At 60.3% G+C, this 55,815-nt stretch carries 55 protein-coding genes, 1 tRNA gene and 1 pseudogene (2 of these 57 only partly in view); 31 read left to right on the forward strand and 26 right to left on the reverse strand.

The window, feature by feature from the left end:
• The 5 genes from rnr to glmM all read right to left on the reverse strand — a co-directional run.
• On the reverse strand, positions 1-1,037 hold the start of the coding sequence (rnr, locus tag Q0X23_RS14855; RefSeq protein ID WP_297860996.1) for a ribonuclease R. 1,420 nt of this gene lie to the left of the window's left edge; the window shows 1,037 of its 2,457 coding nt (coding positions 1-1,037); it begins with the start codon at positions 1,035-1,037; its stop codon lies beyond the left edge, outside the window.
• A gap of 23 nt (positions 1,038-1,060) precedes the next feature.
• The gene (locus tag Q0X23_RS14860) at positions 1,061-2,296 is read right to left on the reverse strand and encodes an aspartate aminotransferase family protein (protein ID WP_297860997.1); all 1,236 of its coding nucleotides are present in this window, start codon (positions 2,294-2,296) and stop codon (positions 1,061-1,063) included.
• A gap of 156 nt (positions 2,297-2,452) precedes the next feature.
• Positions 2,453-2,779, reverse strand: coding sequence for a hypothetical protein (locus Q0X23_RS14865; RefSeq protein WP_297860998.1), 327 nt, complete (start codon positions 2,777-2,779; stop codon positions 2,453-2,455).
• A 28-nt stretch (positions 2,780-2,807) separates the two neighbouring features.
• On the reverse strand, positions 2,808-3,215 hold the full coding sequence (locus tag Q0X23_RS14870; protein ID WP_297860999.1) for a thioesterase family protein: 408 nt from the start codon (positions 3,213-3,215) through the stop codon (positions 2,808-2,810).
• Between the two features lie 16 nt (positions 3,216-3,231).
• Positions 3,232-4,542, reverse strand: coding sequence for a phosphoglucosamine mutase (gene glmM / locus Q0X23_RS14875; RefSeq protein WP_297861000.1), 1,311 nt, complete (start codon positions 4,540-4,542; stop codon positions 3,232-3,234).
• A gap of 76 nt (positions 4,543-4,618) precedes the next feature.
• On the opposite strand from glmM, the gene Q0X23_RS14880 reads away from it, so the two are divergent.
• Positions 4,619-5,101 carry a hypothetical protein gene (locus Q0X23_RS14880; protein WP_297861001.1) on the forward strand — a complete coding sequence of 161 codons (483 nt, stop codon included), beginning with the start codon at positions 4,619-4,621 and terminating at the stop codon, positions 5,099-5,101.
• Here the strand turns inward: Q0X23_RS14880 and trmFO are convergent.
• Positions 5,070-6,413 (reverse strand): methylenetetrahydrofolate--tRNA-(uracil(54)-C(5))-methyltransferase (FADH(2)-oxidizing) TrmFO, encoded by a 1,344-nt coding sequence (gene trmFO / locus Q0X23_RS14885; protein ID WP_297861002.1) that lies wholly within the window; start codon positions 6,411-6,413, stop codon positions 5,070-5,072. The two genes, Q0X23_RS14880 and trmFO, sit on opposite strands and share 32 nt — an antisense overlap.
• 115 nt (positions 6,414-6,528) lie before the next feature.
• Between trmFO and Q0X23_RS14890 the strand changes: the two genes are divergently transcribed.
• From Q0X23_RS14890 to Q0X23_RS14905, 4 genes are all read left to right on the forward strand, one after another.
• A complete protein-coding gene (locus Q0X23_RS14890) occupies positions 6,529-7,011 on the forward strand; it encodes an SRPBCC family protein (protein ID WP_297861003.1) in 483 nt (160 codons plus the stop codon).
• Positions 7,012-7,246: 235 nt separating this feature from the next.
• Positions 7,247-7,660: a cobalamin B12-binding domain-containing protein gene (locus Q0X23_RS14895; protein WP_297861004.1), complete on the forward strand. Its 414-nt coding sequence runs from the start codon at positions 7,247-7,249 to the stop codon at positions 7,658-7,660.
• 36 nt (positions 7,661-7,696) lie between these two features.
• On the forward strand, positions 7,697-8,344 hold the full coding sequence (locus tag Q0X23_RS14900; protein WP_297861005.1) for a peroxidase-related enzyme: 648 nt from the start codon (positions 7,697-7,699) through the stop codon (positions 8,342-8,344).
• 4 nt (positions 8,345-8,348) lie between these two features.
• Entirely contained in the window at positions 8,349-8,525 is a 177-nt protein-coding gene (locus Q0X23_RS14905) for a hypothetical protein (protein ID WP_297861006.1), read from the forward strand.
• Between the two features lie 603 nt (positions 8,526-9,128).
• On the opposite strand, the gene lpdA is transcribed toward Q0X23_RS14905, so the two are convergent.
• The 4 genes from lpdA to Q0X23_RS14925 all read right to left on the reverse strand — a co-directional run bounded on the left by lpdA (position 9,129) and on the right by Q0X23_RS14925 (position 15,678).
• A complete protein-coding gene (lpdA, locus tag Q0X23_RS14910; protein WP_297861007.1) occupies positions 9,129-10,511 on the reverse strand; it encodes a dihydrolipoyl dehydrogenase in 1,383 nt (460 codons plus the stop codon).
• Between the two features lie 60 nt (positions 10,512-10,571).
• Complete coding sequence (gene odhB, locus Q0X23_RS14915) at positions 10,572-11,777, reverse strand: 2-oxoglutarate dehydrogenase complex dihydrolipoyllysine-residue succinyltransferase (RefSeq protein ID WP_297861008.1); 1,206 nt, start codon at positions 11,775-11,777, stop codon at positions 10,572-10,574.
• A 323-nt stretch (positions 11,778-12,100) separates the two neighbouring features.
• Positions 12,101-14,812 carry a 2-oxoglutarate dehydrogenase E1 component gene (locus tag Q0X23_RS14920; protein WP_297861009.1) on the reverse strand — a complete coding sequence of 904 codons (2,712 nt, stop codon included), beginning with the start codon at positions 14,810-14,812 and terminating at the stop codon, positions 12,101-12,103.
• A gap of 581 nt (positions 14,813-15,393) precedes the next feature.
• The gene (locus tag Q0X23_RS14925) at positions 15,394-15,678 is read right to left on the reverse strand and encodes a 4a-hydroxytetrahydrobiopterin dehydratase (protein WP_297861010.1); all 285 of its coding nucleotides are present in this window, start codon (positions 15,676-15,678) and stop codon (positions 15,394-15,396) included.
• 191 nt (positions 15,679-15,869) lie between these two features.
• On the opposite strand from Q0X23_RS14925, the gene rplM reads away from it, so the two are divergent.
• The 4 genes from rplM to Q0X23_RS14945 all read left to right on the forward strand — a co-directional run bounded on the left by rplM (position 15,870) and on the right by Q0X23_RS14945 (position 19,052).
• A complete protein-coding gene (rplM, locus tag Q0X23_RS14930) occupies positions 15,870-16,310 on the forward strand; it encodes a 50S ribosomal protein L13 (RefSeq protein WP_119341559.1) in 441 nt (146 codons plus the stop codon).
• A complete protein-coding gene (gene rpsI / locus Q0X23_RS14935) occupies positions 16,310-16,696 on the forward strand; it encodes a 30S ribosomal protein S9 (protein WP_119341538.1) in 387 nt (128 codons plus the stop codon). The genes rplM and rpsI overlap by 1 nt, the downstream gene beginning before the upstream one ends.
• A 74-nt stretch (positions 16,697-16,770) precedes the next feature.
• Complete coding sequence (locus tag Q0X23_RS14940; RefSeq protein ID WP_297861011.1) at positions 16,771-17,241, forward strand: DinB family protein; 471 nt, start codon at positions 16,771-16,773, stop codon at positions 17,239-17,241.
• 404 nt (positions 17,242-17,645) lie between these two features.
• Positions 17,646-19,052: a right-handed parallel beta-helix repeat-containing protein gene (locus tag Q0X23_RS14945; protein WP_297861012.1), complete on the forward strand. Its 1,407-nt coding sequence runs from the start codon at positions 17,646-17,648 to the stop codon at positions 19,050-19,052.
• Positions 19,053-19,110: 58 nt separating this feature from the next.
• Here Q0X23_RS14945 and truD read toward each other — a convergent pair whose 3' ends face one another.
• The gene (gene truD / locus Q0X23_RS14950) at positions 19,111-20,196 is read right to left on the reverse strand and encodes a tRNA pseudouridine(13) synthase TruD (RefSeq protein WP_297861013.1); all 1,086 of its coding nucleotides are present in this window, start codon (positions 20,194-20,196) and stop codon (positions 19,111-19,113) included.
• Between the two features lie 75 nt (positions 20,197-20,271).
• Between truD and tilS the strand changes: the two genes are divergently transcribed.
• The 5 genes and pseudogenes from tilS to Q0X23_RS14975 all read left to right on the forward strand — a co-directional run bounded on the left by tilS (position 20,272) and on the right by Q0X23_RS14975 (position 24,398).
• The gene (gene tilS, locus Q0X23_RS14955) at positions 20,272-21,777 is read left to right on the forward strand and encodes a tRNA lysidine(34) synthetase TilS (protein WP_297861245.1); all 1,506 of its coding nucleotides are present in this window, start codon (positions 20,272-20,274) and stop codon (positions 21,775-21,777) included.
• A 113-nt stretch (positions 21,778-21,890) separates the two neighbouring features.
• Positions 21,891-21,982 (forward strand) — tRNA-Ser (locus Q0X23_RS14960).
• Between the two features lie 176 nt (positions 21,983-22,158).
• A complete protein-coding gene (locus Q0X23_RS14965; protein WP_297860211.1) occupies positions 22,159-23,004 on the forward strand; it encodes a transposase in 846 nt (281 codons plus the stop codon).
• 23 nt (positions 23,005-23,027) lie between these two features.
• Complete coding sequence (locus Q0X23_RS14970; RefSeq protein ID WP_297861014.1) at positions 23,028-23,435, forward strand: YbjN domain-containing protein; 408 nt, start codon at positions 23,028-23,030, stop codon at positions 23,433-23,435.
• 135 nt (positions 23,436-23,570) lie between these two features.
• Positions 23,571-24,398, forward strand: a pseudogene (locus Q0X23_RS14975) (IS5 family transposase).
• 157 nt (positions 24,399-24,555) lie between these two features.
• Here the strand turns inward: Q0X23_RS14975 and Q0X23_RS14980 are convergent.
• Both Q0X23_RS14980 and Q0X23_RS14985 read right to left on the reverse strand, forming a co-directional pair.
• Positions 24,556-24,966 carry a putative toxin-antitoxin system toxin component, PIN family gene (locus Q0X23_RS14980; protein WP_297861015.1) on the reverse strand — a complete coding sequence of 137 codons (411 nt, stop codon included), beginning with the start codon at positions 24,964-24,966 and terminating at the stop codon, positions 24,556-24,558.
• Positions 24,963-25,190, reverse strand: coding sequence for a hypothetical protein (locus Q0X23_RS14985; protein ID WP_119342442.1), 228 nt, complete (start codon positions 25,188-25,190; stop codon positions 24,963-24,965). Before Q0X23_RS14985 ends, Q0X23_RS14980 begins: the two co-directional genes overlap by 4 nt.
• Positions 25,191-25,366: 176 nt before the next feature.
• Here Q0X23_RS14985 and Q0X23_RS14990 point away from each other — a divergent pair, with 176 nt between their 5' ends.
• On the forward strand, positions 25,367-25,849 hold the full coding sequence (locus Q0X23_RS14990; protein WP_297861016.1) for a transposase DNA-binding-containing protein: 483 nt from the start codon (positions 25,367-25,369) through the stop codon (positions 25,847-25,849).
• A 316-nt stretch (positions 25,850-26,165) separates the two neighbouring features.
• Here Q0X23_RS14990 and Q0X23_RS14995 read toward each other — a convergent pair whose 3' ends face one another.
• The 8 genes from Q0X23_RS14995 to Q0X23_RS15030 form a co-directional block, all read right to left on the reverse strand.
• The gene (locus tag Q0X23_RS14995; protein ID WP_297861017.1) at positions 26,166-26,759 is read right to left on the reverse strand and encodes a hypothetical protein; all 594 of its coding nucleotides are present in this window, start codon (positions 26,757-26,759) and stop codon (positions 26,166-26,168) included.
• 89 nt (positions 26,760-26,848) lie between these two features.
• The gene (locus Q0X23_RS15000) at positions 26,849-27,391 is read right to left on the reverse strand and encodes a cupin domain-containing protein (RefSeq protein WP_119342439.1); all 543 of its coding nucleotides are present in this window, start codon (positions 27,389-27,391) and stop codon (positions 26,849-26,851) included.
• 152 nt (positions 27,392-27,543) lie between these two features.
• Positions 27,544-30,009 (reverse strand): LuxR C-terminal-related transcriptional regulator, encoded by a 2,466-nt coding sequence (locus Q0X23_RS15005; RefSeq protein WP_297861018.1) that lies wholly within the window; start codon positions 30,007-30,009, stop codon positions 27,544-27,546.
• Between the two features lie 146 nt (positions 30,010-30,155).
• Positions 30,156-30,917 carry a hypothetical protein gene (locus Q0X23_RS15010; RefSeq protein ID WP_297861019.1) on the reverse strand — a complete coding sequence of 254 codons (762 nt, stop codon included), beginning with the start codon at positions 30,915-30,917 and terminating at the stop codon, positions 30,156-30,158.
• A gap of 203 nt (positions 30,918-31,120) precedes the next feature.
• Positions 31,121-31,282, reverse strand: coding sequence for a hypothetical protein (locus tag Q0X23_RS15015; RefSeq protein ID WP_297861020.1), 162 nt, complete (start codon positions 31,280-31,282; stop codon positions 31,121-31,123).
• 236 nt (positions 31,283-31,518) lie between these two features.
• The gene (locus tag Q0X23_RS15020) at positions 31,519-31,677 is read right to left on the reverse strand and encodes a hypothetical protein (protein ID WP_186814680.1); all 159 of its coding nucleotides are present in this window, start codon (positions 31,675-31,677) and stop codon (positions 31,519-31,521) included.
• Positions 31,677-32,189, reverse strand: a complete 513-nt coding sequence (locus Q0X23_RS15025) for a winged helix-turn-helix domain-containing protein (RefSeq protein WP_297861021.1) — start codon at positions 32,187-32,189, stop codon at positions 31,677-31,679. Before Q0X23_RS15025 ends, Q0X23_RS15020 begins: the two co-directional genes overlap by 1 nt.
• 395 nt (positions 32,190-32,584) lie before the next feature.
• On the reverse strand, positions 32,585-33,289 hold the full coding sequence (locus Q0X23_RS15030; protein ID WP_297861022.1) for a YkgJ family cysteine cluster protein: 705 nt from the start codon (positions 33,287-33,289) through the stop codon (positions 32,585-32,587).
• Positions 33,290-33,401: 112 nt separating this feature from the next.
• Here Q0X23_RS15030 and glgP point away from each other — a divergent pair, with 112 nt between their 5' ends.
• From glgP to Q0X23_RS15060, 6 genes are all read left to right on the forward strand, one after another.
• On the forward strand, positions 33,402-35,918 hold the full coding sequence (gene glgP, locus Q0X23_RS15035) for an alpha-glucan family phosphorylase (protein WP_297861023.1): 2,517 nt from the start codon (positions 33,402-33,404) through the stop codon (positions 35,916-35,918).
• A gap of 80 nt (positions 35,919-35,998) precedes the next feature.
• A complete protein-coding gene (locus Q0X23_RS15040; protein ID WP_297861024.1) occupies positions 35,999-36,592 on the forward strand; it encodes a helix-turn-helix transcriptional regulator in 594 nt (197 codons plus the stop codon).
• Positions 36,522-37,688 carry a serine hydrolase gene (locus tag Q0X23_RS15045; protein WP_297861025.1) on the forward strand — a complete coding sequence of 389 codons (1,167 nt, stop codon included), beginning with the start codon at positions 36,522-36,524 and terminating at the stop codon, positions 37,686-37,688. The genes Q0X23_RS15040 and Q0X23_RS15045 overlap by 71 nt, the downstream gene beginning before the upstream one ends.
• Positions 37,689-37,697: 9 nt before the next feature.
• A complete protein-coding gene (mtnA, locus tag Q0X23_RS15050; RefSeq protein ID WP_297861026.1) occupies positions 37,698-38,681 on the forward strand; it encodes an S-methyl-5-thioribose-1-phosphate isomerase in 984 nt (327 codons plus the stop codon).
• 108 nt (positions 38,682-38,789) lie between these two features.
• The gene (locus Q0X23_RS15055) at positions 38,790-39,308 is read left to right on the forward strand and encodes a phosphoribosyltransferase family protein (protein ID WP_308446100.1); all 519 of its coding nucleotides are present in this window, start codon (positions 38,790-38,792) and stop codon (positions 39,306-39,308) included.
• A gap of 104 nt (positions 39,309-39,412) precedes the next feature.
• Positions 39,413-39,826 (forward strand): DUF4258 domain-containing protein, encoded by a 414-nt coding sequence (locus Q0X23_RS15060; protein WP_119342176.1) that lies wholly within the window; start codon positions 39,413-39,415, stop codon positions 39,824-39,826.
• Here Q0X23_RS15060 and ribF read toward each other — a convergent pair.
• Together ribF and Q0X23_RS15070 are read right to left on the reverse strand one after the other, a co-directional pair.
• Entirely contained in the window at positions 39,823-40,710 is an 888-nt protein-coding gene (gene ribF, locus Q0X23_RS15065) for a riboflavin biosynthesis protein RibF (protein WP_297861028.1), read from the reverse strand. The genes Q0X23_RS15060 and ribF overlap by 4 nt on opposite strands.
• A 76-nt stretch (positions 40,711-40,786) precedes the next feature.
• Positions 40,787-41,293 (reverse strand): NUDIX hydrolase, encoded by a 507-nt coding sequence (locus Q0X23_RS15070; RefSeq protein WP_297861029.1) that lies wholly within the window; start codon positions 41,291-41,293, stop codon positions 40,787-40,789.
• An 89-nt stretch (positions 41,294-41,382) separates the two neighbouring features.
• On the opposite strand from Q0X23_RS15070, the gene Q0X23_RS15075 reads away from it, so the two are divergent.
• The 5 genes from Q0X23_RS15075 (at position 41,383) to Q0X23_RS15095 (ending at position 48,754) form a co-directional block, all read left to right on the forward strand.
• The gene (locus Q0X23_RS15075) at positions 41,383-41,811 is read left to right on the forward strand and encodes an NUDIX domain-containing protein (protein ID WP_297861030.1); all 429 of its coding nucleotides are present in this window, start codon (positions 41,383-41,385) and stop codon (positions 41,809-41,811) included.
• A gap of 218 nt (positions 41,812-42,029) precedes the next feature.
• Positions 42,030-44,753 (forward strand): phosphoenolpyruvate carboxylase, encoded by a 2,724-nt coding sequence (locus Q0X23_RS15080; protein WP_297861031.1) that lies wholly within the window; start codon positions 42,030-42,032, stop codon positions 44,751-44,753.
• 183 nt (positions 44,754-44,936) lie between these two features.
• Entirely contained in the window at positions 44,937-46,463 is a 1,527-nt protein-coding gene (locus tag Q0X23_RS15085; protein WP_297861032.1) for an ABC transporter substrate-binding protein, read from the forward strand.
• A gap of 396 nt (positions 46,464-46,859) precedes the next feature.
• Positions 46,860-47,801, forward strand: a complete 942-nt coding sequence (locus Q0X23_RS15090; protein WP_119339526.1) for an ABC transporter permease — start codon at positions 46,860-46,862, stop codon at positions 47,799-47,801.
• Positions 47,802-47,929: 128 nt separating this feature from the next.
• A complete protein-coding gene (locus Q0X23_RS15095; RefSeq protein ID WP_297861033.1) occupies positions 47,930-48,754 on the forward strand; it encodes an ABC transporter permease in 825 nt (274 codons plus the stop codon).
• Between the two features lie 10 nt (positions 48,755-48,764).
• On the opposite strand, the gene Q0X23_RS15100 is transcribed toward Q0X23_RS15095, so the two are convergent.
• Positions 48,765-49,943 (reverse strand): amidase family protein, encoded by a 1,179-nt coding sequence (locus Q0X23_RS15100; protein ID WP_297861034.1) that lies wholly within the window; start codon positions 49,941-49,943, stop codon positions 48,765-48,767.
• Between the two features lie 156 nt (positions 49,944-50,099).
• Between Q0X23_RS15100 and Q0X23_RS15105 the strand changes: the two genes are divergently transcribed.
• From Q0X23_RS15105 to Q0X23_RS15125, 5 genes are all read left to right on the forward strand, one after another.
• Positions 50,100-51,065 (forward strand): alpha/beta hydrolase-fold protein, encoded by a 966-nt coding sequence (locus Q0X23_RS15105; RefSeq protein ID WP_297861035.1) that lies wholly within the window; start codon positions 50,100-50,102, stop codon positions 51,063-51,065.
• Positions 51,066-51,082: 17 nt separating this feature from the next.
• Positions 51,083-51,784 (forward strand): DUF475 domain-containing protein, encoded by a 702-nt coding sequence (locus Q0X23_RS15110; RefSeq protein ID WP_297861036.1) that lies wholly within the window; start codon positions 51,083-51,085, stop codon positions 51,782-51,784.
• A 3-nt stretch (positions 51,785-51,787) separates the two neighbouring features.
• Positions 51,788-52,336, forward strand: coding sequence for a bifunctional 2-polyprenyl-6-hydroxyphenol methylase/3-demethylubiquinol 3-O-methyltransferase UbiG (locus Q0X23_RS15115; protein WP_297861037.1), 549 nt, complete (start codon positions 51,788-51,790; stop codon positions 52,334-52,336).
• Between the two features lie 234 nt (positions 52,337-52,570).
• Positions 52,571-53,317 carry a hypothetical protein gene (locus Q0X23_RS15120; protein WP_297861038.1) on the forward strand — a complete coding sequence of 249 codons (747 nt, stop codon included), beginning with the start codon at positions 52,571-52,573 and terminating at the stop codon, positions 53,315-53,317.
• Between the two features lie 64 nt (positions 53,318-53,381).
• Positions 53,382-55,052, forward strand: coding sequence for a glycerol-3-phosphate acyltransferase (locus Q0X23_RS15125; protein WP_297861039.1), 1,671 nt, complete (start codon positions 53,382-53,384; stop codon positions 55,050-55,052).
• 2 nt (positions 55,053-55,054) lie between these two features.
• Here the strand turns inward: Q0X23_RS15125 and Q0X23_RS15130 are convergent, their stop codons facing one another.
• Both Q0X23_RS15130 and Q0X23_RS15135 read right to left on the reverse strand, forming a co-directional pair.
• Complete coding sequence (locus Q0X23_RS15130) at positions 55,055-55,807, reverse strand: ABC transporter permease (protein WP_297861040.1); 753 nt, start codon at positions 55,805-55,807, stop codon at positions 55,055-55,057.
• Positions 55,800-55,815: the final stretch of an ABC transporter ATP-binding protein gene (locus Q0X23_RS15135; protein ID WP_297861041.1), read on the reverse strand. Its footprint extends 899 nt past the window's final position; the window shows 16 of its 915 coding nt (coding positions 900-915); its start codon lies off the right edge, out of view — the gene reads right to left on this strand; it ends in the stop codon at positions 55,800-55,802. The genes Q0X23_RS15130 and Q0X23_RS15135 overlap by 8 nt, the downstream gene beginning before the upstream one ends.

Here is a 55,815-nt window from a genome sequence, read left to right on the forward strand (position 1 = left end):
ACCCGACCTTTGGGTGTGAGTTCCACCAGCACCGAGAGCACCAGCCGGTCTTCGTAGGGCTTAAGCGAACAGATACCGTTGGAAAGCTGCTCGGGAAGCATGGGCAGCACCCGCCCCGGCAGGTACACGCTGGTGGCGCGAGCGTAGGCCTCGTGGTCGAGGGGCGAGAACTCCCGGACGTAGTAGGAGACATCGGCGATATGGACGCCCACCCGGTAGTTCCCGTGGGGCAGACGCTCGATGTGGATGGCATCGTCGAAGTCTTTGGCGTCGGCGCCGTCTATGGTAAAGACCCGCAGGTTGCGAAAGTCTACGCGGCGCTTGAGTTCTTTGGCATCCAGGTGGGCTACCCGCTCGGCTTCGGCCAGGGCCTCGGGGGGGAATACGCTCCTAAGCTCGTACTTGGCGATGATGGCCTCGCTCTCGACCTCGGGGCCTTCGCCCTGGCCCAGGTAGGCCGAAACCTCCCCGTAAGGCTCTGCCCCTTTGCGTCCAGCGGGAAACACCACCCGAACCACCAGGCGAGCCCCGCTTTCCAGTCCCTCGAGCCCTTCGGGTTTGAGTTTGAGGGCAGGCAGACGGGCCTCGTCGGGCTTTAGCCAGGCAAACCCCTGTTTGAAGTAAAGGCGCCCTACCATCTGATGGTGGACACGCTCCAACACCTCGGCGACGACCCCCCAGGGCTTTCCATCGCGGCCCGGTGGGCGGGGTTCCGCCCGCACCAGATCGCCGTGCCAGGCCCCGTTCAGATGGCCTTTGGGAATATAAAGGTCGGGCAGGTCGGGGTTGGTGGGGATCACAAAGCCAAAGCCAGCAGGATGACCTTGCAGCCGACCCTCAAAGCCTTTGCGGGCCTCGGCTTCAGGCAGATGGTAGAGCTTGCGACGGGGCTCCAACACCTTGCCCTCGGCCACCAGCAAATCCAGGGCTTCTTTGGCTTCGTCTTTGTCGAGCCGTAAGCCTCGCACCACCTCGCGCAGGCTGAAACGCTTTTTGGGGTGTTTTTTAAAGTAGGCGTAAATCTGCTGTTCAAGCATATGAGGTGGGGAAGTCCCCGGTTCTACAATACGCCTTCGAAGGCCAACTCGGTGGCTTTCAAGGCACCATCCAAGGCCTCAATGCACTGGTCAATGTGATTCCTCTCGACAATCAGGGGCGGCTCCAGGCGCACCACCTTGGGGTTGTTGAGACCAAAGGCGGTCAACACCCCACGGGTTGCAAGCTCAGCCACCACCACCGCGCCAATGTCGGCGTCGCTGAACTCGAGGCCCGCCAGCAAGCCCCGCCCCCGTACCTCCTGAATAAACTCGGGGTAGGCTTTTTGCAGCTCGGCCAGTTGGCCCAGTAAATACTCGCCCATCTGGGCAGCCCTTGTGGGGATATCTTCGTCGAGTGTGACCTCGATGGCGGCCAGAGCAGCGGCAGCGGCCAGCGGGTTGCCCCCAAAGGTTGTGGAGTGAATGAGGGGCTCGGTTTTGTAGATGCTTAGAATCTCCGGGCGGCAGATGGTCGCCGAGATGGGCATCACCCCACCGCCCAGGGCCTTGGCGCTCACCAGAATGTCTGGCTCGACCCCCTCCCAGTCCACCGCCCAAAGCTTACCGGTGCGGCCCATGCCGGTCTGCACCTCGTCGGCAATCATCACCACGCCTTTTTCGCGGGTAATGCGCCGTACCTCGCGCAGATACCCCTCGGGCGGTACCCGGATGCCCCCTTCGCCCTGGATGGGCTCCACAATGACCGCCGCCGTATCGGGGCCAATGGCGGCCTCGATGGCCTTTGCATCGCCAAAGGGAACCACCGTCACGCCCGGTACCAGAGGCCGGGCCGGGAGCTGGTAATGCTCCCGGGGCGTAACCGAAAGTGCGCCCAGGGTTTTGCCATGGTACCCCCCCTGGGTGGTGATGAAGCCCGGTTTACCGGTGTAGAAGCGGGCAAACTTGAGCGCAGCTTCGACGCCCTCGGTGCCAGAGTTGCCAAAGTAGACCATAGAGAGCTCGCCCGGGGTGATCTCGGCCAGGCGAACCGCCAGCCTTGTGGTGGGCTCAGAAACCAGCACCCGCACCGACATGGGCATCCGGTCGAGCTGAGCCTTGACCGCCTCCACCACTTTCGGGTGGCGGTGGCCCAGGGAAAGGGTTCCGTATAGCCCCAGAAAGTCCAGGTAGCGCTTGCCTTCGGTGTCCCAGACATACACCCCCTCGGCATGCGACTCTACTTTGTCCAGCCCGGTAAACCGTAGAAGCCCGGCCAGACCAGGGTTGATGTGCCGTTCAAACTGCTCAAAGATGGTCATGGTCGGCCTCGAGTTTATCATGCTTGTGGCAGCCCAGGGGTCTGCAACCGTCTTGCAGTGCTCCACCAGCCCGCTCCAGCGATTAGCAAGCGCTACTTTTGCGAGTTGTGGAACTGTGGAACACAATGCGGAAAAAATCTCAGTATCGCTGAGTCGTCATTGCTTTTTTCTGCGAAGTTGCTTCTTTTCCTCTTTGCGTCTCTTTTCTTCTTCATCCAGCAAAACCACCGAACCCCCCGGTAAGCGGCCTTCCCGCAGGATGGCCTCGTAAACAAGGCGTTCGTCGTCGGTGAGTTCGGGATCGGTTCCCCGTTCCTCAATCACCAAGCGCATTGGAATAATGTTCCAGGGGCCGCCAATCCGGTCAGGTAGCCGCCCGTGCATCCGCAGGTAGGGCACTATGCCTAGCCGGGCATACACCACTGCGGTCAGGCGCAGCTCTCGGTCGCTGATTAACCTGGATGACTCATTCGTCTTGCCCATACATCTCCAGGTTAGGGCCTGGGAATTTTCAGCTCGACGGACGCAGGTGTGCCGCCAAAGCACCTGAAATGTTCGGCGGGATCCGCACCGCCTTGCCCCGCGCATCCTGACACAGATGCCTTGTAAAACCCTCGGCCAACAAGGTTTCACCCCGCCACACCCGGTACTGGTAGCGCAGGGTGCGCGAAGAAGCCTCGTAGAGCCAGGTTTCGACTTCGACCCGATCCCCAAAGCGGGCCGGGTTGCGGTAGGTCAGGCCAAGTTCAATAACCGCAAAAGCCAGGCCCTGGGCTTCAATCTGGGTGTAGGGCAAGCCAATCTGCTCGAGCCACTCCACCCTTGCGGCCTCGAGCCAGACCACATAGCTGCTGTGGTGCACCACGCCCATAGCGTCGGTTTCGGCGTAGCGCACGGCAATCGGTAGGCGAATCGTCACAGGGGCCCCCTGGCTGTTAGATCGCGCTGTCGAGCCGCTCTACGGTAGCGACCAAATCCGCCGAAACCTTCTCGATCAGTTCTGCCGGGCCCTCCACCATCACCCGCACCAGCGACTCGGTGCCCGAGGGCCGCACGTTGACCCGGCCCTGACCAGCCAGTTGGCTTTCGGCTTGTTGAATGGCCGCGTGAAGCTCGCTATTTTTCATCAGGCTGTGCTTATCCCGCACCCGCACGTTCTTGAGAAGCTGAGGGTACATGGGTAGGGCCTCGTACCACTCCGATAGGTCGCGCCCGGACTCGCGCATGGCCTGGAGGGTTAGAATCGCCGTAAGCATGCCGTCCCCGGTGGGGGCATGGTCGAGGAACAGCACATGGCCGCTCTGCTCGCCGCCTAAGGTCAGGGCCGAGGCTTTGAGCTTCTCGTAGACGTAGCGGTCGCCCACGGCGGTACGGTAGAAGTTGATGCCGGCCTCGCGCAGCTTTACCTCGAGGCCCATGTTGCTCATCAGGGTACCCACCACCCCCGGCTCGCGCCGCACCAGGGCGTTCAGGTACAGCACGTGGTCGCCGTGGAACTCGCGTCCCCGGCGGTCTACCAGGATGGCCCGGTCGCCGTCGCCGTCGAAGGCCACCCCCGCATCGAAGCCCATCTCCACCACCTGCTGCCGCAAAAACGCGGGGTGGGTGGAACCACAGCCCTTGTTGATGTTACGGCCATCGGGGGTATTGAACATCACGAACACCTCGGCCCCCAGCCGTTGAAATAGCCGGTGCGCCAGGCGAAAAGTAGCCCCGTTGGCAGTGTCCAGGGCCACCTTGAGGCCCTCGAGGCTGCCCCCTTTGGAAGACAGAAAGTCCAGGTACATCCGCTCGGCCTCGCGAAAGTCGGATACTGTGCCGATACCGTCGGTACTGAACTCGCGCTCCAGGAGGCCTTCAATCTCGCCCTCAATCTCGTCCGGCAGTTTGTCTCCGGCGGCGCTAAAAAACTTGATGCCGTTGTCCTGGTAGGGGTTGTGGCTGGCCGAGATCATCACGCCGGCGGTTGCCCCCAGGGCCTTGGTCAGGTAAGCCACGCCCGGCGTAGGCAGCACGCCCAGGTGCTCCACCCGCACCCCCTGGGACATCAGTCCGGCGGCCAGGGCAGCCTCGAGCATGTCGCAGGACTGCCGGGTATCCTTGCCCAGTAAAACCACCGGCTTCTTGTGGGTGCTTTTGAAATAGGCCCCGGCGGCCTGGCCTAGCTTCAGGACAAACTGCGGCGTGAGCGGCGGTTCCCCGGCAACGCCCCGCACCCCATCGGTTCCAAAGTATCTACGTTCCATCTCGCACAGTTTATACCTACCCCTAAAGGTGCGCGGTTCTCTTGTGAAGGAGATTTCAACCTGTCAGGGTAGGGGTATGCGAAAGTTACTGATTTTGTTGCTTTTGGGGAGTTTGTCGTTGGCTCATGGCCAGCCCCAGCCTGGCACCTCACCGTTTGTGGATGTACCCCCTTGCCACTGGGCCCGGGCCGCCCTGGAGACCATTGCGCGCCCTGAACCCAATCTGCGTCCACAGCCCACTGCGCTGCTGGCCGAGAACGCCCTACGGCAGGTTTTCGAGGGCCTCAAGTGCAACGACCCGGTCTGGAGTGAACGCTTCTTGCATAACCCCGCACCCGGCTTTGGCCAGAGCGAGGTCGGCCTCAGAGGCTTTGAGTTAAGTGGGCTGCAAACGGTGGTTTCGGGCAACCAGGCGACCATCCGCTTCCGACTCAGCGCTCTATTGCACGACACAGCGCTTGAACGCAGCGGCTCGGTTCGGCTCCTCTTTACTGAACTGGGCTGGAAAGTGGATTATGCCAGCCTGGCTACGCTGAACCTGCCGCTGTTTCCACGCTAAGCTGCATTTCCGGGTTAACCGACTGAACCAGCCAGGCCCGGAACCTGTCCAGGCCGCGCCGGTACATGCGGGTGCGTTTCTCGGCTTTTTTACCTTTGCCGCTATCGGCAGGAACCAGGCCCCAGTTGGCATTCATAGGCTGAAAGTTGTCCGGGTTGGCGCTCGATAGATAGCGCACCAGACCCCCCAGCATGGTCTCCTCCGGGGGCACCAGGGGTTCTTGGGCCAGGGCCAGCCGGGCGGCGTTAAGGCCCGCCAGGAAGCCTGTTGCGGCAGACTCGAGGTAACCCTCCACCCCGCACAGCACCCCACATACCAGCAACCCGGGATGGGCGCGGAACTGTAAGGTGGGCTCTATTAGCTTGGGGGCGCACAAGTAGGTGTTGCGGTGCATGACCCCATAGCGTACTATTTCGGCGTTTTCCAGCCCAGGAATACTCTGCACCACACTCTTTTGGTCACCCCACTTCAGCCCGGTCTGAAAGCCAACCAGGCTCCACATCTGGCCCCGCCGGTCCTCGGCCCTAAGCTGCACCACCGCGTAGGGTTCATGACCGGTTCTGGGGTCGGGCAGGCCCACTGGCTTTAGGGGGCCATAGCGCGGGGTATCGTAGCCGCGGCGGGCAATCTCTTCGATGGGCATGCAGCCTTCGAAGAACTCGAGCCGCTCCCAGTCGTGCGGGGTGTGCTTGCGGGCCTGGGTCAGCACTTCATAAAAGTGTTTGTACTGCGCTTGATCCATGGGGCAGTTCAGGTAGTCGGCGCTCTGGCCGTAGCGCCCTGCCCGGTAAGCGATTTCCAGGTTGATGCTCTCGCCCAGCACCACCGGCGCAGCAGCGTCGTAAAAGCCCAGAAACTCACCACCCAGCAACGATTGCAGATGCGCAGACAAGCCCTCGGAGGTGAGGGGACCGGTGGCCAACACCGCGATGCCATCGGAGGGAATCTCGGTGATTTCTTGACGTATGACCTCAATCCGGGGGTGGGCTTCCAGCACACGGGTAATTTCTGCAGAGAACCCCTCGCGTTCTACCGCCAGCGCACCCCCGGCAGGAACCCGGTGCCGGTCGGCAGCCTGCAAAACCAACGACCCGGCGGCCCGCAGCTCGGCCTGCAGCAAACCTTTGGCGTTGGTCTCACTTTCTCCGCCCAGGCTATTGGAGCAGACCAGCTCCGCCAACTGTCCGGAGTGATGGGCGGGGGTCATCCGGTGGGGCCGCATCTCGTACAGCCGGACCTGGGCTCCCAGGCGGGCCGCTGTAAAAGCAGCCTCCACCCCTGAGAGGCCAGCCCCAATCACATGAACCTTCATCCCCGTAGTGTAATCCAGCCTTCACCATCCGTACATGTCTATGTGGCAACATATCGTTACACCAACCTGTACTCGTTCTCTTTTCGTTGCGTGTACCGCCTAGTAGGAGGTAGCCATGCGTTTTAGGGAGGAGCTGGTACTCAACATTCAAGCCCCGCGGGAAGCGGTATGGGCAGCCTTTCAGGACTTCTCGAGCTGGCCGAGCTGGGCCAAGGCCATCAAGGAGGTCAGCCGGGTGGGCTCGGCCTGGCGTTTTAGGGCCCGCGGCCAGCCGCCGGTAGATCTGGTCTGGGTAGCCGAGGCCACCGAGCGGCAGCCCCCCGAATACCTGGAGTTCCGCAGCGTGCCGGGTGTTCCGCACAACCTGGAAATATCCGGCTGGGTTCGCCTGAGTGAGGCTGAAGACGGGGGAACCCACCTGGAACTCCTGTTTGAAGGCCACCCCCACTACGACACCCCTTTGCTGGACAAAGTCGCCGACCTGTATGCCTCGGTTTTTGGCGAGCCCAACAAGCTCCTCAAGGTAACCTTTGAGCAGTTCAAGGCCCACCTGGAAGAAATACACCGCCCGCGCGAGCTTTCCTCTGCCGTTACCTGATCGCTGGGCAAAATAATAAGGCCATGGGTTGTCTGGTTTCATTGTAGATCCTGCCGATAGTTTCACTTACATGGGTAGGGGTCTCAAAGCAAGTCTCAACACCGGGGCGCTGGATCGTTCTGGTCAAAAACCGCGCCATTCATAACGTAGAGGTGTTCCTTGTGGGTATCCTCGAGGGCCTTGCCTGGCTTTTCGTACCTGGCGGCTTTTTACTCCAGTGCCGTAAGATAGTGGCATGGATAGAAGAATACGGGTGCTCATTGCTAAGCCAGGGCTCGATGGCCACGACCGGGGGGCCAAGGTGGTGGCCAGGGCCCTGCGCGATGCAGGCATGGAGGTGATCTACACAGGCTTGCGCCAAACCCCAGAGATGATAGTCTCGGCGGCTTTACAAGAAGACGTAGATGCTATAGGCCTATCGGTACTGTCGGGCGCCCATATGCACTACTTCGGGGAGGTTCGCCGGCTGCTCAAAGAGCAGGGCGCCGACGACATTTTGCTTTTTGGCGGCGGTATCATCCCCGACGAGGACGTCCCCTACCTGAAAGAGATGGGTGTGGCCGGAGTTTTTGGCCCTGGTACCAGCACCCAGGACATCGTGGAGTTTCTAAAGCGAGCCGCCCCATCGCGCTGGGCTGCCCAGGGGTAGCCAAGCACTTTCAGAAAGTTGTATTGCGGAGTAACTATGGCAAAAGCCAAAAGCCCCAAAGAGAGTCAAAAAAAACTGGCCTCCAAAGCCAAAGCAGAGGCCCAACCCACCGCCTGGGTCAGGGTGCCGGAAGAAAGTGAAGTACCGGAGGATGTCCGGGTACTGTTTGGCAAGTTTAAGGAAAAAACCGGCTTCATTCCGAACGTGGCCCGCAACTTTGCCCTTACGCCGGAGCATTTTTTGCGCTGGTTTCGCTACTACGACTTTCTGATGCGCAACGAAGACCAGAGCCACCTGAGCCGCAAAGAACGAGAAATGATTGCGGTGGTGGTCTCTTCGGCCAATGAGTGCGAATACTGCCTGGCCTCTCACTCGGCTTATCTGCGCGAAATTACCGGCGACCCGGTCCTGCCCGATGTGCTGGCGGCCAACTTCCGGCGCGCCCATCTGACCCCCAGGGAACACGCGCTCCTGGAGTTTGCCCATCAAATCACGGTGGACTCGGCGGTGATGAGCTCAGCCGATGTGCAGATGCTACGGGCCATTGGGCTAAGCGACGAGGCCATCTTTGAAGCAGCCCAGGTTGCGGCCATGTTCAACTTCACCAATCGAATCGCCAACGCCATGGGCTGGGTGCCCAACGAGGTGTACTATTATCAGCACCGCAGCAACAAAGAAGAATAGGGCCATGGAAGGCATTAAGCCATTTGCTCTGTGGGCACTGATTGCAGTGCTGGTAGGTGGGCTGGTTTATCTTGCCCAGTGGCAGGGTTGGGTTCCGGGTACGTTTCCCTACTGGGCCCTCAGTGTGGTGCTCATTTTAGCCCTGGGTTTTGCCAACTTGCTGGCAAGGGGACCGCGCTAAACAAACCTGGTCGCAGCAGCGCTTGGCGCCTGGGCTCGAGGCTCACCAGCTTGTAGGTACCGCACGTCTCAAGCAGATCTTCGGGGTGCTTATCGCGCCCTTCGCAGACGTTGCCGCCCGCGAAAATGAAAATGCGTCTGCGCCCAGAGGATTCTTGATTCTCGGGAGGCTCATTCTATGTGAAGAGCGCTCTAAGTGCACCCAGATTAGATTTTTTGTGGTGACGGTCTCGGTGAAAGAAGTGGCCGGTCTTTAAAGCGGCGCAGCTTATGGGCTCCCCTTTTCGGGTAGAGCAAATTCCTAACGTTGTTGTACTTAGAGCAGTTCCCGGAGACGACTCTTTGGGCTGGAAGTCCAGAGCTTCTCGGTTCTCACTGGATGGCCCAAGCCGCACCCATCCCCGAAGGCTACGTCCAGGCCTGTGTATGGGGTTCACCGATGTTGAAGCGCTTCCCTTGCTTGCATCGGAACGCTCTCGTTCAAGGTTTTACACGGGGAACGGAGGTTGGTTATCGTCTTGATCAGGCCAACCCTTTGTCCCCGCAACCCCGACTTTCAAGGTACTTGGGGAGCCTTGTCCCCAAGGGGATTCCAACCACTTTTCTAAATGTGAATCGGCTTGTCCCAGGCCGCCAGCGCCGCTTCCTTTAGAACCTCTGCCAGCGTGGGGTGAGCGTGGGAAGCCCTGGCCAAATCCTCCGACGAAGCGTGGAAAGCCATAGCTACGGCGGCCTCAGCGATGAGGTCGCCAGCGCGTGGGCCGACAATATGTACCCCCAAAATCCGGTCGGTCTCGGCATGGGCCAGAATTTTGGCGAAACCGTCGGTATCGTTCATGGCCCGGGCCCGTCCATTAGCCGAGAAGGGGAAGGAACCCTTTTTGTAGGAAACTGCCGCCGCCTTTAGCTCTTCTTCGGTTTTACCTACTGAGGCAATCTCGGGATGGGTATAGACCACATTTGGAATGGAGTTATAGTCTACATGCCCGTAACCCGTCACCATGTACTCTACTGCGGCGTAGCCTTCTTCCTCGGCTTTGTGGGCCAGCATGGGGCCCGCAATCACGTCACCAATGGCAAAGATGCTGGGTACAGCGGTCTGGTAATGAGCATTGACCGGGATGCGGCCCCGCTCGTCGGTGGAAAGCCCTACGTTCTCCAAACCCAGTCCATCGGTATTGGGTACCCGACCGGTTGCTAGCAAGACCCGGTCGGCCACCAGGGGTTCGCCACCTTCGTACTCCACAACTCCCTTGCCATCCCTGGCAAAGGCTGCCGTCACCCGCACACCGGTGCGGATTTCCAGGCCCTGTTTTTTGAAAATTTTCTCGGCGGCTTTAGCAATCTCGCCGTCCATCCCCCCTAAAATGGTGGGGAGGTATTCCAGCACGGTCACCCTGGAGCCCAAGCGGTTCCAGACTGAGCCCAGCTCGAGGCCAATCACGCCACCCCCAATCACCACCAAAGTCTCGGGCACCTTGGGGTAGGCAATGGCCTGGTCGGAGGTACCCACAATGTCATAGTCAAGCTCAACCCCCTTCAACGGGGCTACCTTGGAGCCGGTGGCTACCAAGATGCGCTCCGTCTCGAGCTCCTGCACGCCCTCCGGTCCCTCGACCAAGACCTTGTTGGGTGCAACAATTGTACCGTGCCCCAGGTAACGCGTCACTTTGTTTTTCTTGAACAAATAAGCAATGCCCTCCGTGTTGGCCCTGACCACTTTGTCTTTGTGGGCCATAAGGGCGGGCAGGTCCAGCTCGGCCTGGCCGATTTTTACCCCCACAAACTGGTTGAGCTCCGCAGCATGGATTTTCTCGCTGGCATCCAGCAAAGCCTTAGAGGGAATACAACCCACCCGCAGGCAAGTTCCACCCAGCGCTTGTTCTTTCTCGACACAGGCAACATCCAGACCGAGCTGAGCTGCTTTGATGGCCGCGACATAGCCACCCGGCCCCGCTCCGATTACGACCAGTTGATGTTTTGGCATAAGTCCTCAATGAGTTGCAAACAGCGGTTAGCCCAAAGCCAAGGCTCCTGTTCTGCGCATCTAAACTTCCAGGGTCAGACGTACCGGGTTTTCGATCAATTCCTTGACTCGCTTGAGGAACGTCACCGCCTCGCGCCCGTCCACAATGCGGTGGTCGTAGGAGAGCGCCAGGTTCATCATGGGGCGGATCACCACCGCTCCATTTTTAGCCACGGGGCGCTCGTTGATGGCATGCATCCCCAGAATGCCGACCTGGGGGGGATTCAGAATGGGGGTTGAGTTGAGCGAGCCGTAGATGCCCCCGTTGGTAATGGTAAAGGTGCCCCCCATCAGCTCCTCAGGTTTGATTTTCTTTTCCTTTACTCGAGCCCCAAAGTCGGCAATCACTGCCTCGATCTGGGCCATAGAAAGCCGGTCGGCATCGCGAATGACCGGCACCACCAGCCCCTCTCCTCCACCCACCGCAATTCCGATGTCGTAGTAGCGGTGGTAGACGATGTCGGTTCCACGAATTTCAGCATTGAGTTGTGGGATTTCTTGCAAGGCCTGCACTACGGCCTTTACAAAGAAACTCATAAAGCCCAGCTTGAGGCCGTGCTTCTTTTGAAAGGCCTCGCCGTACTCCTTACGCAAATCCATCACAATGCCCATATCGGCCTCGTTGAAGGTAGTGAGCATGGCGGTATTCTGCTTGGCAGAGAGCAGGCGTTCGGCAATGCGACGACGCAAGGGGGTCATGGGCACCACGTCGTCGCGGCGCTCGCCCTTGCCCACCACCGGCGAGGGGGGGCTATAGGGCTGAGGCATAGGCGAGGGCGTTGCTGGAGCAGCAGCCGCAGCCGCCCGCTGCACATCCTCTTTGAGCACCCGCCCCCCGGGGCCGGTTCCGGGCAGGGTTGCCGCCTGGATGCCCGTTTGGGCGGCCAGGCGTTCGGCGGAAGGCATGACTTTCGCCTCGGTCACCCCAGCAGCACCCTGGCTGGGCACCGAAGCAGGGGCCGGTTGGACGGGCGGGCTGGTCACTGCAGCAGCCCCTTCCTCCAGTAAAGCCACCACATCCCCTACTTTGGCCTGTCCGCTGGGAATGAGAATTTTTGTTAATCGGCCCTGGGCGGGCGAGGGTAGCTCCAGTGTGGCCTTGTCGGTCACCAGTTCAACCAGGGGCTCGTCTACCGCCACCGCATCGCCCTCTTTCTTAAGCCACTGTCCAATTTCTACTTCGGTGATGGACTCTCCTACTGCTGGAATTTTGAGCTCCAAGGCCATGTTGCCTCCCATTCAGGGGTGCCAGAGCACCCTAACCTGTACAACTTTACTTCAAATGAGGACGCAGGGCTCCGGGTAATGGGTACTGGGCACAGGGTAAGGGAACTCTGTTTTGCGGACCATGAACCCAAAACCTTTTTTCGATCACGCCAAGCGGTCTGGTAACCAGGAAAAGGGTATACACAGCAGTCCCTCTCAATGAACCGCACATCGCAATTATGGACAGTCAACATGCTTCAATACATACCGCAAAACAAGTTACCCGTGCACTAAGGGGCTCTTTTAACTTGCAATGGCCCGGTGCCCTGAGCCCCAAGCCCCTCCTACAAGCCAAGGGCTGCCGTTACAATCGCCTTCTGCTCCTTGTCATGCACTTTCTTGGAGCCCACCGCCGGGCTGCTGGACTCTGGGCGGGCCACCACACTCAAGGGACGACCAAAAATCCGGTCGCTAAAACGGGCCCGAATGAACCACCAGGCCCCCATGTTGGCGGGTTCCTCTTGGGTCCAGACGACCTCGGTATTGGCCGGGTACGGCGCCAGGGCAGCCTCGAGCTCCTTCATGGGGAAAGGGTACAGTTGTTCCAGTCGGATGATGGCCACGTCTTCCTTGTCTGCAGCCCGTCGAGCGGCCTCGAGGTCGTAGTACACCTTGCCCGAGCAGAGCACCACCCGCTTGACTTTGGGGCTGGGATTCCCGGAAAGCACCCGCTGGAAGCGGCCTTGCGAGAGTTCCTCGAGCCTGGAGACAGCGTCCGGGTTGCGCAACAGGCTCTTGGGGGTCATGACGATCAGAGGCTTGCGCCAGGGGCGCACCACCTGCCGACGCAGCAGGTGAAAGTACTGCGCGGGGGTGGTGGGGTAGGCCACTTGCATGTTGTCGTTGGAGCAGAGCTGAAGGAAACGCTCGAGGCGCGCGCTGCTGTGTTCAGGGCCGCCTCCCTCCATGCCGTGTGGCAGCAGCATCACGAGGCCCGACAGGCGGCTCCACTTGGCTTCTGCCGAGGCAATGAACTGGTCAATAATGACCTGTGCGGTATTGACAAAATCACCATACTGCGCCTCCCAACCCACCAGCGCATCGGGCATATCCAGGCTATAACCGTACTCAAAGCCCAGCACCCCCGCCTCCGACAGCGCAGAGTTGTAAAGCTCGACCACCGCCTGCCCTTCCGCCAGATGATTGGCAGGAATGTATCTTTCGCCCGTAATGTAATCGGTGAAACCCCCATGGCGCTGGGTGAAGGTTCCACGTACCACGTCCTGACCTGAAATCCGCACCCGGTGCCCCTCCACAGCCAAAGAAGCAAAAGCCAGCATTTCGGCCGACGCCCAGTCCAGGGGCCGCTTGTTCTGACCCATCTCGCGGCGACTTTCTACAAGTTTGGTCAGTTTTGGGTGCAGGTGGAAGCCTTCCGGAAGGCGCGTAAGACCCTCCATCAGGGCCGACAGCTTCTCCACAGGTACCCCGGTCTCTGGATCTGGTACCCCTTCTTCGGGACCGCCCAGATAACCCTTCCAAAACCCGCCGCCCGCCGGGGGACGGGTGGGTGTGGGTTCACGTCTCGCGCCCGAAAAGGCCGCCTCCATGGCGTCCTGATACTGCTTAGCCAGTGCATCGCAGGTCTCCTGGCTGCAGACGCCCTCACCCTGGAGTTTGGTCTGATAGCTCAAATAAAGGGGCTTCTTGGCTGCAATACGGCGGTACATGTCCGGCTGCGTAAAACTGGGTTCATCGGTCTCGTTGTGCCCACGTTTGCGAAAACCGATTAGGTCTATGAACACATCGCGTTTGAACGCCTTACGAAACTCCATGGCCAGCTCTACAACCCCTACCAGCGCCTCCGGGTCTTCGGCATTCACGTGAAAGATGGGGGACTCGAGCATCTTGGCGATTTCGGTAGAGTAGCGCCCGGCAGTGTACTCGTGAGGCTCGGTGGTGAAGCCCACCTGGTTGTTCAGGATGATGTGCACCGCGCCCCCCACGGTGTAAGCCGGGATCCCCGAGATGTTGAGGGTTTCTTGTACGATGCCCTCGCCAATGAAGGCGGCATCTCCGTGAACCAGCAGCAACATGCCCATCTCGCGCTTGCGATCCCCAAAGCGGTCTTGTTTGGCCCGGGTACGCCCCATGGCCACCGGTGCAACGAACTCGAGGTGCGAGGGATTGAAGTTAAGGGACAGGTGCACGTTGCCGTATGGGGTTGGCAGGTCGTTGGAGTAGCCCAGGTGGTACTTAACGTCACCGTGGTAGCCTTCGGGAAAGTGTTCTTCAAACTCCAGAAAAATGTCCCGCATAGGCTTTTTGACCACGTTGGCCAGCACGTTAAGGCGGCCGCGGTGGGCCATCCCCATTACCACCTCCACTACCCCATGTCTGGCCGCATTTTCTATGGTCAGATCCAACAGCGGGATGAGGGATTCAGTACCTTCCAGGCTAAAGGTCTTGGCCCCCAGATATTTCTTTTGCAAGAACTCCTCGAAGAGCGTGGCTTGCATGAGCCGCTCGTAGATTTTTCGTTTCTGCTCCACGGTGGGCCGGGCAAACCCTGCTGCCAGACGCGCTTCAATCCAGTTGCGCACCGCCGGATCATCCAGGTGGCCGTACTCGATGCCCACTGTTCCACCGAACCGGGCCTTGTACTGCTCCAGGACAGCCCGCAAGGTCGGCGCACCCAACTCCAGCGGAACCGGACGATCCAGATCGGCCTCGCTCAAGCCAAAAAAACTGGGGTCTAGTTCGGGAGGGGTACGTCGCTCGCGCTCTAAGGGGTCTATCCGCGCCACCAGATGGCCACGTTCCCGGTAGGTACGCAAAAAGCGAACCGCCCGCAAGAAAAACGAGGCCAGTTCAGATACTGAGGCCCCATCCAAAGGTTCTCGCTGGGCCGCCGCGCCATTTCCGCCGACAGGCTCGGCCTGAACGGCATGAAAATAGCTTGACCATTCAGGGGGAATGGATGCTGGATTCTGCTCGTACTCTTGGTAGAGGGCCTCCAAATAGGCTAGGTTCGAACTGTCCACTGTGTATTCCATACTCACGGTTCTCCAGTCTACTAGGTTCGTTACAGAAAGAACGTGTCAAGAGATAGCAGTGGGCTCCTAAGGGCCATTTCTGTCACACCATACCAACCTATAACCAAAATACAACCGGAAGTTTATTGCCAGAACAAAATGCATATGGATGTCTGTAAAGTTACATTCGATAGCGGCTCCATCGAAGGGCTAGTGATCAGGTAACCAGGAAATCGCTATGCACTACTATCCCCTTCAATAAGCCGCACATCGCAACTGTGGGCAATCAATGTGCTTCAAAAGGTACCGCAAAACAAGTTACCGGTGCACTAGATCAAGCTCCCTGCTGTTTGACCATCGAAAGCTTCTATTGTTTCTCCCCCAAAGCGTAGGGAAGGTTGGCTGGGGTTGCTGACCTGCGCCCTCACGCAGGCTACTGATTCAGGGCCTGGCCCAATACCCACCCGCACCCTGCCGCACAGGTAGGGCACGGGCCCAGAGGCCATCAAAGACGCGAAAAATGTGGGTGTACAGGTGTTTGCCCTGGCCCTGTGCTCTACCCCACAAAGCTTTTCAAGACAGCAATTCAAGGATGAAAGCCCCTAGACGAGGGCTTCAATCTGTGCCGCCGCCTCGAGGTCTAGCGACGTAACCCCCCCCGCCGAGTGCGTCACGTAGGCCACCTTAACCTTGCCCCACATAATCTCCAGGCTGTCGGGGTGATGGTCGACTTTTTCGGCGTGCAGGGCTACCTTGACCGCAAAGGCCACTCCCTCCGCATAAGTATCGAAAGTGAAGGTTTTCTCGATTCTACCCTCCACCAGCGCCCACTGTGGAAGACCTTGCAAACCATTCCGAATTTCTCCTTCATTTAGCCTGGTTGCCATAGAATCCCTCCTTTACCAGCCAGTACCACAAAGCCCGGATGCCCCTAAAGCATCCTTATCATTCTGCGTTTGCAAGACCACAAAAAAGTGTGCTATACTCCGCGTTGGCGCTTTTTTTGGGTGGTTTCCCCGAGCCGCTCAAACAAAAGCAAATCAAAATCTGCAACGGCGTTGGTAGGCGCTGGTGCAAAATGGAGAAAGCAGTGTTCAAGACATTTGTTCCTGAACCCAAAGAACCCGGTTGGGTGCTGATTGACGCCGAAGGCCAGTCCATTGGGCGGGTGGCCTCTAAGATTGCAGCGGTGTTGCGCGGCAAACACAAGCCCGACTTCACCCCCAATATGGCCACAGGCGATTGTGTGGTGGTCATTAATGCCGATAAGGTGCTCCTGAAGGGCTCGAAACCGCGCACCAAGGTCTATACCCGTTACTCTGGCTACCCCGGTGGTCTCAAGCGCACCGTAGGCGCGGTGATGCTGGCTGAAAAGCCGGTCAAGGCCGTGGAGCATGCGGTCAAGGGTATGCTTCCTAAAGGCGCCCTGGGCAACATCATGTTCCGCCGTCTCAAAGTCTATGCTGGGGCAAACCATCCGCATGCGGCCCAAAAACCCGTCAAGATGGAGGTCGAATAATGGAACAGTATTACGGCACGGGCCGGCGTAAAACCAGCGTGGCACGGGTGTTTTTGCGTCCGGGTACCGGCAAGATCGAAGTCAACGGCAAGACCTTTGGCGATTACTTTGGCGGTCTGGTAAAGGCAGTCTCGGCGCTGGAGCCTTTGCGCCGCGTGGATGTCAGCAACCGCTTTGATGCTTACATCACCGTGAAAGGCGGTGGCAAGGCCGGACAGGTAGATGCTATACAGCTTGGCATTGCCCGCGCGCTGGTCAACTACAACGGCGACTTGCGGGCCAAGCTTAAGCCTGCCGGGCTGCTCTCGCGCGACCCCCGCGAAGTCGAGCGCAAGAAGTACGGCAAGCACAAAGCCCGCCGTGCACCGCAGTACAGCAAGCGCTAGGTATCTTCCCCCTCGAGCCCTCACCCAAAAAGGTGGGGGCTTTTTTGTCTGGAATCCAGGGCGTAATCTGGGGTATGGACAAAGCTGAGTTAAAGCGAATCGTGGATGCCAACGACTGGCTCTGGGAAAAGTGGTGGCCTGCCTTGCAGGAGTTATCCCCCGAGCAGGCCCGTCAAGAGGTTGGGGGTTCCTTCAGCAGTGTGTTGGAAACCACGGCCCATATGGTTGGGGCCGAAACAGTCTGGCTCGAGCGGCTCCTGGGCAACCCAGCGGCCAGCTTTCCGGTAAGCCCAACAGACATTGCAGGCTTGTACAAATCCTGGCAACTGTTGGCATCCAGGAGACAGAACTGGCTCACGACCGCTGACCCTGCGGCCAGGATCACCTATAACTTTACCGGCGGAACCGCCACCAACACCGTCAGCGAGATTGTACTGCATTTTACCAGCCACACCCACTTCCACCGAGGCCAGTTGGCCAGCCAGTTTAGATTGCAGGGCCTGAAGCCCCCCTCCGTGCATTTCATCGGGTTCTTTCGGCTTTGAAGTTTTCCTCTGCCAATGCTGCCCAAAGGGCCGTTTCTGAAATGACTATTCTTGCTGCCTCGACAAGGCTGCCAACAGGGTAGTTGACCCATGATGGGCAGAAAAAATACCGTGTTGGGGATGGCATCTCGCCATAGGTTTCCTTGACAAGGGTGGTTCTGGGTCATGTTAGCCACTGCTTGGGCTATGTGTGGAGCTAACCTGAAAAAGACATGGGCCAAACCTAAGGAAAGCCTGAATGAAGCCTAAATGTAAATCGGAAGACTGAGCCGTAAGCTACGGGCTAGTTTGGTTGAATCGCGATAGCTTCCTTCGATTCCATACACGCTTCTAACCTTGTGGAGCATCGTGCATCCCTATGATCGAATATGATTGAACCTCTTAAAGTCGTCTCTGGAGCCTGGATGAAGAAGCTTTTGTGGATCATGGCCATAGTCGTCCTAGCCGCTTGTAATGAAGCGGTTACGCTCCCGGTTCCCCCAACACCCAGTCCCAGCCCCACACCCATACCGAATCCGCCCCCCACGCCCAACCCGCCCCTGCCCCCTCTACCTACGGGCCGCACCCTCTACGTTTCGCCCAGTGGCAACGATAGCAACGATGGGCTGAGCGAAACCCGCGCTTTCCGCACCCTGCAACGAGCCTCCAACCAGACCCAGCCGGGAGATCTGGTGCTGGTGATGAATGGGGAGTACACCAATTCCACTTACAGCAGCATTGTTCTCGATATTAAGCGCTCGGGCACGGCTAACCAGTGGATTATCTACCGGGCCTATCCGGGGCATCGGCCCAAGATCAAACTCGAGGCCAACTGGGTCGGCATCTTGCTGGAGGGCGTCTCTTATGTGGCCATCGAAGGGTTCGACATAGAAGGCAATGCAGCCAGTGTGAGCCTCGAGTACGCCCGCTCCCAGATGAATGTGCTGGATAACCCGGTCACTGCCGGTAGCTGTTTGGGCATTGGTCCGCGTTACCAGCAGCCCGATCTGCGTTCGCACCATATCGTCGTGCGCAACAACCGGGTGCTGCGCTGTCCGGGAGGTGGCATATACAGCGTGCAGGCCGATTATCTGTATATTGAAAACAACGTTGTGGCCGAGAATGGCTTCTATTCCCCGCTGAATAAAAGTGGCATCTCGACCTACCAGAACTGGAATTCCGATAGCTCCACCGATTTCAAGATCTTCATCCGGGGCAACATTGTCTACAAAAACGAAAACCGGATTCCCTTCTACTATTCCAACCCCGATCCGGCCAAACGGGTCATCTCCGACGGCAACGGGATTATTGTGGACGATGGCCGCAACACTCAAAACTACGGCAACAACCCTGGCGTACCCTACCGGGGCCGCATCCTGATCGAGAATAACCTGATCTTCGACAACGGGGGACGGGGGGTTAATATTTTCTATTCCGACAACGTGGTAGTGCGCAACAATACCCTCTATGCCAACGCCCGCACCCCCGACATCTGCTGCGATCTATCGGCGTATTTTTCGGGGAATGTGGGGTTTTACAACAATGTGGTCTATGCTCGTTCCGACCGGGCAGCCACAGCGGTTTATAGCGTAACGAACTTCGTGTTCAGCAGAAACCTGTATTTTGCTGCTAACAGTTTCCCCAATCGAAGCTCTACCGACCTGCTAGGCGACCCACAGTTCATCAACCCCAGCACCGACCCAGGTAGTGCCAACTTCAGGCTCAGGGCCGGCAGCCCTGCTTTGGGCCAGGGCCTGCCCGAGCAATGCGCCAGTACCGACCTGGAAGGCAAACCTCGAGCCAACCCCTGCACCCTGGGCGCACACGAGTGACCCAGGAGGAACATGGTTAGGCCTGACCCGCTGTATCCTTAACTGCATCCATCACCAATTAAGTTTCTTCGGATTCAGTATCCAGCTCACCTTCCTCGGGGTTCTTCTTCATAATCTCCCGCAGCACTGTGGTAGCGTAGGCTCCTTTAGGCAGAAAAAAGCTTAACCAGAGCCCTTCTGAGGTCTCTTCCACGCTGGATTCAGTTAGGGGAAAGCGAATCAGGCGACGATCCCCCCGGCGCAAGGCAAAATGGTGGCGCTCCAGATCATATCTCTGCAAAATCTGGTCTTCGAGGGCCCGGGCTTCCCCCTCGGCTTCCCGATACTTTTTGCCGTACAAAGGCCCGGTGGCGCTAATTTCGAAGCGCTGGGCCCGGGGGGTTTCCAGTACCGCCTCGCGAACCACAAACTCCCCGCCGGTATCGTGCTTTTTGGCCACATCCCCCTCGATGACCTGGTCGAACAGCCCCCTTTCCATGCGCAGGGCCAGCCAGTCGTTGAATAAGAGGCTTTGCAAGCTCGAGACCAGCAGCTTTTTGAGCCAGGAAGGGCTGTGTATCTTGCCTTTTTTGACCAGTTCGTAGCCCTTGATGGGGTTCATGCCGCCAATACCAAACCGCTGGGGGCCATAGTAGTTGGGCACCCCACGGCGCTTTAGTTCGTAAAAAACAGCCTCGACCGGCCCTTTGGACAAGCGGGAAGCCTCGCTGCTTGGCCGAATCAGGATGCGGAAGCGGTTACCCCGCAGGTGGCCAGTTTTTAGCTTGTGGGGATGCAGGCCCCGCTCCAATACCCGCACCCCTGGGAGTTCAGCCAAACTTTCCAGGCGCTCTTCGTGGCGGGCCGGAATACTAAACCATTGTCGGGTCAGGGCGTGCTTGTCCTTCAGACCCGCTACCCCGATATGGGCCTCGTTGATGTGAAACCGGTCACGCAAAAACTCTAATACCGCCCGGGTGGTCAGGCCCTCTTTTTCGATCAGTACCAGCAGGTGTTCTCCCTGGCCCGAGGGGCTATAGGCCGGCACTTCATCGACCTGAAAATCCCGGGCTTGGTGGCGAATCACCCCGTCCAGCCCAGGCAAATCCGGGGTGAGATAAGGGTAGATGTTAAAATCGAAGCGGAGATTGGGAAAAAAAGTCATACGCTATAGCATATAAGGGTGGATTCAGTAGATGCGGACCTGCTAGAAGCCCAGTTCGCCAACCATCTAACCCGCATGGTGCCGGAGGGCAGCCTGGTAGCGGCAGTATCGGGCGGCGGCGATTCGGTTGCATTGTTGCTCTTACTCACGTCAACCCCCCGCAAGGTGGTGGTGGCCCACCTCGATCACGCCCTGCGCGAGGGTTCGGCAGCTGAGGCCTTGTGGGTTAAGTCGCTGGCCGAGCGCCTGGGCTATCCCTTTGAGTCGGAAAAACTCGAGGTTGCCCGGATTGCCGGCGAACGCGGGGAAAATCTGGAGGCCACCGCCCGCGAATTGCGCTACGGCTTTCTGGCCAAAGTAGCCAAGAAACACAATGCGCAGGCCATCCTGACCGCCCACACCGAAGACGACCAGGCCGAAACGGTGTTGTTGCAACTACTGCAAGGTACAGGGCGGGGCCTGGGAATGCGCCCAAGGCGAGGAAAGGTAGTGCGTCCGCTGCTCGAGGTCAGCCGCAGCACCCTGCGGGCCTACTTGCGCAGCAAAAACCAGGACTGGCTCGACGACATCACCAACGCCGACACCTCGATGGATCGCAATTTCCTGCGCCACGAGATTTTTCCCAGGCTCAAAGATCGCTTTCCCCAAACCAATGCCTCCCTGGCTCGTTTTGCAGCCATCTCCCAGGTAGACGATGAGGCCCTCGACCCTCTGGCCGAACAAATACTGCTGCGGGACGGGCGCTGGCCCTGCCCCGCCTATCGCATTGCCCCCCTGGCCCAGGCCCCGGCTGGACTCCGGCGACGGGCCTTGCGGCAGATGCTAGAGCAAATCAGGCTGCGGCCCGAGGCCACCTGGATTACCCAGCTCGAGCGTGCCTTGCAGGGCGAGGCCTTTACCCTCCCCGAAGGCTGGCAGGTTCGTCGTCGCGATGGAACCTTGTTCCTGATTCCGCCCATAGTGGACACTTTTCCGCCCTGGCGGGGCTCGAGGCTGCCCAAGCCGGGCGACCAGATCGACCTGCCGGAAGGCCGGGTTCGGCTGGTGGACTTTTTTACCCAACACAGTGTCCCCCCCGAGCTCAAGCAGGTTTGGCCGGTGCGGGCCATGGGCGACGTCGTGCAGGAAGTCTGGAACCTGTGGCCCGAGTCGGACGACCTCGAGCACATGCGCACCGCCCTCGAGCAAGCCAGGCTGGCACGCGACGGTGGTGAAGTACCTATTGGGGCGGTGGTGGTCTGGGACGGCACTGAACTGGCCTCAGCCCACAACCAGGTGGAGCAAAGCCGGGACGCCACTGCCCACGCCGAGCTATTGGCCTTGCAGAAGGCCCTGCTCAAGAAGCAAGCCAAGGTGCTGCCTGGAGCCACCGTCTATGTCACCTTGGAGCCCTGCCCTATGTGTTTTGGTGCGCTGATGGAGGCCCAGGTTCGGCGGGTAGTCTACGCCGTAGAGAACCTCAAGGCTGGAGCCGTAACGGTTCATCGCATGAAGCCGCCCTTTGAGTGGGAAGGTGGTTGGCTCGAGCGCGAGTCGGCAAGGCTCTTGAGGGACTTTTTTGCGCACAAACGTGCCTCATAATGAGCCCCTCGGCGAACCAACAACATCCCTGACAGAACGCCCCGTGACTTTACATCCAAGTTGTGCTAAAGTCTCTATTCGGCTGCACCGCGGCAGCCGGATTTGGCAAAATTGGAGGGGTGCCGGAGTGGTTGAACGGGCCGGTCTCGAAAACCGGTATAGGGGGTTCCCCCTATCGAGGGTTCGAATCCCTCCTCCTCCGCCAGAAACACCCGGTCAGGGCACACATGCAGAGTCAGGGGGCATAAGCTGCATTAGCCTGGTGCCTGAACGTTCCCTAGCGGTTCAGCGTTCACCCGCAGCAGGCCCGATTGGGTATAACTTATTCCTTCGTGTGCTACTTGATCTGGACCCTCGGGGTGTGAAAAAAGAGGGGGTGCTATGCTTCCAGACCGAGAGCACCCCCTTTACTATCTTGACGCGGAGACCCTCTTGACGGCTACCTACGTCTGGGTGGATGACGAGCTCAAGGCTTTACAGGCCCAGAGCTTCAAGCTCCCCCCAAAGCAAAAGCATCAAAAGGCCACCCTGGCCGAGCTCCTGACCCTCGCTATCTTTTTGCTCCTCCAGGGCCAGGACCTCGCCAAAGGTTACCTGGCCGCCAAGACCACCCTGAAGGCTTACTTTCCCTCCCTGCCCCACCTCTCCCGCTTCTACCGGGTGCTCCAAAAAGCCCACGTCCTTTGGGCCCATCTCGCCCATCGTTTGGCCGGGGGAGAAGGCTTGCTCCAGGTGGTGGACCTCAAGCCCCTCCCCCTGGCCCACGGACAGCGTATCCACGGCCTCGCTCTCCCCGACGCCGCAGTAGGGGTAGGACCCTTGGGGGCCTTCGGCGGATACGTCCTCATGCCGGTGATGAACGAGCGGGGCCTCTTTTTTCGCTGGCTCATCCTGCCCGGCAACGCCCGGGAGACCTGGGGGAGGGAGCTGGTGGAGGGCTTGCCTGCGGTCTTGGGAGACCGAGGCTTTCGCTGGGTCCAGGGGGTCAAGACGCCGCCCTATCGGGTCAGGGGAGGAAGGGTGGTGGAGACGGGGTGGAAAGGGTGGATGGGGAGGGTCAGGAACTGGATAGAGACCCGCTTCAGCGTGATGGTGCGGTCTTTGGGGCTTCACCGGATTGAAGCCCGCTCCTACTGGGGCTTGGTGGCCCGGGTGAACCTGATCCTTCTGGTGCACAACCTGATTCGGAGCCGGGTACTGCTGAGGATGGCTGGGGTGGAGCTATGAGGTAGCACACGAAGGTATTACTAATGGATACCATTTTGCGCGAAGTTACCACCGAAGAGGTGCGCATCCTCCTCGAGCAGCTGGGGGTCAACGCCGAACAGGTCAAGGAAGACCTGTTCAATCTGGAATTTCCCAACGGCTTGCGCGGGCACCTCATTACCTACGGCGAGCCACACGTGAGCAGCCTGCAATTGCGGGCCGGGTTCTCGGGTTTTGATCGGGTGGAACCGCGCCACCTGCTCAACTGGAACCGCCGCTACCGTTTCACCAAGTCGTATCTGGATGCCGACAACGATCCGGTCATCGAGAGCGACCTCCGCCTCGAGGGCGTCACCCCCGAGGCCATCCACGCCTTTATACGTGATTTCGGCGACCAGGTCACGCTGTTTTTCTCCTACCTGCGCATGATTGATGCCAATCTGGTGGAATAATTCTGCGCCACACTCAGCCCACCCAAAAACCTAATTCGCCTCCGAGCAACTTGTATTTGGTCAGCACCCGCCTGAGGGTTTCTAGAATCTACAAACCACCTTACCCAAATCAGGCCATGCGATTATGTTTAGATCATGAACCGTCGTGCCTACCCATCGGACGTCCGAGATGAGGAATGGGCCCTGGTGCTGCCCTATTTGACCCTTACTCCGCTAGAGGCTCCCCAGCGCAAGTACGACCTGCGCGAAGTGTGGGGCGCCCTGCGTTGGATGGTCCGAACCGGTGCCCAGTGGGACTACCTGCCCCACGACTTCCCACCCCATATCGTTCAGGCGCAAGCCTACCGCTGGATGAACCGGGGGGTCTTCGAAGACCTGGTACACGACCTGCGCATGACCCTGCGAATGCTCCAGGGCAAAGCCGCCCATCCCAGCGCTGCCATCTACGATGCCCGCACCCAACAGTCCACCCCGCAAAGTGGGGAGCGGGCCGGGTATGACGGGCACAAGCGACCTGGCGGTCGCTAAAGCGAGCCTTGCAAGGGGAGCAAGGTCCACCTGGCGGTGGACACGCTGAGCCACCTGCTGGCCTTGGTGGTGACGGCGGCCAGCGAACAGGAGCGGGCCCAGGTGGGAGCCCTCAGTCAACAGGTGCAGGAAGTGACGGGGGCGCGGGTGGAAGTGGCCTTCGTGGATCAGGGTTACACCGGGGAGGAGGCGGCACAAGCGGCGCAGGCGGAAGGCATCGCCCTGTGCGTGGTCAAGGTGGAGGGTGCTAGGCGAGGATTCGTCCTGCTGCCGAAGCGTTGGGTGGTGGAACGTTCGTTTGCCTGGACATCCCGGTTTCGCAGGCTGGCACGCGACTATGAGCGGCTGGCTGAGACCTTGCGAGGCTGGCACTGGTTGGCCTTCTCAGTTCTGATGACGGCAAAAACTGTGGAGCTTTTACGGACGGCTAGTTAGCGGTCTCTAGGTTTGCTCAGTTACGCCCTCATCGAATACCACCGCTACCAACCCGGTTGTAATCTCACCTTCTACCCATACCGTCGTAAACTCATCTCCGGCAGTATCACCCCTGATTTATCCCCTTTGCTAGAGCTCGCAACGTGACCGCGTAAAATCAGTTCAATAATTTCATCAGTTGCTCAGGCCGGATAATCCGGGTATTCCCTACTTTTTTGAGGGATAGGACATGGTCTTCATCCAGACTAACCAAATAGTTAGCTTCGCCTTCAGCAGCAATCGCCAGTATCAGGTCATCATCGGGGTCTACCGAAAGGGGCCTGCCCTTGCTGTACGACACCAACTCAGCCTTAGCCTTCAGGGTGTTGATCATCGCTCCAGCTTGAGCAGGGCGAATAATGCCTTTGAACTTGACATAGCGGCTTACCCGGCGCAACTCCGCAAGCTGTGTTTTAGTGGTTAGCAGGGTAAACCGCCCGTTTCGCCACGCCCAGTACACCCGTGCCACGCGGGACGTTGGGGCAATCAGGGTAGCGACGTAGATGCTGGTATCAAAGACCACCCTCATCGCTTTTTGCGGGCTTGTCGTACGGCATCTACCGCCATTTGGACGGCTTGCTCCTCGCTAATCTTGCTGGCTTTGGCCCCAGGTTTACTTACCTCGGCATCCCAATCCGATAGCTGTACGGCCTCATCTAGGATTTTCTCTAGCTCCTTGACCCACCTGCGCCCCTTGACCCGCTTGAAGGCCTCGAGCTTTTTACTGATTGCTTCGGGTAAAGCCGTAGCCATATCTTGAGGATAGCATGCCCCGACGCGGCAAAGGCGAAGGTTCCATCTTCCAGCGCGAGGGCGGGGGTCCGTCCCCATTGCTGAACCTTAAGCCTTGGGAAGCGGACCAGCTGACATCCTCCCTGGACTTCAGTCCTTGTCATTACCCACATCTCAACCCTGTATGGTTTGAGACGATGGAACTGCATCCGGAGGATCCGGTTCAATGGGCCAGCCTGCACTTCGCAGAGGCCGAGCTAGGCGACGCACGGCGGGTTAAGCGGGCTGAGGGCATGGCCGTGGCGATGCTTCGGGCCCCGGGGGAGAGCCTACCCCGGCTGTTCATGCACCCCCGTGAGGTCAAGGCCGCTTACCGCTTCCTGGACAACCCTCACGTCGACCCGGAGGGCCTGCACGCCGGGTACCGTCAGCGGGTGAGGGGAGCCATGCAAGCCCCGGGCACCTGTTTGCGGATTGAGGACAGCTCGGAGTTCTCCTACTCCGGGCGCCAGCCCGTCGGGGGGCTGGGCTTCATCGGCAATGCCCGTGAGGGGTTGCAGGGTTTCGTGCTGCACAGCGTGCTGGCGGTGCGCGGGTGGGGGAAGACGGACACGGAGAAAAGGAAGCGTCCTGGGGTGGAGGTGCTGGGGTGGCGGGGCAAAGCTACCGCGTGCGCCTGAGTACCGGCGTTGCCGGGGGGCTACGGCCCTTCACTGGGAGAAGAGGGGTCGGGGTAAGGAATCGTCCACCCGGCGCAAGCACCGGCCTCGGGAGAGTGAGGGCTGGATCCATAGCGGGGACCGGCGGGGCCGCCCGCCTTCCGACCCCCGGGTGCGCTGGGTGCGGGTGGCGGACCCCTACGAACTGCGGGCGCAGTGCCGGGAACGGGGCCAGGGCTTGCTGTTCCCCCGTTCTGAAGAACGAGGAGGATGTCAGACCTTTAGCACGTAGGCTGTGTAAGCCCGCCCTATTATGGGTGGACGTAATGGCCTTCAGCTAGGGCCCAGGCGTGGGATACCTCATGGTACCGCTCATCCACAGGTGGCCCAGCCAGATCGCCCAGGTCAGGTTACCGGTCAAAACAACCAGTCCACCGAGTGTGGTGAGAGGGGATCCCTGACCCCCGATCCAAAAGCCAACAACCACCAGCATCAGGCCTGCACCCGCGACCATCAACACCCAGGCCAGCCCGCGGGGCAGGCTCGAGCCGATCAGCGCCAAAATACCGCTCGACACCAGCCAGACCCCGATGATCGCGTTGGCGCTGAGCACGGCACGGAGGGTTTGTCCGAAGCTTACTTGGCCGAACACCAGCAGCGCCGAGAGGGTGGCCGCCGTGAGCATGGCGAGGACACCGATGATTGTGATGATTAGGCTCGAGGGTGCAGCCACCGAGCGATGCAATTGATGGAAGGCCAGCGCAACCGGGATTAAGGACAGGGCGAAGAAGACGCTCGAGGCATCGTTGACCTTTCCGAAGGGTGCGTAGCCCGCAAACAATAGGGCCAAAGCCAAGGCCCCGACCACATTGGATATGGCGTTTAGATATGCCGACCAAGCGGCGAATTGAAACGGGATTGGCTGAATCATGCTCGCCTCCATATGAACCGCAGTATCCCCTCCACCGACCATCACCGCGACCGTGCATGCACGTAAGGGTGCATGTTTTGAACGAGACACTAGATATAGTCGGGCCGATACCCCGCCAGCCGCCCCACCGGCCCCAGGGTTTCCATAAGCACCCGTTGTAGAAAACGAGGTGGGTTGGTAGGGCGAAGAACCCGGTCGTAGGCTTTTAGCAGCACCGCAAGCTGGAGCACAGATTTAGGTATACCGCCATCACTCAGCTTGCCGTCTCGGGCGAGGGCAAAATAGGCTACGAAAAAATCCTCTATGTTGAGGGCAGGCCGGAACTCTTGGATGGCGTGCGCCTCCACCTCGCCGTCGTTCCAAAAGTGGTGCGCCACCCCAGGCGGGATGACTATCGCTTCGCCCGGTTTGACGGTTCGTTCCACCCCGCCCACGCGAAAGCGCAGCGTACCTGTGAGCACCTGGCAGCGGCTTTCCTGAAAGGGGTGGGTGTGCTCCGGCTCGGCGGCGTTATGGGCGGGGTGAAAGGTCTCCATCTGGAACAGCGCGCCGCCCGTGTCTTGAGCCGTCTGCAAAAAGACCGAGCGCTGACCGGTGCGGGGGTTCAGAATCTGGGTTCCACGGGTCGCCATAGCCTCACCATTCCTCCCTTCTCCAGGCTCCGCCGAGTTGTTCTTCGAGAGGTCCCTCCAGGCGGAGCCAGCCTTGCCGCAGTATCCGCGGGGCGTGGCACCGCCGCAACCGTGCGCGCACGTAGACGCACAGCTACCCGAGGCTGCCTGGGTTACTGAGGCTCGCCGCTCGAGCCCTGCTCCAGCGCCCAGCGCACGATCTGGGCGCGGTTCTTGAGCGCCAGTTTGAGCAGAATGTTGGCGATGTGCTTCTCCACCGTGCGTTTGCTCAACCCCAATCGAGCGGCGATCTCCCCGTTGGACAGCCCCGCGCCGATCAGAGCAGCTACGTCTCGCTCGCGCCGGGTCAGGTCGTGCGAGCGGGACTTGGCTGCCCGAAAGTCCAGACCGAGGGCATAAGACACCACCTCCTCGAGCCGCATGGCCCGCCCTTTTTCGGTGGCGGTCTCGAGCTCGAGTTCGCTCAACTCGGCCCGCACCAGGGCCGCGTAGTGCTCGTCCTCGAGGGCGTCGGCCTGGTCGCCCGAGTCGAGGTTGACCGTTGCTTTGCCCTGGCTTCCCGCGAAGCCCTGCAAACAGGCGCTATCTCGATATAGCCCCACTGCCGCAGCCAGAGCTGCGAAACCCAGCAACCCGCGCAGGATACTGGGGCGGTGGTCGCGCTGAAGTTGCGCCTCCAGGCTTTGCCGGAAAAGCGTGTAGGCCCGGCGGGGATCGCCCAGCCTCAAGCAGGCGTAGGCCAGGTGGCGCTCCAGGTTGGGCAGGTCGCGGCTTGCGCCGGACTGCCGGAACAGCTCGAGGGCTTTTTCCATTTGGGAAACGGCCGGAGCCAGCCGCCCGGTGGCACGGGCCAGCTGGCCCAGGGCGTCGAAAACCAGAGCCGCGTCATACGGACTGCCCGTTTCTACCGCTATTTCCAGGGCCTCTTCCAGATGGCGCCGGGCGTCTTGATGACGGCCGATGTCGGTTTCGATCATGCCGCTCACAAGCAAAGCAAAATAGATGACCCTGGCGGTGTTCGTGCCGTGCTTTCGCTCGTGCTGGATGCCACGCTCCAGCAGGGCCAGGGCAGTCTCCCAGTCTCCCTTGACCTTAGCCACCGTGGCCAGCCCTACCAGGGCGAAGCCAAGCTGCGGCCAGCCCACCTCACCGGCAGCCTCGCCCAACGCCACCGCCTGGCCCGCCCAGTCAGTTGCCACAGCGGCGTCGCCGGTCAGCAGGGCCACCAGAGAGGCCCCCACCAGGGCGTTCATGCGCTGGGGCAGGGGCATCGAGACTACCTCCTTCAAACCGAGCAGCCGCTCGTACCAGGCCAACCCCTCGCGGAAATGGCCCCGCCCATCCCAAAGAACGGTCAGGTGGCCCACCAGGCGCAACCCCTCCTGAGCGCGACGATGCCGACAGGCCCACTCCAGCGCTACCCGCAGGTTCTCGTGCTCGCGTTCCAGCCAGTCCACCCAGCGCTGCGGCTGTGGTCCCTCGATTTGGGGAGAGATTTCGCCGACCATCCGCAAAAAACCCCGCAGGTAGTGGTCGTAGGTCTCCTGCCATGCGCCGGAAGCCTCGAGCTGCTCGCGGGCGTACTGCCGGACGGTCTCGAGCAGGCGGTAGTGGGCCTCCTCGGCCTCGAGGGCTTCTACCATCACCAGCGACTTACCGATGAGCGCGGTCAGCAGATCAAGGATTTGGGGGGCCTCGAGTTCACCCCAGGCACAGCAGGCCTCGGCGGTGGCCAGGGTGAAACCTGAAGCGAACAGGCTCAGCCTTCGCAGCAGGAGCTGCTCGGGGGTGGAGAGGAGCTGGTAGCTCCAGTCCATCACCGAGCGCAGGGTGCGGTGGCGCAGTTCGCCGGGCGTGGGCGAGGTCAGCACATCCAACCGCTGCTCGAGGCGTTCCCGGAGTTGCTGCAAGCTCAGTACGTTTACCCGCGCACTGGCGAGTTCAATCGCCAGCGGAAGGCCATCCAGACGATGGCAGATATCAACGATGAAGTCGGCGTTTTCGGGGGTCAGGGCAAACTCCGGGCGGAGGCTCCGGGCACGCTCGACAAACAGCCTCACCGCCTCGCTTTGGGCCAGCTCCGCCAGGGGCCGACCTTGTTCGGGCAGCGAGAGGGGGGGAACCGCGTAGCGCACCTCTCCCGCCACGCCCAGCGGCTCCCGGCTGGTGGTGAGGATCTTTAGCGCCGGGGCAGCCAACAGCCGCCCGACCAGCTCGTAGCAGGCCGCCAGGAGGTGCTCGCAGTTGTCGAGGATCAGCAGGAGGTCTTTGCCTTCCAATTTCTCCAGCAGGGTCTGGGACAAGGGCAGGTCGGGCTGCTCAGCGACCTCGAGGGCCTTGGCGAGCGTTTGGGGGACGAAGCTGGGGTCTCCCACCTGCGCCAGTTCTACCCTGCACACCCCGTCCCCAAACTCATGCTCGGCCTCCGCCGCGACCGTGAGGGCCAGGCGGGTCTTGCCCACGCCGCCGGGGCCAACCAGGCTGAGCAAGCGGTTGGCCCTGAGCAGTTGCCAGACCTCGGCAATCTCCCGCTCGCGCCCGATGAAACGGGTGACCACGGAAGGCAGCGCCGGGTGGGTGACCGGGCGCACGGTAGGGTTGGGAGAATGCGTCGGCATGACTTCACCAGCGGGGGCTGCAAACCCTGTGGGTATTGAGCCATTTTACCTCGGAGGAATACCCCTATCCCGGACGGCAAGGCCAGACCCAGGCTTTTATCATATTCAGTATGAACGAGCCAAGAGAAGCAAAAGGTATACCCGACTCATCTAAAGAATTCGGTTGAGTAACGAAGTGGTGTGATGATGGGTAAAAACCAACATTTTGGCGAGGATTGGTTTGAAAACCGTTGCCAAGCAGAGAGGGAATGTTGTATTGGACGGTGACGAGTACGGTAAAGGGCAATCTGCAGCCAGTCCTTAGCTCTAGGAATAGACCGGATGTTTCTACGTTTTTGCCGTCGCCACAGCCTGCCATTCCCCACTTCGGCGGTGTTGTTGGCTTCCGCCTCCCCCAAGGTCTTCATCTCCAACAGCACTTGCAGTTCCAGCTGCAGCCGATTCCTTTGATCTCGGGGGGTCTTGCCCAGGATTTCCCTTATATGACAGCCGCTCTGGGCTTCCCAGACCCCATCACCCTGGCCCCGGCTATCCCGCCCATACACCCAGTCATCCACACAAACCGTGCGGATAAGCCCTTTGATCTGTGCGTTCTCTGCTTTGAGCAAGGTCTGTCCCCGGTCACCACCGCTTTGGGCCCAATCCAGTCGGGTGGCCAGCACAATCGGATAACCCAGCAAGGCAGCGATATCCGCTTTGACCGCCTCGGTAACCCGATAGCTGTCAAGGATGGCAAATAAACCCTGCACCAGGCGGCTATACCAGCGATAACGTTGGCATTCTGGGGTATATTCCACCCTTATCTGCCGTTTGCACCCAGCACAGCGCAGGCGTTTGAGTCGGGTTTCTTCTATGCCATTCAGGGTTCGCAGCTTCCGCTTGCGATAGCCGCCACACTCGACTTTCACACTTCCGCAGTTCCGGCAAGCTACACTGTCTTTGGGCTTCTCTGGGTTATTCACAAATCCAGTTTAGAAGCCCCTTTCTTTGCTCAACCGAATTTTTTGTATGACTCGTATACCCAGCCCAATACCGTACTTGATGGAAGTACCCGACTTGAGAGCACATAACCGTAGGTTATGATAAGAAATCCCTCTGATCCATTCCCTCATCATCCTCCCGGCCACCAGTGGAAGAGGGTATGGCTCCGAATAAGGTCCGGCTGGGTCTGCAGGTAGGCACAGCGGGCTTCCACTTTGTTCCACAGTGCCTCTTCATCCTCCACCTGCCCATTGGCCACCACCCCATCAATCAGCCCCCAGGTTCGTTCCACGGGCTGCAGCTCAGGCGAGTAGGGGGCAGAAAACAAAGGCCCACACCCTCCGGCACCCGGGTCTGCCTGGAGGTGTGCCAGCCCGCCCGATCCAACACCAGCAGAACCAGCTTGCCCTCCCCGGCTCGACTGAGCTGGGCGAAAGAGGATAGCACCAGGTTGAAAGCCTCTGTCGAGACCGAGGGCAGCAGCCAGTACTCGCTTTCCCCTGTTCCCGGTCTTACGAAGGCATACACCTACAGCCAGCGATAGCGGGGCCGCTCCTGGGCCAGCGGGGTCTTCCCGCGCAGGGCCCATACCCGTCGGCGGATGGGCTTGAGCCCCAGCCGGTGCTCATCAAAAGCCCATACCTCCAGTTGTAGCCAGGGGAAGAGCAGCTTCAACAAGAGAACCATCAGGAAGAGTTTTTTTTGAAAGCTGCCTGCGCCTCGGGGTCGGCCTGCCGATGGCGGGGTCTTGGGCGCAGGGGAGCAAAGCCCAGGCGGCGCATCCAGCTCCAGGCCCGCCGGGGGTCTACGGGACGTCCCAGCCTCTGGCTGAGCCACTCGGCGGCGTTCCGGATGGTCCATATCCCGTCCCGGGGATGGGGTTCCAGGAGGGCCTGGCGGAAGGCCTCTTGCAGTTCTGGGGGGAGCAAGGGAGACTGGCCGGGATTTTGCAGCCGGAGGTCGGCCATGGGCCGGCCTTCGTTGTAGCGGTGGAGGGTGTCGCGGACCCAGCGGATGGAGTAGCCCAGGATCTGGGCAACTTCGGGGATGGAGTGGCCCGTAGTGAGGAGCCAGATGGCGTGCCAGCGGGCTCGCTCCACGAGGTCTTCGCTTTCCCGGTAGAGGGCGTGCAGGTTGTCCGGGTGGTGCCGCAGCTTGAGCTCCAGCCAGGGGCGGCGTTGGTGTTTGGCCAGGTGCATGTCCTCATCTTATGGGAAAAACCTAGAGGGAGTTCTTATTACAACACCCAACATCCCCATCAGGCTCTGGATTACAAGACCCCACTGGAGGTTATCCAGGCAGCAAAGAAACTGGTATCGTTCTCTTGAAGCACTACACGCAGACAAAATTCCTCAACGCACATATGTAGTTTTTGGCATTGGTGTCGACCATGAGCGCTATTTGTTCGGCTATGCCGTTGCTGGAGTTGGGCAGTATGTTGCCTATATGGGGCAAAAAGACCCAAATGACAGGGAGTATTGCTACCATTCTGCAGTAATGCAACTGGACTGTCACGTTAAGGCGAGAATGTATTGGGGTGAGGAGTTTCGCGTACCTCGCTTCGTCTTTTTGCGTATATACACCAGATAGCCTGTCAGCCAGCCCAAAACCCCCACTTACCACCAAGCACGCCTCTGTCCTCGAGCCATCGCTGCATGGCCGGTAGACCCTGCTCGAGCGCTTTTCTGAACGCCTCCACTCCGAGCAAATAAATCAAGCTTGCCAGCTCTGCGATCACGGTAAAACCGCGCACTTGCTGTTCGGTGGCCCATAGTCTTTGGGCCGCGCGCTCAGAATACTGCCAGGGCCGCTTCAGGTAGTGCTCGGGGCCGTGCCAGGGTTTGAGCTGGCCCTGGTAGGCGGCCCGTTCCTTGCCCCGGAGCGCGGGTACCACCCCAGGCGCGCAGTAGCGGGCTGTCAGGTTGGTCAGTACTCCCCGGCAGGCCAGGGGGCGGTGGGGGTGCACCGAGCAGGCTCCTTCCGGCGTGAGCAGAGGACAGGGGTTGGCCTCCAGAAAATACGCGGTGGGAAAATCGGCTTTATGCTTTTCTTGCGCGATGCGCTCGAGTCTTTTTTGGCCCTCAGCCTCGACACGGGCTAGCACCTCGGGTTGATGGGCCTCGAGCACTTCGCGCAGATATTCGGCCTCGGCCAACCCGACCACCACCCAGGCACAGCAACAAGAAAAGCAACCCTGACGGCAACTCACTTTCAGGCCATGCTGGGCCAGGTAGTGTTCGGTGCGGGTGTCCAGGTTCTGGTGCGCTCGAGCCACCGCTTGCCGCAAAACCGGGTTCATCGCCTTTATCATACGGCTGTAAAGCACGCACACCAGGAAAAGGCGTTTATGACGTGGTTGTTCGGCTCCTGACGGTTCACAAAGTCACAAATGGTACAATCTCTTTCTGATTATGAATGTCATCGGTCGAATCACCGCTATGCCCGCCCTGCCTGAGCCCCTAAAGGGACTGCGCGAGGTCGCCTACAATCTCTGGTGGAGCTGGAATCCAGAGGCACAGCACCTCTTCGAACAAATTAATCCTTCACAGTGGAAGCGCTTCCGGTCGAACCCGGTGCGGGCCTTGCTGGAAGCCGAACCCGAGCGCCTCCTGGCCCTGGCCGAAAATGCAGGTTATGTGGGTGCGGTAGAAGCCACCGTTGCTAACTTCCGCCATTACCTGCAAACCCGCCCCCAAAAACCCCCACGGATTGCCTACTTCTCGATGGAGTATGGCTTCCATGAGTCGCTGCCCATTTACTCCGGGGGCCTGGGCATTCTGGCTGGCGACCACATCAAAGCGGCCTCGGATCTGGGGCTAAGCCTGACCGGCATCGGCATGTTCTATCACGAGGGCTATTTTCGCCAGCAGCTCACACCGGAGGGCCAGCAAAGGGAGGTCTACGAGGATTTGCTGCCCGAGGAGCTGCCCTTACAAGTTGTTCTCAAGGACGGCAAGCCCCTGAAAGTGGGCGTAGAGTTTCCCGGACGCACCGTATATGTGATGGCCTACAAGGCCCAGGTAGGCACCATTCCGGTCTACCTGATGAGCACCAACCTGCCCGAAAACCGCCCCGAGGACCGCGCCCTCACCGCAAGGCTCTATGCTCCAGGTCAGGAAATTCGCATCGAGCAGGAGATGATTCTGGGCATTGGCGGGGTGCGGCTGTTGCGGGCTTTGGGGCTTTCGCCCGAGGTCTGGCACATGAACGAGGGCCACGCGGCGTTCCTGGGCCTGGAGCGCATGCGGGAGATGGTAGCTGCAGGAAGCGCCTTCAGCGAAGCCCTCGAGGCCACTGCGGCTGGGGCCCTCTTCACCACCCATACCCCCGTACCGGCCGGACACGACACCTTTCCGCTAGATCTGGTGGAGCGTTACCTGGATGGTTGGTGGAATAAGCTGGGCATCAGCAAAGAAGAGTTTGTTGCCCTGGGGCGCGAGGAAAAGAGCTATGGCCCGGTCTTCAGCATGTCCAACCTGGCCCTGCACACCTCCCGCGCCGCTGGCGGGGTTTCGGCCTTGCACGGTGAGGTCTCCCGTGAGATGTTCCAGCACCTGTGGAAGGGCTTAGAGCCGGAGGAAGTCCCCATCAGGCACATCACCAACGGCATCCACACCTTCACCTTCCTGCACCCGGAGCTGCATAGCCTCTACGAGCGCACCTTTCCCAAAACCTGGGCCGAGCAACTGCACGACCCCAGCCAGTGGACCGTAGACAGGCTCGAGGAGGACGAGCTGTGGCGCATCCGCAACAAGCTGCGGGCTGGTCTGATTGAGGAAGTACGACTCCGGCTATTTGAGCAGCGCCGCCGCAATGGCGACCTCCCGGCCAGCCTGCGGGCTGCCGAAAAGGTGCTCGACCCCACCGTGCTCACCATCGGGTTTGCCCGCCGTTTTGCCACCTACAAGCGGGCTATCCTGATGTTCACCGACCCCGAGCGCCTGGTCTCGATATTGAATGGCCCCTTGCCGGTGCAGTTTGTTTTTGCCGGTAAGGCCCACCCCAAGGACGAACCCGGCAAGGAGTTCATCAAGAAGTTGGCCGAGAAAATCAAGGCGCTGGGCCTGGAAGACAAGATGATTTTGCTCGAGGACTATGACATGAGCCTGGCCCGCAGCCTGGTGCAGGGGGTGGATGTCTGGCTCAATACCCCCCGCAGGCCCATGGAAGCCTCGGGCACCTCAGGCATGAAGGCCGCCCTCAACGGCGCCCTGAACTTCTCCATTCTGGACGGCTGGTGGGCCGAGGCCTTCAACACCACCAACGGCTGGGCCATCGGCGACGACCGTACCTATGCCACCGAGGAAGCCCAGGATCACGCCGACGCCCAGAGCTTCTACGACACCCTGCAATACGAGATTATCCCGCTCTTTTATGCCCGGGGCGCCGTAGGCACGCCCTCAGGCTGGCTGGCCATGGTGCGCGACAGCATTCGCACCTGTGGGCCCACCTACTCGGCCCAGCGCATGGTGGATGAGTACCACCACAAGTTCTATACCCCTCTGGCTAAGCGGGCAGACCACCTACTGGAGAACAATGCCGCTGTGCTCAAGGAAGTAGCAGCCTGGAAAAGACAGGTACAAAGTGCCTGGAACAACGTGAAGGTCTGGGTCGAGGCTCCGCATGCCGCTGCCAACCAGCCCTTGCAGTTGCGGGCTTTCGTGCAAGCCTATGGCATTCCCACCGAGACGCTCAAGGTTGAGCTCGTTGTGCGCCGCAGCAGCGGTGACCTCGAGGTCGTGGCCCTGAAGCCCAGCGGCCAGGAGCGCGAGGCCCTTCTGTACACCGGCACCTACCTGCCGGCCCGACCCGGCAGTTACCTGTATGGGGTACGGGTGGTGGCGCTGCACCCCGAGCTTTCCTGTCCGCGTGAGGTGGCTTTCGTGAAGTGGGCCGCAGCCGTAGTCGAAGAGACAGTAAAGGTGTAATTCTCACTCACAAGAGCCCACTCAAGGATGGGCTCTTATTTTCTCATAAATTTTACGCAACTACGTAATAACGTATCTTCGTGGATTTAGAAGCCCGCATCCAGCGGCTCGAGACCCGCCTAGCCGCCCTGGAACAAGCCTCGAGGGCACCATCGGAGCCACCCGAAGGCGACCTTTGGGCGCTGGAGCATCTGCGTCAGGCCGCCCGGCCGGGTGGCGAGGTGGTCTTTGCGGGATATGCCGAGCTGGCTTCAGGTAGCTGGGGTTGGCAGTGGGGTTTGCCGGTTGGCGAGCTGTTGAGCGCGCCGTGGGCAGAGGTGGCCGAAACCCTCGCCGCTTTGGGTCACCCTTTGCGCCTGGAAATTCTTCGGGCGGTATTGAATGGCCAGAGCAACACCCAGGACCTGCAGCATCTCGCCGAAATTGGCACCACCGGTCAGCTTTACCACCACCTCAAAGAACTGCAAGGCGCGGGCTGGCTTAAGGTCGGCAAACGAGGAACTTACGCGGTGCCCCCCGAGCGCATCATCCCCTTACTGGTCATCCTGAGCGCCGCCGGGGGTGAAACCCTGGCAATGCGGAAGGGAAAAAAAGGAGGTAGCGATGAAATGCTGGATGGTCATGGTAACCCTGCTGCTGGGGCTGGGCCTGGCTCAGGCCCCGCTCACCCCTAAAGCAGCCCTCGAGCGCCTCTTCACCGAGCAGCCCACCAGGCCCGAGTGGTTTGCGCCGGTCTTCTTGCAGCAGGTCTCGGTGGCCCAGGTCGAGGCCATCCTGGCCCAGCTCAAGCAAACGCTGGGCAAATACGAGGGCGTGGAGCCCGAAGGCCCCAACTTCAGGGTGGTCTTTGAACAAGGTATCGTACCCGCGCAAATATCGCTCGACGCCCAGGGCCGCATCCAGGGACTCTTCTTCCGCCCGCCCCAGCCCAAAAAAGCCCTCAGTCCCGAACAACTGCTGGCTGAGTACCGCAAGCTGCCCGGGCAGGTAAGCGTGTGGGTGCAGGAGGGGAGCCGGGAGCGGTTGAACCTGAACCCAGAGGCGGTGCTGGCGGTGGGCTCGAGCTTCAAACTGGCGGTGCTGGAAGCCCTGCGCCAGCAGATCGAGGCCGGGCAGCGCCGGTGGAGCGATACCGTACCTTTGCGCCCGGAGTGGAAAAGCCTGCCCAGCGGCACCTTGCAAAACCTGCCCGATGGCACCCCTTTAAGCCTCGAGCAGTACGCCACCCAGATGATCTCCATCTCCGACAACACCGCTACCGATGCGCTCATCGCCATAGTAGGGCGCGAGGCGGTAGAAAAGCTGGCCCCGCGCAACCGGCCCTTCCTGACGACCCGCGAGGCTTTTGTCCTCAAGAACCCACAAAACAGGGAATGGCTCCAGCGCTACCGGGCCAATCCCGGTGACCGGGCGGCCCTGCTGGCCCCACTGGCCAACCTGCCCTTGCCCGATGCGGGGGTGTTTGCCGGGGGGCCGGTGGCCATTGACGTGGAGTGGTTTTTTACCACCCGCGAGCTGTGTGAGCTGATGAGCAAGGTGCAGGCTTTACCCTTGATGTCGCTCAACCCGGGCGTGGCCAACCCCGCCGACTGGCAACGGGTGGCCTACAAAGGAGGCTCGGAGCCGGGGGTGCTCAACCTGACCACCTGGCTCACCGGCAAAAACGGCCAGCAGTACTGCGTCTCGGCCACTTGGAACAACCCCCAGGCCCCCCTGGACGAAAACCAGTTCTTCTTGCTCTACACCAGCCTCTTGAACACCTTGAAGTAGACTGACCGCATGCGTGTGGTGCCCTTTCGTTTTGAAGAAAACACCTTTTGGCTCTTGGATCAGCGCAAGCTCCCTTTCGAAGAAGTCTGGGTGCCCTGCAAAAGCGCCCAGGAAACGGCCTTGGGCATCAAGGAGATGGTGGTGCGCGGGGCCCCGGCCATCGGGGTGACGGCAGCCTATGGTATGGTGCTGGCCCACCTGTCGGGCGAGAAGCCCGCTCAGGCCGATGCCCTGCTACGCCAGAGCCGCCCCACCGCGGTCAATCTGTTTTATGCCTTAGACCGCATGAAACCCCACTGGGGCAACCTGGAGGCCTCGCTTCAGGAAGCCAAAGCGATTTGGACCGAGGTCGAAGCCACCGAACAGGCCATCAGCCAGCACGGGGCGCGGGTGCTCAAAGGCCAGGTGCTCACCCACTGCAACACAGGTCCCCTGGCCACCGGCGGTTTTGGCACCGCCCTGGGGGCGATCATTGAGGCCCACCGGCAGGGCCGGGTAACCCACGTCTGGGTAGACGAGACCCGCCCTTACCTGCAAGGAGCCCGCCTGACCGCCTACGAACTACAAAAAGCCGGGGTGCCCGCCACCCTGATTACCGACAACATGGCGGCCTATCAGATGGGCCAAGGCCAGGTAGACGCCGTCATTCTGGGCACCGACCGCATGGCCCTAAACGGCGACTTTGCCAACAAAATAGGCACCTATGGCCTGGCTATTCTGGCCCAGTACCACGGCATTCCCTTCTACCCGGCCCTGCCGCTCTCATCGGTAGACCCCAAGCTAGAAAGCGGTGCCCAGATTCCCATCGAAGAGCGCTCGGCTCGGGAGGTCACGTTCATTCGGGGGCAGCCCATCGCACCCGAGGGCTTCCCTGCTGCCCATCCGGGCTTCGATGTAACCCCCCATCATCTGATAACCGGCATCGTGACCGAGAAGGGCGTGCTCTACCCGCCCTTCGATGAATCGCTGCGGGCTGCACTTGGCATTGGGTAAAACATGACCTTCCAGGGCTGGTGGGAACAACTGACCGGTGCAACCTGCCCCGGTTGCGGGCAGTCTTTACATCAGCCCTTGCTTTGTGCAAACTGCCGGGCTTTGCTGGTGCCCCGTCACCTGCCCCATTTTGTGTACCTAGGCGATTACCAGCGGTTTGGCCAGCTGGCCAAGGCCATCAAGTATCAGGGCCGGCGCGAGTTGGCCACCTTTTTAGGCCAGCAGATTGCGCTGGGGGCCAAACAGGCCGAATGGAGGCTCGACGGCATAACCTCGGTGCCCACCCTTTTCAACCGCAAGGTAAAGCGCGGCTACAACCAGGCCGAACTACTGGCCCAAGCAGTCGCAGAAAAACTGCACGTTCCCTACCAGGACTTGCTCCTGCGCGTCACGTGGGATACTTCGCAAACCAGAAAAACCTTGCAGAAGCGCCTCGAGCTCCCCGAGACCACTTTTCAACCTAAGAGCCCTGTAAAGGGCATCTGGCTGCTGGTAGACGACGTCGTGACCACCGGCACCACCTTTGAACGGGCCCGCAAAGCCTTGCTCGAGGCCGGCGCCACCAGGGTCTTTGGCGCGGCAATTGCGGTAAAAAGCCCACACGATCTATCCCGCTATTCCCTATAATCTAGGGTATAGAACCCCAAGCACCGTCTGGGGTTCTTTGAAGCACGAGACCAGCCCCCACCTCTTCTGGAGCGTGGGGCTTGGTTTATAAAAAGGGGGGACGAATGATTAAGCGTTCGCGCATCCGCAGGCTCGAGGAACTCCTCCCCTACATTCGCGAAGGCCGCTACCGCATAGGCCCCCATGTGGCCAAACACATGCTGCAAGAGGGCTTCATCGAGCACGATGTGTTGCAGGCCGTGGAGTGGGGCCGCGAGATGGCGGTCTACCCCGAAGATCAGCGGATGCTGGTACTGGGCTACATGGTTTTTCCGCCCCAGCTCAAGCTGCCCCTGCACGTGGTGCTGGAGTACCGCGAACCGCGCTGGGTGGATATCGTGACCGCCTTTATCCCCAAAAAACCCCACCAGGTGTACTCCAGGGCCCGCATCGCCGCCATTCTGCGTTACGACGGAACCTTTCAGGAAGTGCGCTGGGTCAGGCCCAAGTTCCTCACTGCCGAGGACATCCCGCACTAAAAGCCCAGCACCTTGCGGGCAAGTTCTGCATCTTGAGACAGTTGGGCTTTGAGGGCTTCCAGGCTCTCAAACTTCTTTTCACCGCGCAGTTTGGTGAGGAACTCCACGCTGAGTTCCTGACCATATAAGTCGCCCGTAAAGCCAAACAGATGCACCTCGAAGCGCAATACCTGACCCGAGACGGTCGGGCGGTAGCCTATGTTGGCCATGCCGCCAAAGCGACCTTGCGGGGTCTGCACCCGCACAGCGAACACCCCCATCGGCAGAATTTTGAGGGGGGCTACTTCGATATTGGCAGTGGGGAAACCCAACCGCCGCCCAAGTTTGTCACCCTCCTGCACGATACCCCGGGCAGTGTACGCCCGCCCCAAGAGCAGCTTGGCCTCGTCTACTTCGCCCTCGCGCAACAGGTCGCGAATGCGGCTCGACTTAACCGGCCCGCCGCTCAGCTCGAGCAGAGGCAGAATCTGGGTGGGGGCCACCGTATTCAGATCTTCCAGGCTCCCGGCCCTCCCCTGTCCAAAGCGGAAGTCGGCGCCCACAAAGATGCGCTGGGCTTCCAGGGTGCGCAGGTCGCCCAGGAAGTCATCTTTGCTGCGCTTTGAGAAAGCCTCGGTGAAGGGCACGATCAGGGCGATTTCGACCCCCAGGCCCCGCAAGAGCTCGAGCTTCTCCGACAGATCGGTCAGGAAGCCCTCCCCTTTCATGAAAACCTTGCTGGGGGGGTCGAAGGTATAGACGAGCAGCGGAATGTGCTGGTTCTTGGCCTCCTGCTGGGCCTGGTGGATCAGGTGCTGGTGCCCGAGGTGCAGGCCATCAAAGCTGCCTATGGCCACCACCTTGGGGCCGGCGGGTGCGTCGGAAGGGTCGTTGATGAGCAGCATAGAAGCGTAGGAAGAAAAGTCTGGGAAAACCGTGCGTAGTGAGCTAAGCGCTTTAGCGTACCGTCATTGGGCATCGCTATTCGTAAGCCGCATCTTCTTCCGTCCGCTCACACAGGTAGAACAAAATTCCCGCCAGAGCCGAGGCCGATATCTGCACCTTGCCTTCGCGGGCATCCCGCAGAACCTGGCGCGGATTGTGCCATTCTACCGCGATGTCCTCGTCGTCGTCGGGTTGTGCATAGGCCGCGCGCAGGTGGGTGGCCCTGAACACGTGCAGCTTTTCGTCACAAAAGCCCGGCGAGAGGTAAAAGCCGGTCAGGTAGTGCAGCTCGCCGGTGAGCTGGGCCTCCTCGGCCAGCTCGCGCAGTGCAGCTTGCTCGGGGGTTTCGCCGGGGTCTATAAGACCTGCCGGAATCTCCAGGGTCTCGCTACCGATGGCCGGCCTGTACTGGCGCACGAACAGCAGCTTGCCCCCCTGTTCGACCAGAACCGCTACGGCATCGGCGTGTTCGACAATCTCGTAGGGGCCCTCGAGGGCCAGGTTGAGGATACGGCCTTTGTAAAGGTATTGTCGTAGGGCCATGCCCCCAAGCTAAAGGCTAGAGAAACCCAAGTCAAACCATGAAGGGGGACCAACCGGATACACTGAGATAAAGCCTTCGGAGCCTTGCCATGACCCCCCTAGCTCAGTATGTCGCTGGTTTTCTTTTCACCCCGGACAAAACTCGAGTGGTGCTGATGCGAAAGCACCGTGCCGACCCGGATGCACGGCTGTTCAATGGGGTAGGCGGCAAAATAGGGCTCGATGAACTGCCCAAAACCGCCATGTCCAGGGTATTCAAGGAAGAAACCGGCGTCGCCATTCCCGCCAAAGAATGGATGGCGCTGGCAAGGCTGGAAAGTTATGCCTTTCAAGTCTATTTCTATGTCGCAGTCTCGGAGCTGGCCCAGGAAATCCAGGGCAAGGGCGAGGATGAAGTGGGTATCTTTGCCGTTAAGGATCTTTTTGCAGGCCCCGTAGTGCCCAGTGTGCGCTGGTTGGTTCCCCTGGCTTTTGATAGCCGGGTGCGTTTCCCTGTCATTTTCGATGGCACACCCTAGAGTAGAGGTTCGGGTTTGATCCTGGGCTTGGTCAACGGGGGTTCTGAATACCAACTTTTGGCGTGAAGCCAGCTTTCAACAATACCCCGGGTGAGGTAGGGGTCTCCATCACCTGTCCCCTACCCCCTGCATCACTGCTCCTGCGCTATGAACCTTGCCTGGGGCAAAGATGGTATGAGCATTTGGGAATGGCTTCCAAACCCGGTACACTATCGCCGATGAGCGAGGAAAGGCTGTTCGAACGGCTCAAACGGGAAGTGGATGTGCTGGGAAGGGCTCTGGGCAAGGCCATACGCACACTTTCTGGCGAGCGCGCCTATGCCCTGGAAGAACAAATCCGCGAGCTGACCAAAGCCCTGCGGCAGAGTTATACCGAGGAGACCCGCCGCCAGCTTCTAGCCGTTGTGCAGGGCCTCTCACTCCTGGAGGCTGAGCTCATGGTGCGGGCCTTCTCGACCTATTTTCATCTGGTCAACCTGGCCGAAGAGCGCCACCGTGTGCGGGTTAATCGGGAACGCGAGAAAAAAAGCACCCCGCAAGCCCCCAGGGGTGAGTCGTTTCTGGCCCTGGTCGGGCAGCTCAAGAACCAGGGCTTGAACTATGAGCAGGCGCTGGATGTGCTCTCCCGGCTTCGGCTACACCTCACCTTCACCGCCCACCCCACCGAGACCCGCCGCCGTACCCAGCGGTATCACATCGGCGAGATCGAGAAGCTCCTGGACGCAGCCGAGCAGGGGAGTTCAGAAGAAGAGGCGCAAGGGAAAAACAAAGAGGTTGCTGCTTCACCGCTTATTTCTGATTCCCCCCCTCAGCTAGACGCTCGAGTAGCCCTCTTATGGGGCACCTCCGAACTCCGCAAAAGCCGTCCAAGCGTGGAGGACGAGGTCAAAGGCGGACTTTTTTACACCACCTATACCCTCTGGCAGGCCATCCCCCGGCTGGTCGATGGGCTTGAACGCGCGCTCGAGGCTCACTACGGCCAGCGCCCCGACCTTTCGCCTCCGCTGGTGTTTCGGAGCTGGATTGGGGGCGACCGGGATGGCAACCCCAATGTGGTGCCGGAGGTTACGAGCTGGGCGCAGAACTACGCCCGCGAAACCGCCCTGCGCAAGTTTGTAGAAGATGTGGACGGCCTGATTCGGGACTTGTCACTCAGCGAGGATCGCATCACGATTAGCCGTGAATTGCGTCTGGTTCTGGAAGAGCATGCCAGGCGTTTGGCGCTGCCCGAACGCTTCCAGGGGGAACCCTACCGCCAGTTTGGCATGGGGCTGCGCTACAAGCTGCGGGCTTTGTTGGGCGAGCAAACCGGCCCTGGCTACAGCGGAACCCAAGAGTTTATAGGGGATTTACGCAAGGCCGAGACCAGTCTCAATCAGCTTGGCCTCGAGGAGATTGCCAGGGTCAGCGTACGCCCCCTGCGCCTGAATGCCGAGGCTTTTGGCCTCGAGCTGGTTGGCCTGGATTTGCGCGAGGAGTCCCGCGCGCTGACCGAAGCAGTAGCCGAACTGTTGAAAACCGCCGGGGTCCACGAGCATTACGGGGGGCTAGAACCCCAGCAAAGGGAGGCCCTCTTGACCCAGGAACTGGCCACAGCCCGGCCCCTGGCGCCGGTGGGCTACCGTCCACAGACCAAAGCGCTGCAAACCGCCCTGGAAGCTCTGCGCAACTGGCGGGCGCGGGGGGCCCACGTGGTCTCGATGACCCACTACCCCAGCGACCTGCTCGAGGTAATGCTGCTGGCGCGGGAAGTGGGGCTTTATCGCCCGGGTCGGGCGCTGCCCTTCGATGTGGTGCCGCTGTTCGAAACCCTGGGCGACCTGCAAAACGCGCCACTGGTGGTGGCCCGTCTCCTGGACAACCCGGTCTTCAAGGCCCACGTACAGGGGCGGGGGGGCCTCGAGGTGATGATTGGCTACTCCGACTCCAACAAAGACGCGGGCTTTCTGGCCGCCAACTGGGCGCTCTACCAGGCCCAGGAAGCCATTACCGCCACGGCAAAGAGCCGGGGCGTGCAGGTCTACTATTTCCACGGGCGCGGTACCTCTACCGCTCGTGGGGGTGGCACCGCCGGGCGGGCCATCGCCAGCCTGCCGCCCGGTACGGTGGGCAGCCGGATGCGCCTGACCGAGCAAGGCGAGGCCCTGGCCGACCGCTACGCCCACCCCGACCTGGCCTACCGGAACCTCGAGCAGATGCTTTATCACATGGCCCTGGCCTCGGCGCGCGACCTGTACGGGCAGGCCGAGCCCCTGCGCCTCGAGTGGCGGGAGGCCATAAAGCGGGCTGCCGAACGGTCCACCGAGGTCTACCGCGAGCTTTTGCTACGCCCGGGCTTCTTCGAGTTTTACGAGCAGCTCACCCCCATCCGCGAGATCGGCGCCCTCAACATTGCCAGTCGGCCCGTGTATCGCTCGGGGCGGGTACGCGAAATCAAAGACCTGAGGGCCATTCCCTGGGTGATGTCCTGGACACAGGTGCGGCTCTTGATTCCCGGCTGGTACGGGCTGGCCGAAGGGCTGGAGGAAATTCCTCTCACCCTACGGCGGGAAATGTTTGCGCAGTGGCCCTTTTTTGCCACCACCCTGGATAGCGCGGCCATGGCCCTGGCCAAGGCCGATTTGGGGATTGCCCGGGAGTATCTGCGCCTGGTTGAACCCTCCCTGGCCGAGCGTTTCTTCCCCAGTATTGCCGGGGCATTCGAGAAAACCAGGGCCATTCTGGAAGAAACTTTCCAGAACACCCTGCTTTTCAACCACCCCGTGCTGGCCCGCCAGACCGAGCTACGCAACCCCTATGTAGACCCCATCTCGCTGGTGCAGGTGGAGCTGCTCGAGCGCTACCGTCGCACCCCCCCCGAGGCTCCGGAACGCACGGGTTTGGAGCGGGCCCTGATGCTCTCCTTGCTGGGCATCGCCGCGGGCTTGCGAAATGCGGGCTGAAACCTGGATATTTCGATAAACAAATCGCGGCCCTGTACTTTATTTTTGCTTCCCGGAACTGCTTTTCGGCAAAGGGAAACCAAAGAAAGCCTGGTGCATTCATGTTGAACAAATTGGCCAATTTGCACAAACCCATAAATCCGATAAGATAAGCGGCAATCTGCGTTCAGCAGGGAGGTAGGAATGAACAAAGGTTGGATTGGCTTTTTGGCTGGCCTGGCCCTGGTGGGGAGTGCCTGGGCCCAACGCCCCGACACCATCGTGATTGCACAGGGCGTAGACGTAACGGTGCTCGACCCCAACAACCAGCTCGAGACCCCCACCGCCAATGTGCTTTCGAACATCTTCGACACCCTCTACATGCGGATGCCGGACGGCACTGCCCGGCCCTGGTTGGCCACGGGTGTGCGGGCCATCAACCCCACCACCTGGGAGATGACCATCCGTCAGGGGGTCAAGTTTCACAACGGCGAAGAACTGACCGCCGAGACCGTCAAGTGGAACTTTGATCGAGTGATTGATCCACAAAAGCCCTTGCGCATTTCCAACTCCTGGGCCAACCTGGCCAGCGTGCAGGTGATCAACCCCACCACCCTGCGCTTCACCACCCGTAACCCCTTCCCGGTGTTTGTCACCCGCCTTACGGGCTTTTATATCCTGCCGCAAAAGTACGTTACCGAGGGCGGCAACCGCTACCTGCAAGAGCCGGTGGGCACCGGCCCCTACAAGTTTGTGCGCTGGGTGCGCGACCAGCAGTTTGAACTCGAGGCCAACCCCAACTACTGGGGCGGCGCCCCCAAAATCCGCCGGGTGATCTTTCGGCCCATCCCCGAAGCCAGTAGCCGGGTAGCCGAACTGGTCTCGGGCGGGGTGGACATCATCACCAACCTGGTACCGGAGGCGGTGAACGCCGTGCGGGCCTCAGGGGCCGCCGAGGTTCGTAGTGTGCCCAGCATTCGGAATATCTTCATCATGCTGAATACCAGCGGCAAAGCCGATAGCCCCCTGGCCAACCCCAAGGTGCGCCTGGCACTCAACTACGCAGTAGACAAGCGCACCATCGTCAAGAACGTACTGGGCGGCTTTGGGCAACCTACCGGCTGCTCGCTCAACAGCTACATCTTCGGCTACGATGCAAGAAGCTGTCAGCCCTACGAGTACAACCCCGCGCGGGCTAAACAGCTGCTGGCCGAGGCGGGCTACCCCAATGGTTTCACCATGACCATGGGTTCGCCCAACGGGCGTTACCTCAACGACCGCCAGGTAGCCGAAGCCCTGGTAGGCCAGCTGGCCCAGGTCGGGGTGCGGGTAGAGTTGCGGGTACAGGAGTGGAGCACCTACGTGGGCCAGATTCTCGAGCGCCGCATCCCCACCGACGCAGTGCTGCTGGGCTGGGGCAACAACGAGTTCGATGCCGATAACTCGCTTTATAGCCTGTTCTACGGCGGTACCGTGCGCGGTGGCCCCCGTCAGGTAGCCTTCAGCTACATTCGTTCGGTGCCGCTGGACAATGCTCTGTTACAAGCCCAGCGCACCACCGACCCCGAGCAACGCAAGAAGCTCTACCTGGATGCACTGCGGGTCTTGCGGGCCGAAGCCCCCTGGATTTTCCTGCACCAGCAAGAAGACCTGTATGGCGTGGCCAAGCGGGTGGAGTGGAAACCCCGCCCCGACGAGCGGCTGTTTGTGGCCGACATGGCCTTAAAATAAGGCATGCAGCCAAGGTCGGGCATCAAAACGGAGTCACAAAGCAGGATATTGATACTCGACCCTGCTGTTGTGATTGTCTATCGTCCGTAATCCTTGGTAAAAGGCACAGGTTATAGCAGATTCGGTTAGTTCGGCGCCGGATGGCGCCGAACTAACAAGGCCGAAGTTATCCGCGTAGCGGAGGGCGATACCGCCCCTTGGAAGTTATCCGCGTAGCGGAGGGCGATACCGCCCCTTGGAAGTTATCCGCGTAGCGGAGGGCGATACCGCCCCTTGTAAGGCAGACGCTTTCTTCGCCGACCGTTCGGGAGGGGTGTGCTTTAGGATTCAAAAAGATAGCCTCTGGGGGATCTTTGGTTTGGATGATTATCTTTTTGAATCCGGTATAAACCATCTATGGCTGCCTATCTAATTCGTCGTCTCGCACTGGTTTTGGTAGTGGTCTGGGGAACCGCGACACTGGCCTTCTTTTTACTGTTTTTGTCGGGCGACCCGGTCAACCTGTTGCTGCCGCTGGACGCCACACCGGAGGTGCGCGAGCAGTTCCGCAAGGCCAACGGCTTTGACCGCCCGGTCTGGCAGCAGTACCTGAGCTACATGGGCCGGGCCGTGCAGGGCGACCTGGGCATCTCGCTACGTAACCAGACCCCGGCTTTGGGGCTGGTGTTGGAGCGGATGCCCGCCAGCATGGTGCTGGCCGGTGCAGCCTTGTTGTTCGCAGTGGTTTTTGGCGTGCTGGCAGGAGTGATTGCGGCGGTACGAAAGGGCACTACCCTCGAGTTTGTGGTGTTGTTTTTTGCGCTCTTGGGCCAGTCGTTGCCGGTGTTCTGGCTGGCCCTGATGCTCATTCTGGTCTTTGGGCTCGAGCTGCGCTGGCTACCCATCTCGGGCTACGGAGTCGGGCCCCTTCCCGGCCTTCCGGCCCTGGCCAACCTGGTTCTGCCGGCCATTGCGGTGGGCACTTTTTCGATGGCGGCCATCACCCGCCTGACTCGAGGGGGCGTGCTCCGCGAGCTGCGCAGCGACCACGTACGCACCGCACGCGCCAAAGGCTTGAGCGAGCGGGTGGTCATCTACAAACACGCCCTGCGCAACGCAGCCATTCCGGTCGTCACGGTCATTGGGCTACAACTGGGCAACCTGCTCTCGGGGGCGGTCATCACCGAGACGATTTTTGCCTGGCCGGGCGTGGGTCGGTTGGTACTGACCGCCGTTACCCAGCAAGATTTCCCGGTGGTACAGGCTGCGGTCATCGTGTTTGCAGTGCTGCTGGCAGTTATCAACCTGGTGGTGGACTTGCTCTATGGGGTACTCGACCCCAGGGTGCGCTATGCGTAGGGGTCAGGGGTCAGAGGTCTTGGGCCTGGGAAAAGCAGTTCCTCTGGTGAATATTGCCGTCAGTCACTTCCAGGGTTCTGGGCAGCTCGCCGGGAAGAGATTTTCGTGGCAGTCACAAGGGGGGCCCCATGCGTAAAATCCTTCGCGCCCCCTCAGCTACCATTGGGATTAGCCTGATGATTCTCTTTGTGCTGATGGCCGTTTTTGCCCCACTGATAAGCCCCCACAACCCCACCCAGCAAGACCTCCAGGCCATCACCAAACCCCCCGGCACCGAGGGCCACCTGCTGGGCACCGATCGTCTGGGGCGCGATATGCTCTCGCGCATCTACCATGGCGCCAGGCTCTCTTTGGTTGTGGCCGTGGCCGGGGTGCTGATTGGTGCAGCGATTGGGATTCCATTGGGCCTGCTGTCGGGCTACCTGGGGGGGCGGGTAGATGACTTTTTGATGCGCCTCGGCGACATCCAGCTTTCGCTGCCGTTTATCCTGCTGGTAATCGCCATTATCGCTGCGCTGGGGCCCAGCCTGACCAATACCATTGTGGTGCTGGGCGTTACCAGCTGGGTGTTGTATGCACGGGTGGTACGGGGCGAGATTTTATCGCTCAAGGAGCGGGAGTTTGTCCAGGCCGCCCATGCCCTGGGGGCCTCTGGGCGGCGCATCATGCTCAAGCACCTCCTGCCCAACGCAGCCGGGCCGCTGATCGTGGTGGCCACCCTGGAACTCGCACGCTTGATCGTGACCGAGGCTGCGCTTTCGTTCCTGGGGCTCTCCGGCGTGCCCCCCGAAATTCCCAGTTGGGGACAGATGCTGGCCGACGGACGCGAGGTGCTGTTCTTTGGGGGTTGGTGGGTGGCCACCTTTCCTGGCGTGGCTATTAGCCTGCTGGTGCTGGGCATTAACCTGTTTGGCGACGCACTGGCCGAGGTGCTCGACCCCCGAAGTCGGTAAACCAGGCACGCTATTTGAAAGCCTGGCGTACTGTATTCAGCAAACCCATATCGCTACCCCAGGGCCCCACAAGCTGCACGCCAATGGGCTTTTCACCGGGTTGCTCGGCAGGCACCAAGACCACGGGTGCACCCAGCACACTGGCGTAGCAGGTCAGGCTGAGCGTGCGCCAGCGGAAGGCCAGGGCTTTTTCGGGGTCTTGTAGGGTGCTTACCTGGGGGGCTGAACTGGGGGTCGCGGGCAACAGTACCAACGTACCGGGCGAAAGTAAAGCGCCCATCTCGGCTCTCAGGCGCACCTGCTCGCTCAGGGCCCGCCCAATCTCGCCTGCGGTGAGCCTCGAGACCATTTCCAGGAGTTTCCGCACATCCTCGCCTAAGCGGGGTTGCCGCTCCTCGAGCCACCTCTGGTGAAAACCCCAGGCCTGGGCGCCCTGCAAAACCCGCTGGGCCTCTCGAGCTTCTTGCAGCAGACCGAGCGATTTCTCTTCAACGGCGATACCCAGTGCTTCAAGCCTCTGCGCTACGCGCTCCACAGCAGCGTGGGCTTCCGGGTCGCAAAGCTCCAGGGCATCGCGTAGCAGAACTGCGCGCTCAAAGCGCACCACCGGCAGGGCCTCACACAGCAGCACCCCGGCAAAGCGCTCCATGACCTCAGGGCCCACTGCCAGCAGGCCCACCGTATCGTAGCCAGGGGCTAGGGGCACCACCCCCTGGGTAGGAATGGCCCCATGGGTCGGGCGATAGGCATATACGCCGCACAGCGAGGCCGGAATCCGCACCGAGCCTGCCGTATCGCTGCCCAGGGCCACCGGCACCAGGCCGGCTGCCACCGCTACCGCCGAACCCGAAGACGAACCCCCGGGAATTCCAGCCGGCGCCCTGGGGTTTCGGGGTGTGCCAAAGTGGGGGTTGATGCCGGTCATGCCGTAGGCCAGTTCGTGGGTGTGGGTCTTGGCCACCAGCCAGGCGCCTGCTTTCTTGAGGGCCGCCACAGCCCAGGCATCCTGGGTAGGCAGGCCCCACCACCCGGCAAAATCGGGGTTACCCGCTGCGGTGGGCAGTCCGGCCACATCGAATAAGTCCTTGGCGGCAAAAGTCAGCCCGGCCAGCGGACCACACACCGGCGCTGCCGGGCTTGCCTTCACCCAGGCCACCACCGCACCATAGTTGTCTTGTAAAGGCTCCACCCAAAAATCTTATACCGGGCTAAGTGGTCTGGTAATCAGGAATTCGGTGTACACAGCAGTCCCTCGCGATGAGGCGTACATCGCAATCTTGGGCAGTCAGCGTGCTTCAAAACATGCCGCAAAACAAGTCGTGCGTGCACTAAGATAAAAGCCGGTATGGTCGAGGTACACGCACGCTCTGTTACTTTTTATCCGCCGGCCCAGGCCAAATTCCTGGTCGGCGACTTTACCGATTGGGACAAAAAACCCCTTCCCATCGAGAAGCCGCTGAACCTCGAGTTCCCCACCGGGGCTTATGTGGAGTATGCCTTCCTAGACGAAAACAAAGAGCCCTTCCCCGACCCCGACAACCCCCACAAAGCCCAAAACCCCTGGTGGAACTACCCCCGGGCCATCGAGCTGCCGGGCTTTCAATACGCCGCACCGCACCAACCCTCCCGCCCGGTAAACGTGCACCGGCACCGGCTGGAGTCCAAGGCCTTTGGCAGTACCCGCCGTTACTACGTGTTCGACCCCCAAGCGCCAGCCCAGGCCACCCTCTACGTGCACGACGGTGTGGCCTACTACCGCACCGCCAGGCTGGCCGAGGTGGCCCAGGGGCTTTGTGAGCTGGAGGAAATCCAGCCGGTGCGAATTGTATTTATTGAACCCGAAAACCGCCGCAAAGAATACTGGTTTGACCCCAATTACGAGGAGCACGTACTGAACGAAATTATCCCCGCGGTGGAGTCGCATTATGGCCCCACGCCGGAAAGGGGCCTGATGGGTGCTAGCCTGGGCGGGCTGGTTTCTGGCTGGCTGGCCCTACGCCACCCGGAGGTGTTTCAGAAGGTCGCCACCCAGTCGGCCTGCCTAACCGCCTCGCCTGAGGGGGGCGATTCCTACAATGACCCCGAGTGGCTCACCGAACAGTATCTGGACAGCCAAGCCCTGCCGTTGCGGTTTTATTGTGAGACCGGTCAGATCGAGTGGCTGCTGGCACCCAACCGACGCTTTGCTGCCATGCTGGCCGACAAGGGCTACCCGCACGCCTACTTCGAGCGCCCCTCCGGCCACAACTGGATGACCTGGCGGCAGGGGCTGGCTCCGGCGCTTGTGTACCTGTTCGGAAACCGGCTCTAGATGATAGGCTTGAGGTTATGGAGTTTGGTTCGGCTTTTGTAGCCATTCTAATCATTGTGGCCCTCGAGGCCGTTCTTTCTGTGGACAACGCCATGGTGCTGGCCGTGATGGTGCGGCCTTTGCCGGAGCACTTGCGCTCGAGGGCTTTGCTTTACGGCATCATCGGGGCCTACGTGCTGCGCGGGTTAGCCCTGCTCTTTGCCACCATCATCATCCAGATCTGGTGGATTCAGCTCCTGGGTGGGCTCTACCTGGTGTATCTGGCAGTGAACCACATCTTGCGGCGCAACAGCCACAGCCAGGCCGACCCGACCAGCGTGCAACAAGCCGCTGCCGCCAGCTTCTGGCGCATTGTGATCATGATCAACGTGGTAGACCTGGCCTTTGCCGTGGACTCGGTGCTGGTGGTGATTGCTTTCAGCCGGGAGTTCTGGGTGATCTTTACTGGCGTGGCCATCGGGATTCTGCTAATACGGCTGGCCGCTGGCATTATGGTGGGTATCATCGAGCGGTATCCGCGGCTCGAGACCGTGGCCTATGCGGTGGTGGGCTGGGCCGGGCTCAAGCTGATGCTCGAGGGCTGGGGGCACGGCAGTGAGGTCTGGCTGCACCGGCCCGAGCTGGCCTTACACCTGCCACAGGCGTTCTTCCTCAGCGTGACGCTGGCCATTCTGGTGCTGGGAAGCCTATGGGCCTTTCGTCGCACTTCCGAATCCTGACCCATGCCCAAAGACTGGGACGCCCACTATCTGAACCAGCCTCCGCTCAGTCAACCCGCCTTTGTGGTGGCGGCTTATGCCCATGGACTTCCAGCAGGCCCGGTGCTGGACCTGGCCGGAGGGACCGGGCGTAACGCTTTTTTTCTGGCCGAGCGGGGGCATCCGGTGATTTTGCTCGAGAAAAGCCGGGTAGCGCTCGAGTTTGTGCGCTCCCAAGCCGCCCGTCGGCGTCTTGATGTATGGGCGCTCGAGACCGACCTGGAATACCCCCAACCCCACCTGCCGCCGGGCCCCTTTGCCGGCATAATCCACTCGTACTTCCTGCACCGCCCCCTTCTGGCGCACTTCTGCGAGCGGCTCTTGCCGGGGGGACAAGTATTTTTGGAAGGCTTTACCACCCAGGAAGCGGCCCGCCGGGGAAGCCAGGCCGCGCACTACTGGCAACCGGGCGAACTCCTGCGCCCGTCCCCCGGTTTGCGCCTGCGGGCCTGGGCCGAGGGGTGGATGGAGGGGCACCACCGCACCTGGGCCGTCTGGGAAAAATCTGCCTGAAGCCCCACCACCCCCTTCCAGATGGTAGGCTCATGCGCTTTTCATAGGACAAAGCCTGCTACGCTACAGGATGGTTGGGGAGTAGCCACCCTGTTTGGCCGGATTAGGGTTGATTAATCGTCAGTACGAAGCGGTAGCTTCCGGTTAATCTGGGCGCATCGCCTTGGTGAGACCACCACGACACAAGCCTGCCGTGGTGGTTTTCTACGACCTATCCACGGCGCTGGGGTGCCCATGGAACAACTCGGACAAGCGCTAATCGTTATAGGAATCCTGATTGTCTTGGAGGCGGTGCTTTCCGCCGACAACGCCATGGTGCTGGGGGTGATGGTCAAGCAACTGCCTCCACCCTGGCGGCAAAAGGCTCTTTTTTACGGCATCGCCGGGGCCTACATTCTGCGCGGCCTGGCCCTGGTGTTTGCGGTGTACCTGATTCAGTTCTGGTGGATTCAGGCTTTGGGAGCTGTTTATTTGCTCTACATCGCCATCCGGCACTTCAGCAAACCGAAGCCCAAAGAGGAAGCCCACCCCGATGCCTTGCAAGCGCTCAAAACCGTGACTCCGCGCCAGTTCTGGACCATTGTGGCACAGATCGAGCTAGCCGACCTGGCCTTTGCCGTGGACTCGGTGCTGGTGGCGGTAGCGCTTTCGGATACCCTCTGGATTATCTTTACCGGCGTATTTATTGGCATCCTGGCCCTGCGCTTTGTGGCGGTGCTGTTTGTGGGCCTCCTGGAAAAATACCCCCGCTTCGAGGCGGTGGCTTTTGCGGTGGTGGGCTTTGCCGGGGTCAAGCTGGCTATTGGGGGTTGGGACAAGTTCGCCAAGGAAGTGCTAATCCGCCCCGAGTGGGCCACAGGCATAGACAAGACCCAGTTCTCGCTCTTTATTCTGGTTGTACTGGTGTTGGGCACCCTCTGGGCCATGAGCCAGAAACCCAAAACCGCCCACCTCGAGGCTAAGCAATCCAGCGAAACCTGAGCCTGGGCTTTGTTCAAAAGTCCTGTGTATCTCGTCGCCGGGTTTTTCTGGTAAGGTTGTGCCGATGGTTTTTTTGCTGGCAATCCTGGCCTACCTGATCGGCTCGCTACCGCTGGGCTACTGGGCCATCCGTCGCCTGACCGGGCAGGACCCACGTCTGGCCTCGGCCTATAACCTGGGCCTCGAGAACACCCTCAAGCTCCTGGGCACAGGCCCGGCCCTGCTGGCCTGGAGCCTGGATTTCCTGAAGGGGCTCCTGGCGGTCTGGATGGGGGGGCAGTTTGGCCTGTCCTGGGCGGTGGTTTTTGCGCTGCTGGTCTATTTGGGCCACCTCTACCCTCCCCGGTTTTTGGCCGAGGGAGCGCTTTTGCGCGGGCGGGGCGCCGGGGTGCTGGTGGGGTTTGTTTTTGGCCTCTACCTGAGCGGCCTGCCTTACCTGCTGACCCTGGTGGTTTTGCTGGTAGCGACGGGAATTCTTTTGTGGAGTCGCTATGCCTCGCTGGCGGCCATGACCATTCCGGCCACACTGGCTCTATTGCTTACCCTCGAGCCCATCTCCGGCTGGGCTAAGCTGGCGGCCTGGTTTTTGCTGCTGACAACGCTTTGGCGCTACAAGGAAAATATTGGGCGAATGCTGGAAGGCACCGAACCCCGCCTGGGCGAACCCTTGCCCCTGCCCTCGGACAAACAGGTGGTATGTGCTTTCATGATTCATCCGCTAACAGTGGACGACCTCTTCCAAAGCCCCCGCTTCCGCTGGGCCAAGCCCCTGGTCGAGCGGGGCCTGATCGCGCAAAGCCTGGTGGAAAACCTGGCTGAGGCCATCCGGCCCATGAAGGTGGGCGAGTTGCGCGGGGTAAAAACCGCCGACGGGCGGGAGATTCGCTGCCACCTGCTCTCGGCCCCCTTGCTGCCCCATCAGATCAGCGGTAAGCCCGAGCTGGCCACCCAGCGGGCCATCCAGGGGGCCCGGCTGGCCAAAGAGCTGGGCTGCACGGTGGTGGGGCTGGGGGCGTTCTGGAGCGTGGTGGGCGAGAAGGGAAAAATCGTGCAAGAAGCCGTGCCGGAAATACAAGTCACCAACGGCGGCGCCTACACCGCCGGTACGGTCAAGGCCGCTATTCCCGGCATCCTGGCCCACTTTGAGCAGACTGGGCGCAAGCTTAAGGAAGCCACCGCCGCAGTGGTGGGCGCCAACGGGGTGGTGGCCTTTGGGATTGCCCGGCAGATTGCTCCCCTGGTGGGCAGGCTAATTCTGATCGGGCGCAACCTCGAGCGCTTGGAAAAGAGCGCTGCAACACTCAAGCAAAATTTAGAGCGCAAAGGCCAGCCGGTACCCGAGCTGATCATCACCCTGGACATTTCGGCCATCAAAGAAGCCGACCTGGTCTTTACCGCCACCTCCGACCCCCAGCCGGTCATCTTTCCCGAGCACGTGAAGCCCGGGGCCTGGATCTACGACGAAGGCGTACCCCCCGACGTAGACGAGACGGTCAAGCAAGTACCGGGGGTACGGGTGATCCCGGGGGGAGTGGTGCGGCCACCGGGGCCAATGCGCGGCAACCTCGACCTACACTTTGGCGAGGGCGCCGTGCCGGCCTGCCTGGCCGAGACCATGATCCTGGCCGCCGAACAGGCCTACGAGCGCAAGAGCCTGGGGGGCGAGACCAAAAGCGAAAATATTCAGTTCTTCGTGGAGCGGGCCGAGGCGCTGGGGTTTAGGGTGGTAGACTAGCCTTATTCGTGCCCAAGTAAACCTCTTCTTCGTGCGAGCAGATCGGCACTTTGGAAGAAGTAAACTCCAATACTGTAGAGTGCAACGGCACCCAACCCAAGGATGGCCCAATCGATGGGCTCGACCGAACCCCCCGACACCAGGTTTCTAGTCATGTTTGCTCCAAGCGTTAGCGGAAACCACTGTAGTTGGGGCAACTCCACCATCACAGCCGGAAAGACTAAGAGTTGAACCAATGTAAAGATATTACTCACTTCCTTGTATAAGAGGACCACCGCACCTGCCAACAAACCCAATCCCAGAGCGGCAATCAAAAACAAAAAAAAAGTTGGTAGCAATAGCCAACTTAGCTCGAACGAAGATTTGTATATAAAGACCAAAACCGTAAATAATAAGCCCATTTGAAGCAAAGAAAACCAAGATCGAGCCAACACCTGAACCACAAAAAAAGCCGTTAGCCCTTGTCCAGATAAAACCATGTTCTCCAGTGATCCTGATTTCACCTCCCTACTAACCTGATGGGCGGGTCCCCCAATAGTCCCTAAAGCTAGAATTCCCAACAGATACCCTGCTATTAGTTTGGTTGTTTGTATACCACTGGCGTCAACTGCGCCCGCTAGTTTGGCAAAGCCAAAGAGCAGGTAAAAGATAAGGCCCATCAAAAGCAGCCCCAGAAAGAATTGCGCAGGGTAACGAGCCAGCTCGAGCCATGAACGCATCAGTTCTGCGTAGATGAGTTGGCGAAGTCTAAGCATGCTTTGGC

Source organism: Meiothermus sp. (assembly GCF_026004115.1).
GTDB lineage: Bacteria > Deinococcota > Deinococci > Deinococcales > Thermaceae > Meiothermus.

Coding starts and splice junctions, on each gene's coding strand:
- Q0X23_RS14860 (WP_297860997.1), bottom strand. CDS start 2,296: ATGACCATCTTTGAGCAGTTTGAACGGCACATCAACCCTGGTCTGGCC.
- Q0X23_RS14865 (WP_297860998.1), bottom strand. CDS start 2,779: ATGGGCAAGACGAATGAGTCATCCAGGTTAATCAGCGACCGAGAGCTG.
- glmM (WP_297861000.1), bottom strand. CDS start 4,542: ATGGAACGTAGATACTTTGGAACCGATGGGGTGCGGGGCGTTGCCGGG.
- Q0X23_RS14880 (WP_297861001.1), top strand. CDS start 4,619: ATGCGAAAGTTACTGATTTTGTTGCTTTTGGGGAGTTTGTCGTTGGCT.
- trmFO (WP_297861002.1), bottom strand. CDS start 6,413: ATGAAGGTTCATGTGATTGGGGCTGGCCTCTCAGGGGTGGAGGCTGCT.
- Q0X23_RS14890 (WP_297861003.1), top strand. CDS start 6,529: ATGCGTTTTAGGGAGGAGCTGGTACTCAACATTCAAGCCCCGCGGGAA.
- Q0X23_RS14895 (WP_297861004.1), top strand. CDS start 7,247: ATGGATAGAAGAATACGGGTGCTCATTGCTAAGCCAGGGCTCGATGGC.
- Q0X23_RS14900 (WP_297861005.1), top strand. CDS start 7,697: ATGGCAAAAGCCAAAAGCCCCAAAGAGAGTCAAAAAAAACTGGCCTCC.
- Q0X23_RS14905 (WP_297861006.1), top strand. CDS start 8,349: ATGGAAGGCATTAAGCCATTTGCTCTGTGGGCACTGATTGCAGTGCTG.
- lpdA (WP_297861007.1), bottom strand. CDS start 10,511: ATGCCAAAACATCAACTGGTCGTAATCGGAGCGGGGCCGGGTGGCTAT.
- odhB (WP_297861008.1), bottom strand. CDS start 11,777: ATGGCCTTGGAGCTCAAAATTCCAGCAGTAGGAGAGTCCATCACCGAA.
- Q0X23_RS14920 (WP_297861009.1), bottom strand. CDS start 14,812: ATGGAATACACAGTGGACAGTTCGAACCTAGCCTATTTGGAGGCCCTC.
- Q0X23_RS14925 (WP_297861010.1), bottom strand. CDS start 15,678: ATGGCAACCAGGCTAAATGAAGGAGAAATTCGGAATGGTTTGCAAGGT.
- rplM (WP_119341559.1), top strand. CDS start 15,870: ATGGAGAAAGCAGTGTTCAAGACATTTGTTCCTGAACCCAAAGAACCC.
- rpsI (WP_119341538.1), top strand. CDS start 16,310: ATGGAACAGTATTACGGCACGGGCCGGCGTAAAACCAGCGTGGCACGG.
- Q0X23_RS14940 (WP_297861011.1), top strand. CDS start 16,771: ATGGACAAAGCTGAGTTAAAGCGAATCGTGGATGCCAACGACTGGCTC.
- Q0X23_RS14945 (WP_297861012.1), top strand. CDS start 17,646: ATGAAGAAGCTTTTGTGGATCATGGCCATAGTCGTCCTAGCCGCTTGT.
- truD (WP_297861013.1), bottom strand. CDS start 20,196: ATGACTTTTTTTCCCAATCTCCGCTTCGATTTTAACATCTACCCTTAT.
- tilS (WP_297861245.1), top strand. CDS start 20,272: ATGGTGCCGGAGGGCAGCCTGGTAGCGGCAGTATCGGGCGGCGGCGAT.
- Q0X23_RS14965 (WP_297860211.1), top strand. CDS start 22,159: ATGCTTCCAGACCGAGAGCACCCCCTTTACTATCTTGACGCGGAGACC.
- Q0X23_RS14970 (WP_297861014.1), top strand. CDS start 23,028: ATGGATACCATTTTGCGCGAAGTTACCACCGAAGAGGTGCGCATCCTC.
- Q0X23_RS14980 (WP_297861015.1), bottom strand. CDS start 24,966: ATGAGGGTGGTCTTTGATACCAGCATCTACGTCGCTACCCTGATTGCC.
- Q0X23_RS14985 (WP_119342442.1), bottom strand. CDS start 25,190: ATGGCTACGGCTTTACCCGAAGCAATCAGTAAAAAGCTCGAGGCCTTC.
- Q0X23_RS14990 (WP_297861016.1), top strand. CDS start 25,367: ATGGAACTGCATCCGGAGGATCCGGTTCAATGGGCCAGCCTGCACTTC.
- Q0X23_RS14995 (WP_297861017.1), bottom strand. CDS start 26,759: ATGATTCAGCCAATCCCGTTTCAATTCGCCGCTTGGTCGGCATATCTA.
- Q0X23_RS15000 (WP_119342439.1), bottom strand. CDS start 27,391: ATGGCGACCCGTGGAACCCAGATTCTGAACCCCCGCACCGGTCAGCGC.
- Q0X23_RS15005 (WP_297861018.1), bottom strand. CDS start 30,009: ATGCCGACGCATTCTCCCAACCCTACCGTGCGCCCGGTCACCCACCCG.
- Q0X23_RS15020 (WP_186814680.1), bottom strand. CDS start 31,677: ATGGTTCTCTTGTTGAAGCTGCTCTTCCCCTGGCTACAACTGGAGGTA.
- Q0X23_RS15025 (WP_297861021.1), bottom strand. CDS start 32,189: ATGCACCTGGCCAAACACCAACGCCGCCCCTGGCTGGAGCTCAAGCTG.
- Q0X23_RS15030 (WP_297861022.1), bottom strand. CDS start 33,289: ATGAACCCGGTTTTGCGGCAAGCGGTGGCTCGAGCGCACCAGAACCTG.
- glgP (WP_297861023.1), top strand. CDS start 33,402: ATGAATGTCATCGGTCGAATCACCGCTATGCCCGCCCTGCCTGAGCCC.
- Q0X23_RS15045 (WP_297861025.1), top strand. CDS start 36,522: ATGAAATGCTGGATGGTCATGGTAACCCTGCTGCTGGGGCTGGGCCTG.
- mtnA (WP_297861026.1), top strand. CDS start 37,698: ATGCGTGTGGTGCCCTTTCGTTTTGAAGAAAACACCTTTTGGCTCTTG.
- Q0X23_RS15060 (WP_119342176.1), top strand. CDS start 39,413: ATGATTAAGCGTTCGCGCATCCGCAGGCTCGAGGAACTCCTCCCCTAC.
- ribF (WP_297861028.1), bottom strand. CDS start 40,710: ATGCTGCTCATCAACGACCCTTCCGACGCACCCGCCGGCCCCAAGGTG.
- Q0X23_RS15070 (WP_297861029.1), bottom strand. CDS start 41,293: ATGGCCCTACGACAATACCTTTACAAAGGCCGTATCCTCAACCTGGCC.
- Q0X23_RS15075 (WP_297861030.1), top strand. CDS start 41,383: ATGACCCCCCTAGCTCAGTATGTCGCTGGTTTTCTTTTCACCCCGGAC.
- Q0X23_RS15080 (WP_297861031.1), top strand. CDS start 42,030: ATGAGCGAGGAAAGGCTGTTCGAACGGCTCAAACGGGAAGTGGATGTG.
- Q0X23_RS15085 (WP_297861032.1), top strand. CDS start 44,937: ATGAACAAAGGTTGGATTGGCTTTTTGGCTGGCCTGGCCCTGGTGGGG.
- Q0X23_RS15090 (WP_119339526.1), top strand. CDS start 46,860: ATGGCTGCCTATCTAATTCGTCGTCTCGCACTGGTTTTGGTAGTGGTC.
- Q0X23_RS15095 (WP_297861033.1), top strand. CDS start 47,930: ATGCGTAAAATCCTTCGCGCCCCCTCAGCTACCATTGGGATTAGCCTG.
- Q0X23_RS15105 (WP_297861035.1), top strand. CDS start 50,100: ATGGTCGAGGTACACGCACGCTCTGTTACTTTTTATCCGCCGGCCCAG.
- Q0X23_RS15110 (WP_297861036.1), top strand. CDS start 51,083: ATGGAGTTTGGTTCGGCTTTTGTAGCCATTCTAATCATTGTGGCCCTC.
- Q0X23_RS15115 (WP_297861037.1), top strand. CDS start 51,788: ATGCCCAAAGACTGGGACGCCCACTATCTGAACCAGCCTCCGCTCAGT.
- Q0X23_RS15120 (WP_297861038.1), top strand. CDS start 52,571: ATGGAACAACTCGGACAAGCGCTAATCGTTATAGGAATCCTGATTGTC.
- Q0X23_RS15125 (WP_297861039.1), top strand. CDS start 53,382: ATGGTTTTTTTGCTGGCAATCCTGGCCTACCTGATCGGCTCGCTACCG.
- Q0X23_RS15130 (WP_297861040.1), bottom strand. CDS start 55,807: ATGCTTAGACTTCGCCAACTCATCTACGCAGAACTGATGCGTTCATGG.